Below are 57671 nucleotides of genomic sequence, written 5' to 3'. Positions count from 1 at the left end.
TCAAACAAGTGCACAGCAATAGCTTCATGCGCCCAAGCCCGCGCGTACTGGTGTGTGTACCGGTTGGAGCAACGCAGGTTGAACGCCGTGCGATCCGTGAATCCGCACAGGGCGCTGGTGCCCGTGAAGTCTTTCTGATCGAAGAGCCGATGGCGGCTGCGATCGGTGCCGGTCTGCCAGTTTCTGAAGCAACCGGTTCTATGGTTGTGGATATCGGTGGTGGTACGACTGAAGTTGCCGTTATCTCCCTGAACGGCGTGGTTTACTCCTCTTCTGTTCGTATTGGTGGTGACCGCTTTGATGAAGCCATCATTAATTATGTTCGTCGTAACTACGGTTCTTTGATCGGTGAAGCCACCGCAGAACGTATTAAACACGAAATCGGTTCCGCCTATCCGGGCGACGAAGTCCGCGAGATCGAAGTTCGCGGTCGTAACCTGGCAGAAGGTGTTCCACGCGGCTTTACCCTGAACTCCAACGAGATTTTGGAAGCCCTGCAGGAACCTCTGACCGGTATCGTAAGCGCGGTAATGGTTGCACTGGAACAGTGCCCGCCAGAGCTGGCGTCTGATATCTCTGAACGCGGCATGGTGCTGACCGGTGGTGGCGCGCTGCTGCGTAACCTTGACCGTCTGTTAATGGAAGAAACCGGTATTCCAGTTGTTGTTGCTGAAGATCCGCTGACCTGCGTGGCGCGCGGTGGTGGCAAGGCGCTGGAAATGATCGATATGCACGGCGGCGACCTGTTCAGCGAAGAGTAATCGGATGCAGGCTGGGTAGCCCGCGGGTTGCCCTTCCGCTCTGATACGAGAATACGCATAGACTATGAAGCCAATTTTTAGCCGTGGCCCGTCGCTACAGATTCGCCTTATTCTGGCGGTGCTGGTGGCGCTCGGCGTTATTATTGCCGACAGCCGCCTGGGTACGTTTAGTCAAATCCGAACGTACATGGATACCGCCGTCAGTCCTTTCTACTTTATCTCAAATGCTCCCCGTGAATTACTCGACGGCGTTTCACAAACGCTGGCTTCGCGCGATCAACTCGAACTTGAAAACCGGGCGTTGCGTCAGGAACTGCTGCTGAAAAACAGCGAGCTGCTGATGTTGGGGCAATATAAACAGGAGAACGCGCGATTGCGCGAGCTGCTGGGATCGCCGCTACGTCAGGACGAACAAAAGATGGTGACGCAGGTCATCTCAACGGTTAATGACCCTTACAGCGATCAGGTCGTGATCGACAAAGGGAGCGTTAACGGCGTCTATGAAGGTCAGCCGGTTATTAGCGACAAAGGCGTTGTGGGTCAGGTCGTTGCTGTGGCTAAACTGACCAGCCGCGTGCTGCTGATTTGCGACGCGACGCATGCACTACCGATCCAGGTCCTGCGTAATGATATTCGCGTGATCGCTGCGGGTAACGGCTGCACCGACGATCTTCAGCTCGAACATCTGCCGGCCAATACCGACATTCGCGTTGGCGATGTGCTGGTTACCTCGGGCCTGGGCGGACGTTTCCCTGAAGGTTATCCGGTCGGTGTCGTTTCATCGGTTAAGCTGGACACGCAGCGCGCATATACCGTGATTCAGGCGCGCCCGACCGCCGGTCTGCAGCGTCTGCGCTATCTGCTGCTGTTGTGGGGTGCCGATCGCAATGGCGCAAATCCGATGACGCCAGAAGAAGTGCACCGTGTTGCCAATGAACGTCTGATGCAAATGATGCCGCAAGTTCTGCCTGCACCTGAAGCAATGGGACCGCCTGCGCCCATGCCAGCTCCTGCAACAGGCGTGACTCCTGCGCCTGCGGATACCACATCGCCACAGCCTGCTCCGCGTAAGCCGGGAGGACAGTAAGTGGCAAGCTATCGTAGCCAGGGACGTTGGGTGATTTGGCTCTCGTTCCTTATTGCACTGTTGCTGCAAGTCATGCCCTGGCCGGACGACATTCTGGTTTTCCGGCCGAACTGGGTGCTGCTTATCTTGTTGTACTGGATCCTTGCGCTGCCGCATCGCGTAAATGTAGGCACAGGATTTGTGATGGGTGCCATACTGGATCTCATCAGCGGTTCCACCCTTGGCGTGCGTGCACTGTCGATGAGTATCATTGCTTATCTGGTCGCGCTGAAATTCCAGCTATTCCGCAACCTCGCACTCTGGCAACAGGCGCTGGTAGTCATGTTGTTATCACTGGTCGTGGATATTATTGTTTTCTGGGCCGAGTTTTTAGTGATCAATGTCTCTTTCAGACCCGAAGTGTTCTGGAGTAGTGTAGTGAATGGTGTGCTTTGGCCATGGCTATTCTTACTGATGCGTAAGGTCCGTCAGCAGTTTGCGGTGCAATAAAGGTTGATATGAATACTCTGTATCTTGCTTCAGGTTCTCCACGTCGCCAGGAGTTGCTTGCTCAGCTTGGTGTTACGTTTGAACGGCTGGTTCCTGGAATTGAAGAACAGCGCCACCCGCAGGAAAGTGCGCAGCAGTATGTTTCGCGTCTGGCGCGCGAAAAAGCGCAGGCTGGCGTGGCGCTGGCCGCGCGCGATTTGCCGGTATTGGGGGCGGATACCATTGTTATCCTTAATGGCGAGGTGCTGGAAAAACCACATGACGCCGACCATGCCGCTGCAATGCTGCGTAAACTGTCGGGCAAAACGCATCAGGTCATGACCGCCGTAGCATTGGCCGATCGCCAGCACAGTCTGGACTGTCTGGTGATGACGGAAGTGACGTTCAGAGCACTAACCGATGAGGACATCGCGGGTTATGTTGCCAGCGGTGAACCAATGGATAAAGCAGGTGCATACGGTATTCAAGGGTTGGGTGGCTGTTTTGTCAGGAAGATCAATGGCAGCTATCACGCCGTAGTCGGCTTACCGCTGGTAGAAACGTATGAGTTGCTGACCAATTTTAACGCACTGCGTGATAAAAGGGATAAACATGACGGCTGAATTGTTGGTAAACGTAACGCCATCGGAAACACGGGTGGCTTACATTGATGGTGGTATTCTGCAGGAAATTCATATTGAACGTGAGGCGCGACGCGGAATCGTAGGCAATATCTACAAAGGTCGTGTAAGTCGTGTACTTCCGGGTATGCAGGCGGCTTTTGTAGATATTGGGCTTGATAAAGCCGCATTTCTTCACGCTTCGGACATCATGCCGCACACCGAATGCGTGGCGGGTGAAGAACAAAAACAGTTCACCGTGCGCGACATCTCTGAACTGGTGCGCCAGGGTCAGGACCTGATGGTGCAGGTAGTAAAAGATCCGTTGGGTACTAAAGGCGCCCGTCTTACCACGGATATCACGCTGCCTTCCCGTTATCTCGTCTTTATGCCGGGGGCGTCGCACGTTGGCGTTTCCCAACGTATCGAAAGCGAAATTGAACGCGAACGCCTGAAAAAAGTGGTGGCGGATTACTGCGATGAGCAGGGCGGATTCATTATTCGTACGGCGGCAGAAGGCGTCTGCGAAGAAGATCTGGCTTCGGATGCGGCCTACCTGAAGCGTGTCTGGACGAAAGTCATGGAACGTAAGAAACGCCCGCAAACGCGCTATCAAATGTACGGTGAGCTGGCGCTCGCGCAGCGCGTGTTGCGCGATTTTGCTGACGCCCAGCTTGATCGGATCCGCGTCGACTCCCGCCTGACGTACGAAGCGTTAATGGAATTCACGGCTGAATATATGCCTGAAATGACCAGTAAGCTTGAGCATTACAGCGGTCGCCAGCCTATCTTTGATCTGTTTGACGTTGAGAATGAAATCCAACGTGCGCTGGAGCGTAAAGTTGAACTCAAGTCAGGTGGTTATCTGGTTATCGACCAGACTGAAGCGATGACCACCGTCGATATTAATACTGGCGCGTTTGTTGGGCATCGTAATCTCGACGACACTATCTTTAATACTAATATTGAAGCAACGCAGGCTATTGCCCGTCAGCTGCGTCTGCGTAACCTCGGCGGCATTATTATTATCGATTTTATCGACATGAATAATGAAGACCACCGTCGCCGGGTGCTGCACTCTCTGGAGCAGGCTCTGAGCAAGGATCGCGTAAAAACCAGCATCAACGGTTTTTCACAGCTGGGTCTGGTAGAGATGACGCGCAAACGCACGCGCGAAAGCGTGGAACATGTGTTGTGCAACGAGTGTCCGACCTGCCATGGGCGCGGCACGGTGAAAACGGTGGAAACCGTGTGCTATGAAATCATGCGTGAAATTGTGCGCGTTCACCATGCATATGAATCCGATCGTTTCCTGGTATATGCCTCTCCGGCGGTGGCTGAAGCCCTGAAGGGGGAGGAGTCTCATGCGTTGGCGGAAGTTGAAATCTTTGTCGGCAAGCAGGTCAAGGTTCAAATTGAACCGCTGTATAACCAGGAGCAGTTCGACGTCGTCATGATGTAATCTGGCCTGGTAAACGCCTGATGGCGATACCTCGCAGGCCGGAGCAGGCGTTCACGCCGCCATCCGGCAACACGGTTTTGTGAGTCACATTTTTTGGTAGACAAGGAGAGGCGCGTGAGGCGATTGCCGGGGATATTACTGCTCACTGGAGCCGCATTCGTTGTCATCGCAGCGCTGCTGGTCAGTGGGCTGCGCCTGGCGCTACCTCATCTTGACAGTTGGCGGCCTGTCATCCTTGGCAAGATTGAATCCGCCACCGGTCTGCCGGTTTCCGCCAGTGAGCTTTCCGCAAGTTGGCAAAATTTCGGTCCTACGCTTGAAGCGCGCGATATCCATGCGCAGCTAAAAGACGGTGGCGAATTTTCGGTAAAGCGCGTCACGTTAGCGCTGGATGTCTGGCAAAGCTTACTGCACATGCGCTGGCAGTTCCGCGACCTCACCTTTTGGCAATTGCAACTGCGCATCAATACCCCCATCCAGCACAGTGAAAGCGGTGACGGAATTGAAGCCGGCCACCTCAGCGATCTCTTTCTGCGTCAGTTTGATCATTTCGATCTGCGCGACAGCCAGATTAGTTTCTTAACCCTCTCTGGCCAGCGTGCAGAACTGGCGATCCCACAGCTTACCTGGCTGAACGGTAAAAACCGCCATCGTGCAGAGGGCCTGGTCAGTCTCTCCAGTCTGACCGGGCAGCACGGTGTTATGCAGGTGCGTATGGATTTGCGCGACGATGACGGGCTGTTGAATAACGGTCGGGTCTGGCTGCAAGCCGATGACATCGACGTCAAACCGTGGCTGAGTAAATGGATGCAGGATAATGTTGCGCTGCAAACTGCGCGTTTCAGCCTGGAAGCCTGGATGACGATTAGCAAAGGGGTCGTTTCCGGCGGTGATGTCTGGCTGAAAAAAGGCGGGGCAAGTTGGCTGGGTGATGAGCATACTCACACGCTCTCTGTCGATAACCTGACGGCGCACATTACCCATGAAGGACCGGGCTGGCAATTCTCGATCCCTGACACCCGTATCACCATGGACGATAAACCCTGGCCGAGCGGGGCATTAACGCTGGCCTGGGTCCCTGAGCAGGAAGTCGGTGGTGAGAATCATAAACGCAGTGATGAGTTACGCATTCGTGCCAGTAACCTGGAATTGGCTGGGTTGGAGGGGCTGCGCCCGATGGCGGCCAGGATATCGCCTGCACTGGGTGATATCTGGCGGGCCACGCAGCCGAGCGGAAAGATAGATGTGCTGGCGTTGGATATCCCACTGCAGGCGACAGAAAAAACTCGCTTCCAGTCCTCGTGGAGCAATCTGGCCTGGAAACAGTGGAAGCTGCTACCAGGGGCTGAGCATTTCTCCGGTACGCTTGCGGGCAGCGTTGAAAATGGTGCACTCACCGCTTCGATGAAGCAAGCTAAAATGCCGTACGAAACCGTTTTCCGCGCACCGCTGGAAATAGAGAACGGCGTGGCGACGCTAAGCTGGCTGAAGAATGAGAAAGGCTTTCAGTTAGACGGGCGCAACATTGATGTGAAAGCGAAAGCGGTACGTGCGCGCGGTGGTTTTCGCTATCTGCAACCCACTGGAGATGAACCGTGGTTAGGTATTCTGGCTGGCATCAGCACCGACGACGGCTCCCAAGCCTGGCGCTACTTCCCGGAAAATCTGATGGGCAAAGACCTGGTTGACTACCTCAGTGGCGCTATTCAGGGCGGCGAAGCGGATAACGCCACGCTGGTGTATGGCGGTAACCCGCATCTGTTCCCGTATCTGCATAATGAGGGGCAATTTCAGGTCCTGGTGCCGCTACGCAACGCGAAATTTGCTTTCCAGCCCGACTGGCCTGCGCTTACTGACCTCAATATTGAACTGAATTTCATTAACGACGGTCTGTGGATGAAGACGGATAGCGTTAATCTGGGCGGCGTGAAGGCCAGTAATCTGACGGCCAATATCCCCGACTATGCCAAAGAAAAACTGCTGATTGATGCCGATATTAACGGACCAGGCAAGGCGGTCGGACCTTATTTTGATGAGACGCCGCTGAAGGATTCCCTCGGCGCCACGCTAGAGCAGTTGCAGATTGACGGCGATGTGAATGCTCGCTTACATCTGGATATTCCGCTAGACGGCTCGCTGGTTACCGCGAAAGGTGATGTCAACCTTCGTAATAACAGCCTGTTTATTAAACCGCTCGACAGCACGCTGAAGAATTTGAACGGTAAATTCAGCTTTATCAATGGCGATTTAAAGAGCGAGCCGATGACGGCGAACTGGTTTAATCAGCCGCTGAACGTCGACTTTTCCACGACCGAAGGGGCGAAAGCCTATCAGGTAGCCGTGAATCTGCAAGGTGACTGGCAGCCAACCCGTATGGGGATTTTACCGGCGCAGGTCAACGATGCGTTAAGCGGCAGCATGGCGTGGAATGGCAAGGTAGGTATCGATCTCCCGTATCATGCGGGGCCGACTTACGACATAGAGATAAAAGGCGACCTGAAGAATGTAAGTAGTCACTTACCTTCTCCCCTGAATAAGGCTGCCGGTGAGGCGTTGCCGGTTAACGTTAAGGCCAACGGCAATCTGCGCAGTTTTGATCTGACCGGCAACGCGGGCAGTAAGAATCACTTTAACAGCCGCTGGTTGCTGAATCAGAAACTGACGCTTGACCGCGCAATCTGGACGTCGGAAAGCCGTACCGTGCCCGCGTTACCCGATCAACAAGGCATTGAGCTTAATCTTCCCCCTATGGATGGGGCGCAATGGCTGGCTTTGTTCCAGAAAGGTGCTGCGGATAACGTTGGGACCAACGCCAACTTCCCTCAGCGCATCACGGTACGTACGCCAGCGTTATCCCTGGGTGGCCAGCAGTGGAATAATTTAAGTATTGTGTCTGAGCCGTCAATCAATGGCTCCACCGTGCAGGCGCAGGGCCGCGAAATTAACGCCACGCTGGCGATGCGCAATAACGCGCCGTGGCTGGCCAATATTAAGTATCTTTATTACAACCCAAGTGCGGCAAAACCGTCACCGAATAGTACGCCCGCTTCGCCGTTTTCCACCATCGACAACGTCAGCTTCCGTGGCTGGCCGGATCTTCAACTACGCTGTGCCGAGTGCTGGATGTGGGGACAGAAATACGGTCGCATTGACGCCGATGTCGCGATTAAAGGCGACACGCTCACCTTGAGTAACGGCCTGTTGGATACCGGTTTTGCCAGACTGACCACCGACGGCGTGTGGGTGAATGCGCCGGGCAAGGAGCGGACGTCGCTGAAGGGTAAACTGAGTGGCAATAAAATTGACTCCGCGGCCAACTTCTTTGGCGTATCGACCCCGATTCGCAACTCTTCGTTCAACGTTGAGTACGATCTGCACTGGCGTAACCCGCCGTGGGATCCAGATTTAGCTTCGCTGAATGGCATTTTGCGTACCCGCCTGGGCAAAGGTGAGCTTACAGAACTCAGTACCGGTCATGCGGGACAACTGTTACGCCTGTTAAGCTTTGATGCGTTGCTGCGTAAACTGCGCTTTGATTTCAGCGATACCTTCAGCGAAGGCTTCTATTTCGACTCGATTCGCAGCACGGCGTGGATCAAAGATGGCGTGATGCATACTGATGATACGCTGGTGGACGGTCTGGAAGCCGATATTGCGATGAAAGGCTCGGTGAACCTAGTACGCCGGGAGTTGAATATGGAAGCGGTGGTCGCGCCAGAGATTTCTGCCACCGTAGGGGTTGCCGCTGCGTTTGCCGTCAACCCGATTGTTGGTGCGGCGGTGTTTGCTGCCAGTAAGGTATTGGGACCGCTGTGGAGCAAAGTGTCGATTCTGCGCTATCGCATCACTGGTCCGATCGATAAGCCACAGATCAACGAAGTTCTGCGTCAGCCGCGCAAAGAAAGCCAGCAATGATTTGACGGGGGCGAGTAATTGCCCCAATCTCACTACATAGATCTTCTACCGCAGTAACTAATGAGTAGCAAAACGATGAGTCTGAACCTGGTAAGTGAACAATTGCTAGCGGCGAATGGCCTGAAACATCAGGATCTGTTTGCCATCCTGGGCCAACTGGCCGAACGCCGCCTTGATTACGGCGATCTCTATTTTCAGTCGAGCTATCACGAATCCTGGGTTTTAGAAGACCGCATCATTAAAGATGGTTCTTACAATATCGATCAGGGCGTTGGCGTGCGAGCCATCAGCGGCGAAAAAACAGGGTTTGCCTATGCAGACCAGATTAGCCTGCTGGCGCTGGAACAAAGTGCTCATGCCGCTCGTACCATCGTGCGTGACAACGGTGATGGCAAAGTAAAAACGCTGGGGGCGGTGGAGCACCAGGCGCTTTATACCTCAGTTGATCCCCTGCAGAGCATGAGCCGTGAAGAGAAGCTGGATATTCTGCGCCGCGTAGACAACGTGGCGCGTGCCGCAGACAAGCGCGTTCAGGAAGTGACCGCCAGTCTGACCGGTGTTTATGAACTGATTCTGGTGGCGGCGACCGACGGTACGCTGGCCGCTGACGTCCGTCCGTTGGTGCGTTTGTCGGTAAGCGTACAGGTTGAAGAGGATGGCAAGCGTGAACGCGGCGCCAGCGGTGGCGGCGGGCGTTTTGGCTATGACTATTTCCTTGCCAATCTCGATGGCGAAGTCCGTGCTGACGCATGGGCGAAAGAGGCCGTACGCATGGCGTTGGTTAACCTCTCTGCAGTGGCCGCGCCTGCCGGTACGTTGCCGGTGGTGCTCGGCGCTGGCTGGCCTGGCGTTCTGCTGCATGAAGCGGTCGGTCATGGTCTGGAAGGTGACTTTAACCGCCGTGGCACGTCGGTATTCAGCGGTCACATGGGTGAACTGGTGGCGTCAGAATTGTGTACCGTGGTGGATGACGGCACAATGGCGGACCGTCGTGGTTCCGTGGCTATCGATGACGAAGGTACGCCGGGTCAGTACAACGTGCTGATCGAAAATGGCATTCTGAAAGGCTATATGCAGGACAAACTCAATGCGCGCCTGATGGGAGTCGCGCCAACGGGTAACGGTCGCCGTGAATCTTACGCGCACCTGCCGATGCCGCGTATGACTAACACCTATATGCTGCCGGGGAAATCCACGCCGCAGGAAATCATCGAATCCGTTGAATACGGTATTTATGCACCTAACTTCGGCGGCGGCCAGGTGGATATCACCTCCGGGAAATTTGTATTCTCGACGTCCGAAGCGTATCTGATTGAGAACGGTAAAGTGACCAAACCGGTGAAAGGCGCAACGTTAATTGGCTCCGGTATCGAAGCGATGCAGCAGATTTCGATGGTGGGTAACGACCTGAAACTGGATAACGGGGTTGGCGTGTGCGGTAAAGAAGGGCAGAGCCTGCCGGTGGGCGTGGGCCAGCCCACGCTGAAGGTGGATAACCTGACCGTGGGTGGCACCGCATAACATCATGATGTATGCCCGATAAGCACCAGTGCGATCGGGCACCTTTCCGGATGCGGCGTCAATGCCTTATCCGGCCTACACTTTTTTTATTTCTCTTTTCCCCGACCGTACATTCCCTGGAATAGCTTCGCCACATCGACAAAATAGTCTGTCAGATAGTTAATCACTACCTGCACCTTGAGTGGCAATTTGTCTTTTTCGGTATACAGCGCGTAGACCGGACGCGGATCCGACTGGTAGCGGGGAAGCAGGATCTCCACTTCGCCACGATTGATCTCATTGATCACCCACATCAGCGGTACATAGGCAATGCCCGTGCCTGCGGCCAGCCAGCGTACCAGCGTCATCGGATCGTTAGTCACGAAGCGCCCCTCTGGGATCAGGCGGGTGGAGATGCCCTCCGGAGCGATAAGCTCGAATTCATTATCCGGGCGCACGCTGTATTCCAGCCACGAGTGGTTGCTGAGATCGGCGGGTTTCTCCGGGGTGCCAAACTGCGCGAGATAGCTTTTCGCGGCGCAGACCACCATCGGCATAGCTCCCAAACGGCGTGAAAACAGGCTGGAGTCCTGCAACGCGCCGACGCGGATAACTACGTCCAGACCATCCGCGATTAAATCCGGGGCCGGAATGCCGGTTACCAGATTTACCGTCAATCCCGGATACTCTTTCAGCATCGTGGCGGTCAACCCGGCGAGGACATTTTGTGCCATAGTTGAAGAGCAGCCAATGCGCAGGGTACCGATAGGCGTGTTGTTAAAGGCATAAAGTTGCTCGTGAACATCCTGTGCTTCGTGCAGCATCCGGCGGCAGCCCTGATAATAAATTTTACCGGCTTCAGTTAGCCCAATGCTGCGCGTACTGCGGTTTAGCAGCTTGACCTGTAACTCATCTTCCAGTTTGGAGACCGTCTGGCTTATTGATGAAACGCTCATTTGTAGCTGTCTTGCGGCGGCGGTGAAGGAGCCCAGTTCGACAACTTTGGCGAACACCGACATACGTTTTAATCGTTCCATTGTTCACTCTGACTTAAAAGTGATTTAGATCACATAATATAGATAACAGCATAACAGTTACGTTAATATATTATTATTCAAATAACGGCTATGTCGCTCTCGCCTGGCTCATCCTCGCCCTTCTCTGCGGTGACATACGCTAGAAAAACTATCATCTGCACTCTCTTACGTTACCAAGGTCAACATGAGTCTGTTTCCCGTTATCGTGGTGTTTGGTTTGTCCTTCCCACCGATTTTTTTCGAATTACTTTTGTCACTGGCGATTTTCTGGCTGGTGCGTCGGGTGCTGGTTCCGACTGGTATCTATGATTTTGTCTGGCATCCGGCTCTGTTTAACACCGCGCTGTATTGCTGTCTGTTCTACTTAACAACGCGCCTGTTCGTTTGAGGTTGAAGTGAAAACACTAACAAGAAAACTCTCCCGCACGGCCATTACCGTGATACTGGTCATTCTGGCCTTCATCGCCATTTTCCGCGCATGGGTGTTCTACACCGAGTCGCCGTGGACGCGTGATGCCCGTTTCAGCGCCGATGTTGTCGCCATTGCGCCGGATGTTGCGGGCCTTATTACCAACGTTAACATCCATGATAACCAACTGGTGAAAAAGGATCAGATCCTGTTCACCATCGATCAGCCACGCTATAAGAAAGCCCTTGAACAGGCTGAAGCTGATGTCGCTTATTATCAAGTTCTGGCGCAGGAAAAACGCCAGGAGGCCGGTCGTCGTAACCGACTTGGCGTGCAGGCCATGTCTCGTGAAGAGATCGATCAGTCAAACAACGTCCTGCAAACCGTATTACACCAGCTTGCGAAGGCACAAGCGACCCGCGACCTGGCGAAATTAGATCTGGAGCGTACCGTTATCCGCGCGCCAGCAGATGGCTGGGTGACTAACCTGAACGTCTATAGCGGCGAATTTATTACGCGCGGGTCCACGGCGGTGGCGTTAGTCAAACAGCATTCTTTCTATGTGCTGGCGTATATGGAAGAAACCAAACTGGAAGGCGTTCGTCCTGGGTATCGCGCTGAAATCACCCCGCTTGGCAGTAATAATGTGCTGAAGGGGACTGTTGATAGTGTGGCGGCTGGCGTAACGAATGCCAGCAGCACGCGGGACGCCAAGGGTATGGCGACCATTGATTCCAATCTTGAATGGGTACGTCTGGCGCAGCGTGTGCCGGTGCGAATTCGCCTTGATGAGCAGCAGGGAACCTTGTGGCCTGCCGGGACGACCGCGACCGTCGTCATTACCGGCAAGCAGGATCGCGATGCCAGTCAGGAATCTTTCTTCCGTAAAATGGCGCACCGCCTGCGCGAATTTGGTTAATCGCGATGGGTATTTTCTCCATTGCCAATCAGCATATCCGCTTTGCGGTAAAACTGGCCTGCGCGATTGTACTGGCGCTGTTCGTTGGCTTTCATTTCCAGCTTGAGACCCCGCGCTGGGCGGTGCTGACCGCGGCCATTGTGGCGGCAGGTCCGGCCTTTGCCGCTGGTGGAGAACCTTATTCAGGTGCTATCCGCTATCGCGGCATGCTGCGTATTGTCGGGACATTTATCGGCTGTATTGCCGCACTGATCATTATCATCAGCATGATCCGCGCCCCGCTATTGATGATCCTGGTATGTTGTGTCTGGGCCGGTTTTTGTACCTGGATCTCATCGTTAGTAAAGATCGAAAACTCCTATGCCTGGGGGCTTTCAGGCTATACGGCGCTGATCATCGTCATTACTATTCAGGCTGAACCGCTGCTGACGCCGCAATTTGCGCTCGAACGCTGTAGTGAAATTGTGATGGGCATTGTCTGTGCCATTGTTGCTGACCTGCTCTTTTCGCCCCGTTCGGTGAAACAGGAAATTGATGTCGAACTGGATAGCCTGCTGGTAGCGCAATATCAGCTTATGCAGCTGTGCATTAAGCATGGCGACAGTGAGGAAGTGGACAAGGCCTGGGGAGATTTAGTCAGGCGAACGGCGGCGCTGGAAGGGATGCGTAGTAACCTGAATATGGAGTCCTCGCGCTGGGTGCGGGCTAACCGCAGACTCAAGGCATTGAATACGTTGTCGCTCACGCTCATCACGCAGTCCTGCGAAACCTATCTAATTCAGAACACCCGACCAGAATTGATCACCGATACCTTCCGTGAGTTGTTCGATACGCCGGTTGAAACGGTACAGGATGTCCATAAACAGTTGAAGCGGATGCGTAGGGTGATTGCCTGGACCGGAGAACGTGACACACCTGTCACAATTTACACCTGGGCTGGGGCGGCAACACGCTATTTGTTACTTAAACGTGGAGTTGTCAGCAACACCAAAATTAGCGCTATCGAAGAAGAGATCCTGCAAGGTGAACCGGTGGTAAAAGTGGAATCTGCCGAGCGCCACCATGCGATGGTTAATTTCTGGCGCACCACACTTTCATGTGTGCTGGGAACCTTATTCTGGCTGTGGACCGGTTGGACATCCGGCAGCGGTGCAATGGTGATGATTGCGGTTGTTACCTCTCTGGCAATGCGTTTGCCTAACCCGCGTATGGTGGCGATAGACTTTATATACGGCACATTGGCGGCGTTACCGCTCGGGGCACTCTATTTCCTGGTGATTATCCCTAATACCCAGCAAAGTATGTTGTTGCTGTGTCTGAGCCTGGCGGTGCTGGGTTTCTTTCTGGGGATCGAGGTACAGAAAAGGCGATTGGGATCGATGGGGGCGCTGGCCAGCACGATTAATATCATCGTGCTGGATAACCCGATGACGTTCCACTTTAGCCAGTTTCTTGACAGTGCGCTGGGGCAGATTGTTGGCTGTGTACTGGCATTTATCGTCATTATGTTGGTGCGTGATAACTCTCGTGACAGAACGGGCCGCGTGTTGCTCAACCAGTTTGTCTCGGCGGCGGTTTCTGCGATGACCACCAACGTGGTTCGTCGAAAAGAAAACCATCTTCCGGCGCTTTATCAGCAGCTGTTTTTGCTAATGAACAAATTTCCCGGCGACCTGGCGAAGTTTCGCCTGGCGCTGACCATGATCATCGCGCATCAGCGCCTGCGCGATGCGCCGGTACCGGTAAACGAGGATCTCTCCGCATTCCATCGCCAGCTTCGCCGCACTGCCGATCACGTGATTTCTGCAGGAAACGACGACAAGCGGCGACGTTACTTTAGTCAGTTGCTGGAAGAGCTTGAGATCTACCAGGAGAAATTAATCATCTGGCAAGCACCACCGCAGGTTACCGAGCCGGTAAAACGACTCAGTGGGATGCTACATAAGTATCAACATGCGCTGACCAGCAATTGAATGTGAGAAACCGACGATAAAAACGTCGGTTTTTTTATGGCTATACTTACCTGAAAATGCAGGAAGTCTCTGCATATTATTGGTTCGTAGAGTGACAGTGACTGGCGTCGGGATGGTGGCTATAGATGAACATCTATACATTTGATTTTGACGAGATAGAAGACCAGGGTGATTTCTATCGCGAGTTTACGCGCACGTTCGGTCTCGCCAGGGAAAAGGTGGTTGATTTAGATTCTTTGTGGGAGGTGGTTATCGGGGAAGTCTTACCGTTGCCGCTGGAGATTGAATTTGTTCATTTGCCGGACAAGCTACGCAGACGATATGGTGCGCTGATTTTACTGTTCGATGAAGCGGAAGAAGAGCTGGAAGGGCAGTTGCGCTTTAATGTTCGGCATTCAATATAAGGCATAAAAAAGCCCCCGGCAGGCGGGGGCAAGTCGTCGGACTGAGACGACGAGGGTTTATTTGTAGAGTTCTGCAGTAGCATGCCAGTGAGCGCCTTCACGGAGCTCGGTAACGCGATAGCTGCTGGCACCCGCTTTTTCAGCTTTAGCAGCGATGGCCTGACGCATATCCATTGGTGAGCTACCGATCTGAGATACGGAGATGCTACCCATGGATTGCAGGTTCTGTGCTTCTTGTGAGTTCACCTGAGTAACCGCGGCGCTTGCACCGAAAGAGAGAACAGAAAGAAGGCTTAAGGTTGCAATAGTCGTTTTGATTTTCATGATTTTTACCTCGTCGAATTCTTTTATAGGGGTCTGCGTTTCGTGACCCTCATCACAAAATCAAGTATACACTAATAACCTGATAAATTAATACCACGCTAATTGTTTCTGCTGGTGTTTGGTGTTAAGAAATGGTTTTTTTATAACCAAATGGAATTAAAAAGAGTGTTTTTGACATCTTTAAATAAATAAATTCAATCAAATCATAATGATATGAATTTTTGCAAAATGTGCGTTTTTAAATATTCGTATTCACTACGTGAATGTTTTTTGATGGTTAAACGCACCATTTGTTAAACGAGTCGTAGTGGAAAATAGAGGGAAGAGGGAGAAAACAGAGTTTTTTCCCCCGCCGCGAGGCGACGGGGAGGAGGCACTATAGTTCTTGTTCGAACAGTTCCAGAATGGCTTCGTACAAATCTTTTACCGTAAATCCCTTCGCTGGGGTGGTGAAGATAGTATCGTCACCGGCAATCGTACCCAGAATACCTTCCGCTTTCCCCAATGAGTCCAGCAGACGTGCAATCAACTGAGCAGCGCCGGGGCTGGTATGAATAACCACGACCGCATCGTTGTAGTCTATATCCAGTACCAGATTTTTTAGCGGGCTGGAGGTTGTCGGTACCCCTAACTCTGCTGGCAGGCAGTAAACCATTTCCATTTTCGCATTGCGTGTACGCACGGCGCCGAACTTGGTCAGCATGCGAGAAACCTTGGACTGATTGATATTATCAAAGCCCTGATCCTGCAACGCCAGGACAATTTCGCCCTGAGAGCTGAACTTTTCTTCTTTAAGCAGCGCTTTAAACGCCTTGACTAATTCTTCTTGTTTTGCCGAGCTTCGCATAAGTCACCCGTAATATGGCAGTAGAAACAACATTATTGTGCATACAGATGAATTTTTATGCAAACGGTCTGCCTTGTTCAAGGCTGAAATAATGTTATGAAAGAGCGGAATTTTATCAAATTTCGTTATCAAGAAACATGCCTGTGTCACGGCTTGCAAATAAGGTTAAAAGTAAATTAAATGTTATCAAATTGATGTTGTTTTGAGAGGTGGGTAGGGTATATTGTCAGCACCTGTTGGAAAGTTGCTCTACTGTGCGGGTGGTTTTGAATTACGTAACTTAGGTTTTATTTTACGTAAGTTAAATGCATAAAAGCCAAATTTGCGTGACTACGCATTCTCGACGCGTGGTTGTTGTATTCGTTGGATTTGTGAATTAAGGTCGCCGCCGCGGAGCAATAGACACTTTGCTTATCAATATAATAAGGAGTTTAGGATGAAAGTTGCAGTCCTCGGCGCTGCTGGTGGTATCGGTCAGGCGCTAGCATTACTGTTAAAAACCCAACTGCCTTCAGGTTCAGAACTCTCCCTGTACGACATCGCTCCAGTAACGCCTGGTGTGGCCGTTGATTTGAGCCATATCCCTACTGCTGTGAAAATCAAAGGCTTTAGCGGCGAAGACGCTACCCCTGCACTGGAAGGTGCTGATGTGGTGCTGATCTCCGCTGGCGTCGCACGTAAACCGGGTATGGATCGTTCCGACCTGTTCAACGTTAACGCCGGTATTGTGAAGAACCTGGTGCAGCAGGTTGCTAAAACCTGTCCGAAAGCGTGTATCGGTATCATCACCAACCCGGTTAACACGACGGTTGCTATCGCTGCAGAAGTACTGAAAAAAGCAGGCGTATACGATAAGAACAAACTGTTTGGCGTGACCACGCTGGACATTATCCGCTCCAACACCTTTGTGGCGGAACTGAAAGGCAAGCAGCCAGGCGACGTTGAAGTCCCGGTTATTGGCGGCCACTCTGGCGTGACCATTCTGCCGCTGCTCTCACAAATTCCTGGCGTAAGCTTCACCGAGCAAGAAGCGGCTGACCTGACCAAACGTATCCAGAATGCGGGTACTGAAGTTGTGGAAGCTAAAGCTGGTGGCGGATCTGCAACCCTGTCTATGGGTCAGGCTGCAGCACGTTTTGGCCTGTCACTGGTTCGCGCACTGAGCGGCGAAAAAGGTGTGGTTGAATGTGCTTACGTTGAAGGCGACGGCCAGTATGCTCGCTTCTTCTCTCAGCCGCTGCTGCTGGGCAAAAACGGTGTAGAAGAACGTCAGTCTATCGGCAAGCTGAGCGCGTTTGAGCAAGCTGCGCTGGAAGGTATGCTGGATACGCTGAAGAAAGATATCACTCTGGGCGAAGAGTTCGTTAAATAACGAACTGCCAGAAAGTAAAAAACCGGAGCACTGGCTCCGGTTTTTTTATATCCGCGTTAGTTGGTTGCCGGATATTCCTGAATCGTGACCTGCAGCGTCAACTGCTTATCATCGCGCATCACGACCACGGAGATAACCGAGCCTGGGCGAATCTCTGCCACCTGATCCATTGTTTCCAGCGCTGACACCGCTGGCTTATTATTGACCGAAATAATCAGATCGTTAACCTGTATGCCAGCCCGCGCTGCCGGACCATCCGGGGACACTTCGTTAACCACAATTCCCTGAATTTGATCCATGCCGCCACCCTGGGCGTGCAGTGGCGCTATTTCGCGACCGCTGATGCCGATGTAGCCGCGAATCACGCGTCCGTCACGAATCAGCTTATCCATGATTTTGGTTGCCAGTTGAAAAGGAATAGCAAAACCGATCCCTTCCGGGGTTTCGCCATCGTTGCTTTTATCAAATGACAGGGTGTTAATACCCATCAACTCACCCAACGAGTTAACCAGCGCACCACCGGAGTTGCCGTGGTTGATGGAGGCATCGGTTTGCAGGAAGTTTTGCCGCCCCGTCGGGTTCAGGCCAATACGACCGGTGGCGCTGATAATCCCCTGAGTGATGGTTTGCCCGAGGTTGTAAGGGTTACCAATGGCGAGAACCACATCGCCGATGTGCGGTACGCGTTTGTTATTAATCGGAATTGTCGGCAGTCCGCCAGTCGCGTTGATTTTCAGCACCGCAAGGTCGGTTAACGTATCAGAACCCACAAGTAGCGCTTCAAATACACGGCCATCCTGCAATGCGACGATGATTTGGTCAGCATCATTAATGACGTGCTTGTTGGTAATGATATAGCCGCGCTGATCCATGATAACGCCTGAGCCGAGCGTGCGGATCTCAAGCTGGTTATGCGCTGTGCTGTTCATACTGCGGTTATAAACGTTAACGACGGCAGGCGCTGCGCGGCGAACAGCCGGGTTATAACTGGCGGGTGTTTCATCTGCACTGTCGAACTGCGGTGCGGTAAGCGTATTAATTTTGCGCAACGAGGGCATCGCGGCCAGCAGAATAGCGCCGACGATTAAACCAATCGCGACCGAACGTAAAAGCTTCACAAACATGATGGCGGCGTCATTAATAAAGGGAACGGCAGCAGCATATCACGAGTTTACCGGACATCACACGGGGGGCTGATGTCCGGTTACAGGCGTTAACGCAGGAGCAGGTAAATACTTTCGTTACCGCGAACCACCTGCAGAGCAATAATCGACGGTTTCGCTTCCAGCACTTTGCGCATTTCAGCGATTGAGTTTACGCGATCGCGGTTAACGCCAATGATAACGTCATCTTTATGCAGGCCGGCCTGCGCGGCTGGGCTGCTTTTTTCGACGTTATCGATTTTAATGCCTTTGGTGCCGTCTTTTAACTGTCCGTCGCTGAGCGTAGCACCTTGCAACGCAGGCGCAATCATCTCCGCGCTGGCGGACGATGATGTACTGGTGTCCAGGGTGACCTCAACCTCCAGCGGTTTACCGTTACGCAGCAGACCCAGTTTGACCTTGGTGCCAGGTTCGGTTGTCGCAATGCGTGAACGCAGTTCGGCGAAGCTGTTGAGCGGTTTGCCGTTGAGGCTGGTAATGACGTCGCCAGACTTCACTCCCGCTTTTGCGGAACCGGAGTTAGGCAGAACCTCGCTGACAAACGCGCCGCGCTGCACGTCCAGTTTGAACGCTTTGGCGATATCGGCGGTCATTTCGGTGCCTTTAATCCCCAGCAGGCCACGTTTGATTTCACCAAACTGCATCAACTGCTGCGCCAGCGTACGCGCCATGTTGCTCGGAATTGCAAAGCCAATACCGATGCTACCGCCACCGGGAGCCAGAATCGCGGTGTTAATGCCAATCAGCTCACCGTTGAGGTTAAGCAATGCACCGCCGGAGTTACCCCGGTTGATGGAAGCGTCCGTCTGAATAAAGTTTTCCAGACCTTCGAGGTTCAACCCGCTACGACCCAAAGCCGATACAATGCCTGAGGTGGCAGTTTGCCCCAAACCAAACGGGTTACCCACGGCTACCGCGAAATCACCCACGCGGAGTTTGTCGGAATCGGCAATGGCTATTTGCGTCAGGTTGCTGGGATGCTGAATTTGTAGCAGAGCGATATCGCTCTGATCGTCGCTGCCAATAAGCTTTGCGTCGAACTCACGACCATCATTAAGCTGAACGCTGATTTTTTGCGCCTGATTAATAACGTGGTTATTGGTCAGGACGTAGCCTTTGGCGGCATCAATAATAACCCCGGAACCCAGCCCTTCAAAAGGTTGGGAAGGTTGGTCGGGAAGTTCATCACCAAAAAACTTTTTGAACTCTTCCGGGACTTTCTGCCCCTGAGTGGCGGTGCCTTCGACCCTTACGCTCACCACGGCAGGTAACACTTTCTCCAGCATCGGGGCGAGACTGGGGAGCGCAGCCTGACCGGGAACCTGGCCGGGAATCGACGCAACGGCCGGGAATGGCGCCGAGAGAGTTAACCCGACACTTAACGCTAATGCACTCAACAGCTGGGTTTGTTTTTTCATGGATCCTGCTCTCGTACCTTGAGTAAACGGAAGATGATTCAAAACAGTTTGATGTTATTGAATTTTCGGTTTGGTCACAATGAGGCTAACGACTAAATAATAGCTGGGACGGGAAGAGAAGCGGAGGGCGCAATTGCTGCGCCCAATAAATTTCTTAACGATGTGCGGTTAGTCGCGCTTTACGCCGCTACGCAGCAGGCCAGAAGCCCCTTCAGAATAGTCACGCGGCATTTGAACCGGCGCCTGATCGTTGCCAGCTTCGGACTCTGCCAGACGATTACGGAACGGGTTGTTTTCCGGTGACATACCCGGCAGCAGGTTGCTGGAGCTTTTCGCCATATGCTGGTAGATCTGACGATAATCGTCCGCCATGTTATCCAGCAATTCAGCGCTGCGGGCAAAGTGGCTCACCAGCTCTTCGCGGTACTCTTCCAGCTCAGCTTTATTTTTTTCCAGTTCGTACTGCAATGCCTGCTGTTGGCGTAATTTACGATTACCAAAACGCATGGCTACAGCACCAATAATGATACCGACGACTAACCCAATTAGCGCATATTCCCAGGTCATGAACATCTCCCGTTGTCTTGTGTTTCCGTAGGGTGTTGGCTTTAGGCTCCATGCCTGCGCCTGATTATGCCACTATAACCGCTAATTCCGTAGAAGTGGAATCCCGTGTTTATATCACGTAATGTAGAACGGCCTTTTTTTCGTCAACCGTGAGCGACGGCACATCGATTCTCAAGGAATAACAATAACATCATGCAAAGCCTTTCTCCGACATCGCGTTACCAGCAAGCCCTCAAAGATGGCAGTCATCAGCCCGACAACGTACAACAAGAAGCCGTGAATCGATTGGAAACCATTTTCCAGGCGCTTTCGACGCCGGCGCGTCCTGTGCCACAGGAGAGTGGACTGATGGCGCGTTTTGGCAAATTGCTGGGTAAGCGCGAGTCGCCGACTAACCCGCCGGTGCGTGGGCTGTATATGTGGGGCGGCGTCGGGCGCGGAAAAACCTGGCTGATGGATCTGTTCTACCATAGCCTGCCGGGCGGGCGTAAACAGCGTTTGCACTTTCACCGTTTTATGTTGCGCGTCCATGAGGAGCTTACCGCCCTGCAGGGGCAGAGCGATCCGCTGGAAATCATTGCCGACCGTTTTAAGGCCGAAACGGACGTGCTGTGCTTTGACGAATTTTTTGTTTCTGACATCACCGATGCCATGCTGCTCGGCGGCCTGATGAAGGCACTATTTGCCCGCGGTATTACGCTGGTCGCGACCTCCAATATTCCGCCAGATGAACTGTATCGCAACGGGTTGCAACGCACGCGTTTTCTTCCTGCTATTGATGCTATCAAACAGCATTGTGACATTATGAATGTTGATGCTGGCGTCGATTATCGTCTGCGCACCTTAACTCAGGCGCATTTGTGGTTGTCACCACTGAATGAGGAAACCCGCCAGCAGATGGATAAGCTCTGGCTGGCATTGGCGGGAACGAAAGGCGAGCATGCGCCGACGCTGGAAATCAATCATCGCCCTATGCAGACGCTGGCCGTCGAAAACCAAACGCTGGCGGTGTCGTTCACTACGCTCTGTGTCGATGCGCGTAGCCAACATGACTACATTGCGCTGTCGCGTCTGTTTCATACGGTGCTGTTGTTTGATGTACCGGTCATGACGACGCTGATGGAGAGTGAGGCGCGGCGTTTTATCGCGCTGGTGGATGAGTTCTATGAGCGTCACGTCAAGCTGGTGGTCAGTGCGGCGTCGCCACTCTATGAAATTTATCAGGGCGAGCGTCTGAAGTTTGAATTTCAGCGCTGTTTGTCGCGCTTGCAGGAGATGCAAAGCGAAGAGTATCTGAAGCGGGAACATTTAGCCGGTTAAACCTGCCGCAAATCACATAAAGGGGTCGATCTTTGACCCTGACTTCTCTATAATCTTGCGACCCCACGTTACGAGAGAGTTTTTTTCCCAAAACTTTCTATGCGCCGGCATAGGCTATTCGAAGGGGTAGGTTTGCTGGACAATGTCGTGTGAACCTCAACTGACAAAACGTTTGGGTGTTCACCAACGTGTAACTTATTTATTTGGGTAAGCTTTTAATGAAAACTTTTACAGCTAAACCAGAAACCGTAAAACGCGACTGGTATGTTGTTGACGCGACCGGTAAAACTCTGGGCCGTCTGGCTTCCGAACTGGCTCTGCGCCTGCGCGGTAAGCACAAAGCGGAATACACTCCGCACGTAGATACCGGTGATTACATCATCGTTCTGAACGCTGACAAAGTTGCTGTAACCGGCAACAAGCGTACTGACAAAGTGTACTATCACCACACCGGCCACATCGGTGGTATCAAACAAGCGACCTTTGAAGAGATGATTGCTCGCCGTCCTGAGCGTGTGCTTGAAATCGCGGTTAAAGGCATGCTGCCAAAAGGCCCGCTGGGTCGTGCTATGTTCCGTAAACTGAAAGTTTACGCTGGCAACGAGCACAACCACGCGGCACAGCAACCGCAAGTTCTTGACATCTAATCGGGATTATAGGCAATGGCTGAAAATCAATACTACGGCACTGGTCGCCGCAAAAGTTCCGCAGCTCGCGTTTTCATCAAACCGGGCAGTGGTAAAATCGTAATCAACCAACGTTCTCTGGAACAGTACTTCGGTCGTGAAACTGCCCGCATGGTAGTTCGTCAGCCGCTGGAACTGGTCGACATGGTTGAGAAACTGGATCTGTACATCACTGTTAAAGGTGGTGGTATCTCTGGTCAGGCTGGTGCGATCCGTCACGGTATCACCCGCGCTCTGATGGAGTACGACGAGTCCCTGCGTGGCGAACTGCGTAAAGCAGGCTTCGTTACCCGTGATGCTCGTCAGGTTGAACGTAAGAAAGTCGGTCTGCGTAAAGCACGTCGTCGTCCTCAGTTCTCCAAACGTTAATTGTATTCTGCTTCGGCAGACGACAATTTGCGAAAAAACCCGCTTCGGCGGGTTTTTTTATCGTTATTTCTCGCCGTAGAACCACGGCAATCCGCTAATTGCCACCTCTTTTTCCCCATTTCAAGAATCGACTCACCACAACGGTCACAAAATCTGGTAAACTATCATCCAATTTTCTGCCCAAATGTCCGGTATCGCTCATTTTTTGTTTGTATTTTGAACAGCAATGACTTTCCGAGCCTGGGTGACATCACTTCTGGCTGGCCACTGAGTGGCTGGTAGCAGTAAAAATTCTGAATATACCTGGAGGTTTTCATGGCTGTCGCTGCCAACAAACGTTCGGTAATGACGCTGTTTTCTGGTCCTACTGACATCTATAGCCATCAGGTCCGCATTGTGCTGGCTGAAAAAGGTGTTAGTTTCGAGATTGAGCATGTGGAGAAGGACAATCCACCTCAGGATCTGATCGACCTCAACCCGAATCAGAGCGTACCGACACTGGTGGATCGTGAGCTGACCCTGTGGGAATCTCGCATCATTATGGAATATCTGGATGAGCGTTTCCCGCATCCACCGCTGATGCCGGTTTACCCGGTTGCGCGTGGTGAAAGCCGCCTGTACATGCAGCGTATTGAAAAAGACTGGTACACGCTGATGAACGTCATCGTGAACGGGTCTGCTTCTGAAGCCGAAGTCGCGCGTAAGCGTCTGCGCGAAGAACTGCTGGCAATTGCGCCGGTATTTGGCCAGAAACCTTACTTCCTGAGCGATGAGTTCAGCCTGGTAGATTGCTATCTGGCGCCGCTGCTGTGGCGTTTACCGCAGCTGGGTATTGAATTCAACGGTGCAGGTTCGAAAGAGCTGAAAGGGTACATGACTCGCGTCTTTGAACGTGACTCTTTCCTGGCTTCTCTGACTGAGCCTGAACGTGAAATGCGTCTGGGCCGGGGTTAACCTGTATGGATTTGCCACAGCTAACACCACGCCGTCCGTATCTGCTGCGCGCATTCTATGAGTGGTTGTTAGACAACCAGCTCACGCCGCATCTGGTGGTGGATGTGACGCTCCAGGACGTGCAGGTTCCGATGGAATATGCACGTGACGGGCAAATTGTTCTGAACATTGCACCGCGTGCGGTGGGCAATCTGGAGTTGGCTAACGACGAAGTGCGCTTTAACGCGCGCTTTGGTGGTGTGCCGCGTCAGGTTTCAGTGCCGCTGGCTGCCGTCCTGGCAATTTATGCTCGTGAAAATGGCGCCGGTACGATGTTCGAGCCGGAAGCCGCCTACGACGAAGATGTCGCCAGCTTAAATGATGACGACAACGACGCGTCTGGTTTTGAGAGTGAAACGGTCATGTCGGTCATTGATGGCGATAAGCCTGACAATGGCGACGACAACGAACCAGATGACACACCGCCGCCACCTCGCGGTGGGCGTCCAGCGCTGCGCGTAGTGAAATAAATAGTGAAATAAAAAAACAGGCCCTTTGGGGCCTGTTCTGTTTTCTGGTTTCGGGATCAGTAAAACAGCGCGATGGTGACTATCATATTCACCACAAATCCCACCGCCATTGGGATGGCTGTACGTTTTACCACCTCAAAGGGCGACACGCCGGCAATACCCGACGTCACCACAATGACCGCGGTAATGGGTGACACCGCTCTGGCGAGCGTAGTAGCAAAATGCATCGGCATAATCATCACTACCGCAGGAATATGCAGCCCGGCGGCAATATCCGGAATCAGGCTGGCAAAAGACATGAATGGCGCGTTGCCTGATCCCATGACGATCGCGCAGGCGGCGATGACCACGGCCATGATGATCATCACGCCGATGCCGCCAAGGCCGGAATGCTCTGCACCTTTTATCACGGCGTCGACAGTGCCGATTGTCGTTAACCCTTTCGCAAAGATCTCCCCGGCAACCACCAGCGTGACAACGTTGGCGAACTGCGTCCCCATACCGTCAAAAAAAGCCTGCACATCATCCATCGTTTCGCGCAGATCATGTTTATGCAGGAATTGAACAAACATCGTGAGCGTCATGCTCATCAGCATTACCACCACCAGATTCAGCTCTGCTTTCATTAGCCCCATCTGCGCCAGGGCAAGCGAGCCCAGCATCAGGATCAGCGGCATGACGGGTAAAATGGCGTAATAGAGTGGAGGTACGTTTTCCAGTGCTTTTTGTTCAGTGAATCCGTTGTAGTCCGGTACTGTTTTTTTATCAAATTGCCGCTGAACGAAAAAATGCGCAATGGCGACGGCGATGATGACGCACGATGCGACGGGTAACTGATAATGAAAGAAGTAGGTGGCGATTTTCATACCTGCGACCTGCGCGGCAAAAATCGAGTTGGTTTCCAGAATGCCCCATTCAATGGACATTGAGGTAGCAATGACGGCCACCGCAGACAAACGGCTCACGCCAAGGCTGACCAGCGTTGGGAACAGCGTCACCATCAGCAGCATACCTAACCCGGATGCACTGGTAATGAACTGCGCCATGATCTGACCAATCACATAAGTGGCGGCAAGAACAACATAGGGTGAGCGGATTAGCTTAAGCGGACGGCTTAACAGGCTAACCATCGCTCTGCTGGCTCCCATCCTGTCCATATAACGGGCATAACCGCCCACTGCCATGATGGATAACCCCAGTCCGGCCGCCCGATTGGAGAGCATACGCAGAATTTCGTTGTAAATATCGATCAGCAGATAGCCGCTGCTCTTGTCGTCAGCGACCAGCGCGCCGTAGCCCAGCCAGACACCGCAGATCATCAGGAATATCCCCGCGGCCGCCAGCACGACCTGCGGTTTGTAGTTTTTGAGGATCAGGTAACCCATCGTTAATAAAACGATAACAGAAATAATGATGCCGAACATTGTTTCACTCCATGCCAGAGAAGAAGATAAATCCGGTAATAACGCTGTTATGTAAACGGATGTTATATTTTTTTGAGCGTTTTTTATGGAGTGGATATCTTGTTTTTAATTCGATCTTTAAATTATTTATCGTTATAAAATAGATGGTTATGATAATTTGTCATGTTCATATTCATAAATTTCAAAAAGTGAATAGAGTGCCGTTAAATTAAATATATGCAGAATGATTAAACTGAATAAAATATATTTATTGCAGATATGACCAATAAGCTGTTCAGCCCGAATGACCATCATTTCACCCTGCTTTCGATCCTGTGATAGGATAAACCCGCTGTTGTTTGTCACCACGACTTAGCTGAATGGGCCCTATGAACGCATTTGATTCGCAAGCTGAAGACTCTCCATCCGCCATTGGCCGTAGCTTACGCAATCGCCCGCTGGCGCGTAAAAAACTGTCTGAAATGGTTGAAGAAGAACTGGAGCAGATGATTCGTCGTCGGGAATTTGGCGAGGGCGAACAGTTGCCGTCTGAGCGAGAGCTGATGACCTTCTTTAACGTGGGCCGTCCTTCTGTACGAGAAGCGCTGGCGGCGTTAAAGCGCAAAGGTCTGGTACAAATCAACAACGGTGAGCGCGCCCGCGTTTCGCGTCCTTCTGCTGATACTATTATCAGCGAGCTCTCTGGTATGGCGAAAGATTTCCTCGCGCATCCCGGCGGCATTGCCCACTTCGAACAGCTGCGATTGTTCTTTGAATCCAGCCTGGTACGATATGCCGCCGAACATGCGACGGACGAGCAAATCGACAAACTGGCGAAGGCGCTGGAGATCAACAGTCAGTCGCTCGATGACAATGCGTTGTTCATTCGCTCGGACGTTGATTTTCACCGCGTACTGGCGGAGATCCCGGGCAATCCCATCTTTATGGCGATCCACGTCGCGCTGCTGGATTGGCTGATTGCCGCACGTCCGACCGTCCCTGATCGGGAATTGTACGAGCATAATAGTGTGAGTTATCAACAACATATTTCTATTGTTGAGGCTATTCGTCAGCATGATCCTGATGAAGCCGACCGCGCATTACAAGAACATCTCAACAGCGTTTCTGCCACCTGGCACGCCCTCAGTAAAAACAAAAAATTGCGTAAGTGATCGCGATCCCGACGATCGTTTAAACACAAAATCATTCAAGTTGCATCAATGCGGCAAGAGAGCGAACACCCTGGAGCATAGATAACTATGTGACAGGGGTGATCGAACGCAGCCAACGCAGAGGCGGCTCGAAGGATGAAGTGTTTAGTGAGGTAGATCGCACTATAAGCGTTCTGTATTGTATTGCTGCTTATTTGATCTGGTATAACAGGTATAAAGGTATGTAGTCAGATAACACTAATCATCCTCAGAGGTCGTTATGGCAAGAAATTTAAAAGGCGTAATGCCAGCGTTGTTAACTCCATTCGATAACCAACAGAAACTGGACATCGAGAGCTTGCGCCGTCTGGTGCGTTTCAATATTGGGCAGGGAATAGATGGGCTGTATGTCGGTGGCTCAACGGGTGAGGCCTTTGTCCAAAACCGCGCTGAAAGAGAGCAGGTACTGGAAATTGTTGCCGAAGAAGCAAAAGGCAAGGTGACGCTGATCGCCCACGTCGGCACAGTGAGTACCGAAGAGAGCCAGCAGCTGGCGAGCGCTGCGCATCGCTACGGGTTTGATGCGGTTTCGGCTGTCACGCCATTTTACTATCCGTTCAGCTTTGAAGAGCACTGCGATCACTACCGCGCAATTATTGATTCCGCCGATGGCTTACCAATGGTGGTCTATAACATCCCGGCACTGAGCGGCGTAAAACTGACGCTGGATCAGATCAACACGCTGGTGACGTTGCCGGGCGTTGGTGCGCTGAAGCAAACCTCAGGCGATCTCTATCAGATGGAACAGATCCGACGCGCTCACCCCGATCTGGTGCTTTACAACGGCTATGATGAGATCTTCGCTTCTGGTCTGTTGGCGGGTGCAGATGGAGGTATCGGTAGTACCTACAACATCATGGGATGGCGTTACCAGGGAATTGTGAAAGCGCTCAAAGAAGGCGACATCCGGACGGCACAAAAGCTGCAAACCGAGTGCAATAAGGTTATCGATCTGCTCATTAAAGTTGGCGTGTTCCGCGGCCTGAAAACGGTACTGCACTATATGGACGTGGTTTCTGTTCCGCTGTGCCGTAAACCATTTGCCCCGGTAGATGAACAATATTTGCCGGAACTGAAAGCGCTGGCAAACCAACTGTTGGCGGAAAAGGCGTAATCGCGGGTCGCCGGGGCGCTTCGCTTGCCCGGCCTGAATATTTCGACCGTGGCCGGATAAGGCAAAGCCGCCATCCGGCTCAACAACAAAGATCGTCGGGAGAGTAAAATGAGTACTTCTACCCAGAGCATCCCGTGGTATCGCCATCTCAATCGGGCACAATGGCGGGCATTTTCCGCCGCCTGGCTGGGATATTTGCTTGATGGTTTTGATTTTGTATTAATCGCCCTTGTACTGACAGAAGTACAAGGCGAATTCGGACTGACGACGGTGCAGGCGGCCAGTCTGATCTCCGCCGCCTTTATCTCCCGCTGGTTTGGCGGATTAATGCTGGGGGCGATGGGTGACCGTTACGGACGTCGCCTGGCGATGGTCACCAGCATCATTCTGTTCTCAGTGGGGACGCTGGCCTGCGGCTTCGCACCGGGCTACACCACTATGTTTATCGCCCGCCTGGTTATCGGTATGGGAATGGCCGGCGAGTACGGTTCCAGCGCGACTTATGTTATTGAAAGCTGGCCTAAGCATCTGCGAAATAAAGCCAGTGGCTTCCTGATTTCCGGTTTCTCCGTTGGCGCGGTGATCGCCGCGCAGGTCTACAGCCTGGTGGTTCCGGTCTGGGGATGGCGCGCGCTGTTCTTCATCGGCATTCTGCCAATGATCTTCGCCCTCTGGCTGCGTAAAAATATCCCTGAAGCGGAAGACTGGAAAGAGAAACACGAAGGTAAAGCGCCGGTGCGCACGATGGTGGACATACTCTACCGGGGCGAACATCGGGTTATCAATATTCTGATGACCCTCACCGCCGCGACCGCGCTGTGGTTTTGCTTTGCAGGCAACCTGCAAAATGCAGCTATCGTAGCGGTCCTTGGCCTGATATGTGCTTTTATTTTCATTAGCTTTATGGTGCAAAGCAGCGGGAAGCGCTGGCCGACAGGCGTCATGCTAATGGTGGTCGTGCTGTTCGCCTTCCTCTATTCATGGCCTATTCAGGCGTTGTTGCCAACCTATCTGAAAACCGAACTGGCTTATGATCCGCACACGGTTGCCAATGTCCTGTTCTTTAGCGGATTTGGCGCGGCGGTCGGTTGTTGCGTCGGTGGTTTTCTTGGTGACTGGCTGGGCACGCGCAAGGCCTACGTTTGCAGTCTGCTGGCTTCACAGTTGCTGATTATTCCGGTATTTGCGATTGGCGGCTCAAACGTCTGGGTGCTGGGTTTGCTGCTGTTTTTCCAGCAAATGCTTGGTCAAGGGATCTCCGGGATCTTACCAAAACTGATTGGCGGCTATTTCGATACCGACCAGCGTGCGGCTGGTCTGGGCTTCACCTACAACGTGGGTGCGCTGGGCGGGGCTTTGGCGCCGATCATCGGGGCGCTGATTGCGCAGCGTCTGGATCTGGGCACTGCGCTGGGATCGCTCTCTTTCGGCCTGACATTTGTGGTTATCCTGCTGATTGGTCTCGATATGCCGTCCCGCGTACAGCGCTGGCTACGTCCTGAAGCGATACGTACGCATGATGCCATTGATGGTCGACCGTTTAGCGGGGCTGTGCCGTTCGGCGGTGACAAAAGCACCATGATGAAATCCAAAAGTTAATCCGATTGCCCGGTGTTGAACCGGGCAATTAACGTAAAGGAAGAAGTATGTCGTTATTTGAGCAACGGGATAAAAAGCGTATCACCGCGATGCAGAAGGCGGTGTCATGACTACGTTGGCGATTGATATCGGCGGTACCAAACTGGCAGCCGCGCTGGTAGACAGTAATCTGCAAATTCGCGAGCGGCGTGAATTGCCGACGCCCGCCAGCAAAACGCCGGAGGCGCTGCGCGCTGCACTGCAAGCACTCGTTGCGCCGCTACAGGGGCAGGCTGTCCACGTCGCGATTGCCTCCACCGGTATTATCCGCGAGGGCACACTACTGGCGATAAACCCGCTCAATCTTGGCGGGCTTATGCACTTCCCGCTGGTACAAACCTTAAAAGAGCTGACCGGTTTGCCGACCATGGCGGTTAATGATGCGCAGGCGGCGGCCTGGGCTGAACATCATGCACTTGGGGGCGAGTACCGCGATATGGTGTTTATTACCGTCTCCACCGGCGTGGGCGGCGGGGTGGTGAGCGAGGGAAAACTGCTGACCGGAATCAGCGGTTTGGCAGGACATCTCGGACATACGCTGGCTGACCCGCATGGGCCAGTATGCGGCTGCGGGCGCGTGGGCTGTGTCGAGGCGATCGCTTCCGGTCGAGGGATCGCGGCTGCAGCCGAAGGTACGCTTGCTGGATGCGATGCCAAAACCATTTTTAGCCGCGCCGGGCAAGGAGATGAGCAGGCAAGACACTTGATCCATCGTTCAGCGCGTACTTTGGCAAGGCTTGTCGCCGATGTGAAGGCTACGACCGATTGCCAGATTGTGGTGATTGGCGGCAGCGTTGGGCTGGCTGAAGGATATCTGGCGCTGGTTGAACATTATCTGGCACAAGAGCCTTTGGTCTATCACGTGGAATTACTGGCAGCGCATTACCGTCATGACGCTGGTTTACTGGGGGCCGCGCTGTTGGCCCAGGGAGATTGATTATGATGTCAGATGAGTTGCGTTCACTGCCTTCTGCCGGATTACATCCGGTCTTGCAGCAGGCATTAACGCTTGCCATTGCGGCGAATCCTCAGGAGAAGACCCCAGGGCGCTACGCGTTGCAGGGCGATACTATTTTTATGAATGTCATGCAGTTTGCAACGCAGAGCCCAGAACAAAAGAAAGCGGAACTGCATCAGCAGTACATTGATATTCAGGTGTTATTGTCGGGTGAAGAACGCATTCTGTTCGGGATGACCGATTCTGCTCGCCAGTGCGATGAGATGCATGTTGAGGATGACTATCAGCTGTGCAGCGAGATTGCCGATGAGCAGGCGCTCGTACTGAAGCCGGGAAGATTTGCGATTTTTATGCCGGGCGAACCGCATAAACCAGGCTGTATGGTGGGGGAGCCGGGGGAAATCAAAAAGGTAGTGATTAAGGTACACGCCAGCTTATTACAAGCCTGACAGACCGTGTCGGATGGCAAGGCTTGCGCCATCCGACACTGGATAGAACAACCTAGCGCTTAAACGTTACCGCTTCCGGCTGTGTCAGATGCAGCGTGGTCTGGCTTGGCACCGTTTCAGCAATGACTCGCCCGTGACGAATGGAATAACGTGCAGGCGTCTGGCGACGAACCGCGTCAAACCCATTTTCTGCCGCTAAAATCACCAGATTTCCGGAGTTCCCCACGTTCAGACCGTAATCCTGCAGGTGCAGGGTTTTCGCACTGTGGGTAGTGACCAGGTTCAGACCATCGTTGATCTGTCCGTATCCCATCAGCTGACACACGTGTAATCCCATATGCAGTACCTGCAGCATATTCGCGGTGCCCAGCGGATACCACGGATCGAAGACGTCATCATGGCCGAAGCAGACGTTGATCTCCGCTTCCAGCATCTCTTTGACGCGCGTTACACCGCGACGTTTAGGATACGTATCAAAGCGCCCTTGCAGGTGAATATTTACCAGTGGATTCGCGACAAAGTTGATGCCGGACATTTTCAACAGGCGAAAGAGTCGGGAAGCATAGGCGCCGTTATAGGAATGCATTGCCGTGGTATGGCTGGCGGTCACGCGGTCGCCCATATTGTCGCGATGGGCCAGTGCCGCAACGGTTTCAACAAAGCGTGACTGCTCATCGTCAATTTCGTCGCAGTGCACATCGATAAGTCGGTCATATTTCTGCGCCAGAGCGAAAATTTTGTGCAGCGACTCAACGCCATATTCACGCGTAAATTCAAAGTGGGGGATCGCGCCAATGACGTCGGCACCCAAACGCACGGCTTCCTCTAATAGCGCTTCACCGTTGGGGTAAGAAAGAATGCCCTCTTGCGGGAAGGCGACAATTTGCAGCTCTATCCACGGTGCGACTTCTTGCTTCACCTCCAGCATGGCTTTCAGCGCCGTCAGCGTCGGATCGGAAACGTCAACGTGCGTGCGGACATGCTGGATGCCGTTGGCCATCTGCCACTTCAGGGTCTGCATGGCGCGCGCTTTGACGTCTTCGTGCGTGAGCATTGCCTTACGTTCGGCCCAGCGTTCAATGCCTTCAAATAACGTACCAGACTGGTTCCAGCTCGGCTCGCCTGCGGTTTGCGTGGTGTCCAGATGGATATGTGGCTCAACGAACGGTGGAATGGCTAAGCCGCCTTCGGCATCAAGTACTTCTCCCTGCGGCAACGTGGCGGTGTCCTGTGGCTCAATCCGGCTGAAGCGCCCGTTTTCAATCGTGAGCTGCCACAATCCTTCGCGTCCCTGTAAACGTGCCTGACAAAGGGTGATGTTATTATTCTGCATGGCTGACCTCTGGTGATTTAGCAAGGCTGCGATTAAAAAGTGGATTCAGCAGGATATAACTGAATACGCCGCCAAGTACGGCGTTGACGGGCACAATACCGGGAATATAGTGGCCTGCGGCAATGCCCAATGCAACGGACAGGATAGCTATCCAGTTTACGGGAATAAATTGCGCTTTGCTGAAGTCTGCATAGCGGCGATGGTTCAGCAGATAGTCGGCGATAATCACCCCGCCAATGGGAGGAATTGCTGCCGACAGAAAGGTCAGCCAGCCGACAAAGTTATTGTAAAGCCATAGCGCGCACAATGTGCCGATAATACCGTTAGCCACCGACAGCGAACGGCTGGAAAGGCCGGTAATATTGGCAAAACCCAGGCCTGAGGCGTACAGCGCATTGTCGTTGGTAGTCCAGATATTCAGGCCGAGCACTACAATCGCGGGCAGCAGCAGTCCCTGGGCAATCATCACGTCGGAGATATCCGCCTGTCCAACAGCGGCGGCACCCGCCGCGCCGAAGATAAACATCAGAGAGTTACCAAGGAAAAACGCCACCATGGCAATCAGCACCGCGCCTTTGGCGTTGCGACCAAAGCGAACGAAGTCGGCGGTTAATGTTCCTGCGCTGACAAACGAGCCGACCACCAGCGCCAGGGCGGTGGAGAAATTCAGCGGTGTCTGCGGCACTATCGCTTTTAAATGGTCTAAACCGCCGACATCACTCACCGCCAGCCAGACGGAGTAGCTGCCAAGAACGACGATGGCGGGGACGGCGATAATAGATAAAACGGTCAGCGCCGAGATGCCAAAAAAGATGGTCATAGTCATCAACAGACCGGAAACTGCAATCAGGATATTGACGTCAATTCCCGTCGCTTTGCCCACCGGGATAGCAAACATGGCCACACCCACGCCAAACCAGCCTACCTGCGTACCGCCTAACAGCAGTGAGGGAAGCCATGAACCTTTCACACCAAATGAGTAACGCGCCAGAAGGTGGGTTGAGAGCCCTGTTTTTGCGCCGATAAAACCGAGAAATGCAGTGTAAATACCGAGGAGAAGATTACCGAAGAGAACTGCCAGGAAGAAATCATTATAAGAAAGACCGGTACCGAGTGTGCCACCGGTCCACATACTGGCGGAAAAAAATGTGAGACCCAACATGACAAATGTTAGTGGAACCACGCCTTTCCGCGCCGCCAGAGGGACGGGGCCCTGGCTATAATTGTTGTCCTGCGACACAACGCCTCCATGAATTTTGCCCAAAAAATCCGCCGCATAATATACAGTTCTCAGAATAAAGCAAACGATTACGTATAATCTTTACATGGTTTTTATTCATGAGGTTGATGATTGCGTTGATTTTTGGGCTCGACATTTTTAACCGATAAGAAGCGGACAAACGCCGACCAGGGTAGTGGAAAAGATTAAGTCAGTTACGCCAAATGGTAAGATTCTGCAGACACTGTCTGCGGAATTTCAATGTACTGAATATACAGCTGTATTTGTGAGCGGTTTTCGAAAAATGATACCGCATGTATTTAGTGGAGGAATATTGGCTCCCCAGCTATCAGCGTCAGGGGAGCCAAAAGTATTACACTTCCAGGTAGTTCAGAATCCCGTCTGCCGCTTTACGACCTTCGGCTATCGCGGTGACTACCAGATCCGAACCGCGCACGATGTCGCCACCGGCGAAGATTTTCGGGTTGCTGGTCTGGAAAGCGTTATCGCTACGTTCCGGGGCAATAATGCGGCCCTGTGAATCCAGCTCGACGCTGTGCTCTTTCAGCCACTCCATGCTGTGTGGGCGGAAACCAAACGCCAGGACCACCGCATCAGCCGGAACAACGTGCTCGGATCCAGCGACGATCTCCGCACGGCGGCGCCCCTTCGCATCCGGTTCGCCCATTTCAGTGCGCGCCATTTTCACGCCGCACACTTTCCCGTTGGCATTCACTTCCACACCTAAAGGCTGGACGTTGAACTGGAACTCGACGCCTTCTTCACGCGCATTTTTTACTTCGCGTTTGGAACCCGGCATGTTCTCTTCGTCGCGACGATAGGCGCAGATAACGTGCGATGCTTCCTGACGTACGGAGGTGCGCACGCAGTCCATCGCGGTATCGCCACCGCCGAGCACGACGACACGTTTGCCTTCCATGCTGATGTATGGCTCGTTGCTGCTTTCGCCAAAGCCCATCAACTGTTTGGTATTGGCAATCAGGAACGGCAGGGCATCAAACACGCCATCAGCGTCTTCGTTTTCCAGCCCGCCGCGCATCGACTGATAGGTACCGACACCAAGGAACACGGCGTCGTAATCCTTCAGCAAGTCGTTGAGCTGAACGTCGCGGCCCACTTCCACGTTCAGTTTGAACTCAATGCCCATACCGGTGAAGATTTCACGGCGCCGGGTCATGACCTCTTTTTCCAGCTTGAAGGCCGGGATACCAAAGGTCAGCAGGCCGCCGATTTCCGGGTGACGGTCAAATACCACTGCCTTCACGCCGTTGCGGGTTAGCACATCAGCACAGGCCAGGCCCGCCGGACCCGCACCGATAATTGCCACGCGCTTGTCCGTCTGGCGAACGCCGGTCATATCCGGACGCCAGCCCATCTCGAAGGCTTTATCATTGATATAGCGCTCGATATTGCCGATAGTTACTGCGCCAAACTCATCGTTCAGCGTACAGGATCCTTCACACAGTCGATCCTGCGGGCATACACGGCCACAGACTTCCGGCAAGGTGTTGGTCTGGTGCGACAATTCTGCCGCTTCAAAAATACGTCCCTCATTCGCCAACTTCAGCCAGTTCGGGATGTAGTTATGCACCGGGCACTTCCACTCGCAGTACGGGTTACCGCAGGACAGGCAGCGATCTGCCTGCGCTTTGGCCTGGCCTTCGGAAAACGGCTCGTAGATCTCGATAAATTCGATCTTACGGATCTTCAGCGGCTTCTTCGGCGGATCAACACGCTGCAGGTCGATAAATTGGTATACGTTCTGACTCATTGCTGCTACCCCTTACTGCGCCTGCACACGCAGCTCTGCTGCGCTACGACTACGGTGACCCAACAGTGCTTTCACATCACTGGATTTTGGTTTTACCAGCGCGAATTTCGCCGAGAATGCTGGCCAGTTCGCCAGGATCTCTTCGCCGTGAGAAGAGCCGGTATGCTGTACGTGCTCGGTAATCAGGCCGCGCAGGTGCTCTTCGTGGATCGCCAGCGAGTCCACGCTCAGCACTTCGACCAGTTCCGGGTTTACGCGTTTGCGGAATTCACCGTCTTCGTCGAGCACGTAGGCGAATCCGCCGGTCATGCCCGCGCCAAAGTTAACGCCGGTTTTGCCGAGAATACAGACGATGCCGCCGGTCATGTATTCACAGCCGTTGTCGCCAATACCTTCAACCACGGTGATTGCACCGGAGTTACGCACTGCAAAGCGCTCACCCGCACGACCCGCAGCAAACAGGCGACCACCGGTGGCGCCATACAGACAGGTGTTACCGATGATACTCGCCTCATGGCTACGGAAAGCAGAGCCAACCGGAGGGCGCACCGCCAGCAGGCCGCCCGCCATGCCTTTACCGACATAGTCGTTGGCATCGCCGGTCAGATACAGCTCCACGCCGCCCGCGTTCCACACGCCAAAGCTCTGGCCTGCAGTACCGCTGAAGTGCGCTTTGATCGGATCAGAAGCCAGCCCCTGATCGCCATGCGTCTGAGCGATATAGCCCGACAGCGATGCGCCGACGGAACGGTCGGTGTTGCGGATATCGAACCAGAAGGTTTTGCTCTGGCGCTCGTCGACGAACGGCTTCGCCTGCTGCAACAGCTGGGCGTTCAGCACGCCGTTATCAAACGGCGGGTTGTTCTCGGTGCAATGCAACGCTTTACCCGGATGCGGCTCGGCGGTTTCCAGCAGACGAGACAGCTCCAGCTTTTGCTGTTTGGCGGTAAATCCATCCAGCTCTTTGAGCAGATCAGTGCGGCCAATCAGGTCGACGAGACGGGTTACGCCCAGTTCAGCCATCAGCTCACGCACTTCACGGGCGATGAATTCAAAGTAGTTGGTCACTTTGAACGGCAGGCCGTGATAGTGATTCTTACGCAGTTTGTCGTCCTGAGTTGCCACGCCGGTTGCACAGTTGTTCAGATGGCAAATACGCAGATATTTACAGCCCAGCGCGACCATTGGGCCGGTACCGAAACCGAAGCTCTCTGCACCCAGAATCGCCGCTTTAATGATATCGACGCCGGTTTTCAAACCGCCATCGACCTGCAGACGAATCTTGTGACGCAGACCGTTAGCCACCAGTGCCTGCTGGGTTTCCACCAGACCGAGTTCCCACGGGCAACCGGCGTATTTCACCGATGACAGTGGGCTTGCGCCGGTACCGCCATCGTAGCCGGCGATGGTGATCAGATCCGCATAGGCTTTCGCTACGCCGGTGGCAATAGTGCCCACGCCCGGTTCGGAAACCAGCTTCACCGAGATCATCGCCTTCGGGTTGACCTGTTTCAGGTCGAAAATCAGCTGCGCTAAGTCCTCGATAGAGTAGATATCGTGGTGCGGCGGCGGGGAGATCAGCGTCACGCCCGGTACCGAATAACGCAGTTTGGCGATGTACGGAGTGACTTTGTCGCCCGGTAACTGGCCGCCTTCGCCGGGCTTTGCGCCCTGAGCGACTTTAATCTGAATGACATCTGCGTTGACCAGGTACGCTGGGGTTACGCCAAAGCGACCAGAAGCCACCTGCTTAATCCGCGACACTTTGTTGGTGCCGTAGCGCGCCGGGTCTTCACCGCCTTCGCCGGAGTTGGAATTACCGCCGATGCTGTTCATCGCTTCGGCCAGCGCTTCGTGTGCTTCCGGGCTTAATGCGCCGATAGACATGGCGGCGGTATCAAAGCGCTTAAACAGTTCGGTCGCAGGTTCGACGTCGTTAATACTTACGGCTTCATCGCCAGGTGTAATCGCCAGCAAATCGCGCAGCGTGGCCGCTGGGCGCTCGTTGACCAGCTTTGCATACTCCTGATAGTCGCTGTACTCGCCGCTTTGCACCGCCTGTTGTAGCGTGCGCACCACGTCCGGGTTGTAGGCGTGGTATTCGCCGCCGTGGACGTACTTCAGCAATCCTCCCTGGCTGATGGGCTTACGCGCCAGCCAGGCATGTTTGGAGAGGTTCAGCAGATCCTGCTGGAAGTCGGTAAATCCTGCGCCGCTGATGCGGTTAACCACGCCCTGGAAGCACAACGCAACCACATCATCGTGCAGACCAACGGCTTCAAACAGCTTCGAGCAGCGATAAGAGGCAATGGTCGAGATGCCCATTTTGGACATGATTTTGTACAGACCTTTATTGATGCCGTTACGGTAGTTCAGCATCACGGTCCGGTAATCTTTGGCAATCGCCTGAGTGTCGATCAGACGTCCCAATGTTTCATACGCGAGGTACGGATAGATTGCCGTCGCGCCAAAGCCGAGCAGGACGGCAAAATGGTGCGGGTCACGGGCACTGGCGGTTTCCACGATGATGTTAGCGTCACAGCGCAGGTTTTGTTCTACCAGACGTGTTTGCACTGCGCCCACGGCCATTGGCGCCGGAACCGGCAGGCGGTTTTTGGCGATGTTGCGGTCAGAGAGTACCAGCAGTACCGTGCCGTTGCGCACCATCTGTTCCGCCTTATCACACAATGCTTTGACGGTCTCTTCGAGCGTAGTTTCGGTCACGTCGAAGGTGATATCCAGGCGGTCAGCGCGATAATGCTCCTCTTTCATGGTGGTGAGCTGGGTGAAATCAGAGTACAGCAGGATCGGCGATTTAAAGCTCAGGCGGTGTGCCTGACCTTCAGCTTCGCAGAAGACGTTCATCTCACGACCAATGCTGGTGGCCAGCGACATGACGTGCGCTTCACGCAGCGGGTCGATCGGCGGGTTGGTGACCTGCGCGAACTGCTGGCGGAAGTAGTCATAAATGATGCGTGGCTGGCTGGAGAGCACGGCAAACGGGGTATCGTCACCCATTGAACCGACCGCTTCCTGGCCATTTTCGCCGAGCACGCGGATAACGGAATCCAGCTCTTCAGCGCTGTAGTTAAACTGTTTCTGATAGCTGGCAAGCGTATCATCGTCGAGTTCACGGCTGCCGACCTGATCGTCAGCCAGGTCTTCGAACGGTACCAGGCGGCGGACGTTTTTCTCCATCCACTCTTTGTACGGATGTCGGCTTTTCAGATCGTCATCGGTTTCGGCGGAGTGCAGAATGCGCCCGCTGCGGGTATCGATAACCATTAGCTCGCCGGGGCCGACGCGGCCTTTCTCTACCACTTCATCCGGCTGATAATCCCAGATCCCGACTTCAGAGGCACAGGTGATCAGCTTGTCTTTGGTGATGACGTAGCGTGCCGGACGCAGGCCGTTACGGTCGAGGTTACAGGCGGCAAAGCGACCGTCGGACATCACGATGCCCGCCGGGCCATCCCAGGGTTCCATGTGCATGGAGTTAAAGTCAAAGAACGCACGCAGCTCCGGGTCCATATCCGGATTATTCTGCCATGCCGGTGGAACCAGTAAGCGCATGGCACGGATGATGTCCATCCCGCCTGCCAGCAGCAGTTCCAGCATGTTATCCATCGAACTGGAGTCTGAGCCGGTTTCGTTAACAAACGGCGCGGCGTCGTGCAAATCCGGGATCAACGGGGTCTGGAACTTATAGGTACGCGCGCGAGCCCACTGGCGGTTGCCGGTGATGGTGTTGATTTCACCGTTGTGCGCCAGATAGCGGAACGGCTGCGCCAGCGGCCAGCGCGGTACGGTGTTGGTGGAGAAGCGCTGATGGAACAGGCAGATGGCCGATTCCAGACGCAGGTCTGCGAGGTCCAGGTAGAAGCGCGGCAGATCCGCCGGCATACACAGACCTTTATAGATATTGACCAGATTCGACAAGCTACAGACGTAGAAGTCTTTGTCTTGCAGGAGGCGTTTTTCGATACGACGACGCGCAATGAACAGGCGACGCTCCATATCACGCGGACGCCAGCCCGCAGGGGCGTTAACAAAAATTTGCTCGATACGAGGCAGGGAGGAGAGCGCAATTTCACCGAGAACACCTTCGTTGGTCGGCACGTCGCGCCAGCCGACAATCGACAGGGTTTCCTGCTGTAATTCTTCTTCAACAATGCGACGAGAAGCCGCAGCCAGCTCAGGGTCTTTATTTAAAAAGATCATGCCGACGGCGTAGTTTTTGGCTAAACGCCAGCCGCGCTCTTGCGCCACGATGCGGAAAAAGCGGTCAGGTTTTTGTAACAGCAGGCCGCAACCATCGCCGGTTTTTCCATCGGCAAGAATTGCGCCACGGTGCTGCATACGGGCCAGTGCGTGTATGGCGGTACGCACTACCTTGTGGCTAGGTTCGCCTTCTATGTGGGCGATCAGGCCGAAACCACAGTTATCCCTCTCAAGGGATTTATCGTACAACATATCAGTGAACCTCCCCAGGCTCTGCGGGATCCCCATCTGGACCGTTGCGCACGGGCACACCAAGAGCATGGCGACGGGGTTTGCGTGTCATACGCTTACCTCGCATTCGCCCTCTTTATCCTTTTCGCACAGGTCAAACAAGTTTGAGGACTTGCTTCAGAGGGAATCTCAATAACTGCATAAATATGATGAGCAGGCTGCTCATCCAGAAAGCTTCCAGCGGATTTCCAAGTTATCGGGAATCCACACACAGGTCAAATGGCAATCTTATTTATGCAAAAATGTGCTATAGGGCAATTAACTTTATGAAAATGTTGAAATAAAAGGATTTTTTACATTGATTTAACCCGAGGGGAATACTCTTGGAAGTGTGATCTGTCTCACTGTCAGAAAGGCCTGATATCCCTCGTCCTCCCTTTATTTATCGAGATGTCTGGCATTTTATGCTGGTTTATAAAGTTTCGGCGTCTTAAAGATACTGTTTTTACGCTGAGAGTATAAGAAGATAAAAAAAACCGCTGAATATAAGGAAAAGTAATTAGATTTTTAGTGAATGGAATTTCAATTATTTTGATTTGTTATGCAATAAATAAAGGCTCGCCAGGGCGATTGATCCAGGTCATCGCCGACTGGGGCAAAAAATGGCAGGCTTTGGCCTCTTTTCAAGGCGCGGTCTACCAGATTATGCAGTTACAGAAATTAGTCAATATGTTTGGTGGGGATCTTTCTCGCCGTTATGGACAAAAGGTTCATAAACTCACGCTGCACGGCGGCTTTAGCTGTCCAAATCGTGATGGCACCATCGGACGTGGCGGATGTACTTTCTGTAATGTCGCCTCGTTTGCCGATGAAGCTCAACAGCATCATTCCATTGCCGAGCAGCTTGAGCATCAGGCGCAGTTGGTCAATCGCGCCAGACGCTATCTGGCCTATTTCCAGGCCTATACCAGCACCTTTGCTGAAGTACAGGTGCTGCGTTCGATGTACCAACAGGCCGTCAGCCAGGCCAGCATCGTCGGATTATGTGTTGGCACGCGCCCCGACTGTGTACCGGATGCGGTACTCGATCTGCTTTGTGAGTATAAAGACCTGGGCTATGAGGTATGGCTGGAGCTCGGTCTGCAAACCGCGCATGATAAAACTCTGCACCGTATTAACCGCGGCCATGATTTTGCCTGCTACCAGAACACCACGCGGCTGGCACGCGAGCGCGGACTGAAGGTGTGCTCGCACCTGATTGTGGGTCTGCCGGGAGAAGGGCTGGCAGAATGTCTGCAAACCATGGAGCGTGTGGTGGAGACGGGAGTCGACGGTATTAAGCTGCATCCGCTGCATATTGTGAAAGGCAGTACGATGGCGAAAGCCTGGGAAGCGGGGCGGCTGAACGGCATTGAACTGGACGACTATACGGTTACCGCCGGGGAGATGATCCGCCATACGCCGCCAGAGGTGATTTATCATCGCATTTCCGCCAGCGCGCGTCGCCCAACACTATTGGCACCTCTGTGGTGTGAAAATCGCTGGACCGGGATGGTTGAACTGGATCGTTATCTCAACGTACATGGCGTCCAGGGATCTGCTCTCGGACGACCCTGGAGCCCGCCAACAGCGTAGCGTGATGAGGGAAACCCCGCATTTCTTGCACATTCTCAAACGTCACGCCAAGAATTGAGTATTATTGTGCCAAGTTGTCGTGAAGGAACCCTCTATGAAGCAAATCCGTATGCTGGCGCAATATTACGTCGACCTGATGATGAAGTTGGGTCTGGTGCGCTTTTCGCTGCTATTAGCGCTGGCTCTGGTCGTGTTGGCAATTGTGGTGCAGATGGCTGTCACCATGGTGCTGCATGGTCAGGTAGAAAGTATTGATGTTATCCGTTCTATCTTTTTTGGTCTGTTAATTACCCCTTGGGCTGTCTACTTCCTGTCAGTGGTGGTGGAGCAACTCGAAGAGTCCCGACAACGCTTGTCACGACTGGTCCAAAAGCTGGAAGAGATGCGCGAGCGCGATCTCAAGCTCAATGTGCAGTTGAAAGATAATATTGCCCAGCTCAATCAGGAAATTGTTGAGCGCGAAAAAGCCGAAGCGGAGCGCCAGGATACGTTCGAGCAACTGAAGGTTGAAATCAAAGAGCGCGAAGAAGCGCAGATCCAGCTCGAGCAACAGTCTTCCTTTCTACGCTCTTTCCTTGATGCCTCGCCGGATCTGGTTTTTTATCGTAATGAAGATAAAGAATTTTCCGGCTGTAACCGTGCCATGGAACTGCTGACCGGCAAGAGCGAAAAGCAACTGGTGCATTTAAAACCGGCTGATGTTTACTCCCCTGAGGCGGCTGAAAAGGTAATTGAAACCGACGAGAAGGTATTCCGTCATAACGTCTCGCTCACCTACGAACAATGGCTGGACTACCCGGACGGGCGCAAAGCCTGCTTTGAAATTCGTAAAGTGCCGTACTATGACCGCGTAGGTAAGCGACATGGCCTGATGGGCTTTGGGCGAGATATTACCGAGCGTAAGCGTTATCAGGACGCACTTGAACGTGCCAGCCGTGATAAGACCACCTTCATTTCCACCATCAGCCACGAGCTGCGCACCCCGCTTAACGGTATTGTCGGCTTAAGCCGGATCCTGTTGGATACGGACCTGACTGCTGAGCAGGAAAAATACCTGAAAACCATTCATGTCTCTGCCGTGACGCTTGGAAATATTTTCAACGATATCATTGACATGGACAAGATGGAGCGACGTAAAGTCCAGCTCGATAACCAACCTGTTGACTTCACCAGTTTTATGGCGGATCTGGAAAACCTCTCTGGCCTGCAGGCGCAGCAAAAAGGGCTGCGTTTTGTACTTGAGCCAACGTTACCGCTACCGCATAAGGTCATTACCGACGGCACGCGTTTGCGCCAGATTCTGTGGAATCTGATAAGCAACGCCGTGAAGTTTACACAGCAGGGGCAGGTGACCGTAAGGGCGCGCTATGACCAGGGCGATATGCTGCATTTCGAGGTTGAAGATTCTGGGATCGGCATTCCGCAGGATGAGCAGGATAAAATCTTCGCCATGTATTATCAGGTGAAGGACAGCAACGGTGGCAAACCGGCAACGGGAACCGGGATTGGACTGGCCGTATCGAAGCGTCTGGCGAAAAATATGGGCGGTGATATTACGGTCTCCAGCCAGGCTGGCAAAGGCTCGATCTTTACGCTGACCGTGCATGCGCCTGCGGTAGCGGAAGAGATAGAAGACGCTTTTGAAGACGATGACATGCCGCTGCCAGCCCTGAATGTGCTGCTGGTGGAAGACATTGAACTGAACGTTATTGTCGCGCGTTCTGTGCTGGAAAAACTGGGCAACAGTGTCGATGTCGCCATGACCGGGAAAGCCGCGCTGGAAATGTTCACGCCGGGCGAATATGACCTGGTGTTACTGGATATTCAGCTACCGGATATGACCGGCCTGGATATCTCGCGCGAGCTGACGCAAAAATACCCACGTGAGGATCTGCCGCCGCTGGTTGCGCTCACCGCCAACGTCCTGAAAGATAAAAAAGAGTATCTGGACGCGGGAATGGACGACGTGCTGAGTAAGCCGCTGTCGGTTCCGGCGTTAACCGCCATGATCAAAAAATACTGGGATACCCGAAACAAAGAGGAGAGCACTGTGACATCTGAAGAGAGCAGTAAATCGCAAGCGCTGTTAGATATTCCTATGTTGGAACAATACCTCGAGCTGGTGGGACCGAAGTTAATTACCGACGGGCTGGCGGTGTTTGAGAAGATGATGCCGGGATATTTGAGCGTGCTGGAATCCAATCTGACCGCACGTGACAAAAAAGGCGTGGTTGAGGAAGGCCATAAAATTAAAGGTGCGGCAGGTTCAGTGGGACTGCGCCACTTGCAACAGTTAGCTCAGCAAATCCAGTCGCCGGATCTCCCTGCTTGGGAAGATAACGTTGCTGAATGGATTGAAGAGATGAAGCAGGAGTGGCAGCACGACGTGGCAGTATTAAAAGCCTGGGTGGCGAGCGTGGAAAAAAAATGACCCCGGCTTGACCGGGGTGCGCGAATACTGCGCCAACACCAGGGAAATCGTGGCTGCGCCGTAAATTATTATCATTGTTTACAAGGGCGCAGCCCTAATTCTCAGGCCGCACGCAGTTAAGATAGCAAATCTTAAATAATTTGTTACATGAATCAGTTAAATGTGTGAAGCGTAGCATTTAAATCATAATAACTAATATGTTTCAGCCAGTTGAGAAAGGAGTATCACGATGAAAAAAGTGGGTGTAGTCCTCAGCGGATGCGGCGTGTACGACGGTGCAGAGATCCATGAAACTGTTCTCACGCTTCTGGCCATTGCCCGCAACGGCGCACAAGCCGTCTGCTTTGCTCCGGATAAACAACAAGCGGATGTGATTAATCATCTGACCGGCGAGCCGATGCAGGAAACGCGAAATGTGCTGATTGAAGCCGCACGTATAACACGTGGTGATATCCGCCCTCTCGCTCAGGCAGTCTCAACGGAACTGGACGCGTTGATAGTGCCAGGTGGGTTTGGCGCGGCCAAAAATCTGAGCAATTTTGCCAGCCAGGGCAGCGATTGCCGGGTTGATAGCGACTTAGCCGCGCTGGCGGTGGCCATGCATCAGGCGGGTAAGCCGCTGGGTTTTATGTGTATTGCGCCCGCCATGTTACCTAAAATTTTTGACTTCCCGCTGCGTCTGACCATCGGTACTGATATCGATACGGCAGAGGTGCTGGAAGAAATGGGCGCTGAACATGTTCCGTGTCCGGTTGATGACATTGTCGTCGATGAAGACAACAAAATTGTCACCACGCCCGCCTATATGCTGGCACAGGACATCGCTCAAGCCGCGAGCGGTATCGAGAAACTGGTCTCGCGTGTTCTGGTACTGGCTGAATGAAAAAAGGAGTTACCGCCTTTCTGCGACGTATCTTTCTGCGGGCGGTCATTGTCCTCGCCGTATTCTGGGGCGGGGGCATCGCACTTTTCAGCGTGATGCCTGTACCTTTCTCTGCGGTAATGGTTGAACGGCAACTGGGCGCATGGCTGTCCGGTGATTTTGGTTATGTGGCGCACTCGGACTGGGTGAGCATGGATGAGATCTCTGTGTGGATGGGACTGGCTGTCATTGCCGCAGAGGACCAGAAGTTTCCCGAGCACTGGGGATTCGATGTCTCCGCCATAGAGAAAGCGCTGGCGCACAACGAACGTAATGAAAACCGTATCCGCGGGGCGTCGACCTTATCGCAACAGACGGCAAAAAACCTCTTTCTGTGGGATGGGCGTAGCTGGGTGCGTAAAGGCCTCGAAGCCGGGCTTACGCTGGGTATGGAAACCGTCTGGAGCAAGAAACGTATTCTGACCGTTTACCTGAACATTGCTGAGTTTGGCGATGGGGTTTTCGGCGTGGAGGCGGCGGCGCAGCGCTATTTCCATAAGCCAGCCAGTCGGTTGAGTCTGTCTGAAGCGGCCTTGTTGGCGGCGGTATTGCCCAATCCTTTGCGTTTTAAGGCGAATGCGCCTTCTGGTTATGTGCGTAGCCGTCAGGCGTGGATTATGCGCCAAATGCGCCAGTTAGGCGGTGAGTCGTTCATGCGGGAAAATAAGCTGTATTAGCGGGGTTATTGCCGGAAGAGGGCTTAAACGCCTTATCCGGCCTATTGGCCAGGTGCTGAAACGGTAACTCTGCACTCGACTAATCTTCGTCAAACCCTGAATTAAATAGCGCAATTACTGCTGCCAGGGCTTCAACTTCCTGTGGACCCGTGGCTTCGACTTCAATCTGACGCCCTTTAGCGGAATCCAGCATCAGCAGAGCGATAACGCTGTTTGCCTCGGCTTCCGTTCCTTCATCATTACGCAGCAAAACTTCTGCTTCAAAGCCCTGCATCAGTTCAAACAGTTTCATTGCTGGGCGGGCATGCATGCCCAGCTTGTTCGTGATTTCAACAGTTTGCTTCACGGTCATGATTTACGTTTTTCCAGCGTACGATGGCGTGACTGCACGTTTTTACCGCGTGAGCGGAAATAGTCTGCCAGCTGCTCTGCAATATACACCGAACGGTGTTTCCCGCCGGTACAGCCGATGGCTACGGTGAGGTAGCTGCGGTTGTTGGTTTCCAGCATGGGTAACCATAGCTCAAGATAGCTGCGCGTCTGGTAGATAAAATTGTGTACTTCTGTGTGCCTGTCGAGGAAGGCGGCGACGGGTCGGTCAAGACCGGTCATCGGGCGCAGCTTCGGATCCCAGTGTGGGTTAGGCAGGAAACGCACGTCAAACACGTAATCCGCGTCAATGGGAATGCCGTGTTTGAAACCAAAGGATTCGAATACCATCGTCAATTCGCGTTCGCGTTTGCCCAGCAGTCGGGTACGCAACATTTCCGCCAGTTCGTGCACGGACATTTCGGAGGTATCAACGATCAGGTCAGCGCGAGAGCGCAAGGGCTCCAGCAGGTCGCTTTCCTTATCGATAGCGCTTTCCAGAGATAAGTTCTTGCTGGAGAGTGGGTGCAGGCGACGCGTGTCGCTGTAGCGACGAATCAGGGTGTTCCGATCGGCGTCAAGGAACAGCAGCTGTGGTGAGAAGCCTTCAGGCAGATTGTTCATTGCCTGCTCGAAAATCTCCGGGGACTCAGGCATGTTGCGCACATCAATGCTGACGGCTGCAGAAATCTGGCGATCGGCCAGAGTACGAGCCAGATCGGGCAACAGCACTACGGGAAGGTTATCCACGCAGTAAAAACCCATATCTTCCAGCGCACGCAAGGCGACAGATTTGCCTGACCCCGAACGACCGCTGACGATCATCAGTACCATGTACTGTTTCTCCTCACAACGACAAAAAAGGATGCCATTGGGCTGTTATGCTTCATCCTGTCCACCTTCGGTGTCCGTGATGATTTGATACAACTCCTGGTCACTCTGTGCGGCGCGCAGGCGACGGCAGATTGTTTTATCTGCCAGACGTTTGGCGACCAGTGACAACGTATGCAAATGCGTCTTGGTTTGGTCCGCCGGTACCAGCAGAGCGAAAAGCAGATCGACGGGTTGATTATCGATGGCGTCAAAAGCGATAGGCGTTTCAAGTTGCACAAACACGCCCACTGCGCGCATCGTGTCTTCTTCCAGCTTTCCGTGCGGGATAGCAATACCATTCCCGATGCCGGTACTACCCATTTTTTCACGCGTTAAAATAGCTTCAAATACCAACTGAGAAGGCAAGCTGAGCTGCTTTGCCGCCAGTTCACTGATGATTTCCAGTGCGCGTTTCTTGCTTTGGCAGTGAACTGCCGCGCGTGTACATTCCTGGTTAAGAACATTGCTCAGTTGTAGAGTCGTATCGTTATTTGTCATAATTTCACCTAAGCGCTAACTGTACAAATGGCCTGTTGTGCTACACAACAGGCCGTCCTGCACCCGCTAACTGCCCGGACAAGTTAGTGCTGTTTCAGTTTATCTTTATGTTTTGTTAATTGCCGAGCCAGTTTATCAATTAAACCGTCAATGGCGGCGTACATATCCTGACCTTCCGCACTGGCATGAATTTCGCCACCGTTCACATGCAGTGTTGCGTCCGAGATATGTGTAACCTTCTCCACTTTCAACACAATATAGACCTGATTAATCCGGTCGAAATATTGTTCGAGCTTGGCGAATTTTGTATTAACAAAATCGCGCAGGGCTTCCGTGATTTCGACGTTGTTTCCAGTGATGTTGAGCTGCATAGTGTCTTCCTTATCGGTTGGGTCAGACCAGCTGTTTGCGCTGGTTAGACGGCGGAATGGATAAAGACTCTCGGTACTTCGCAACGGTGCGGCGTGCCACCATGATACCCTGTTCTGACAACATAGAGGTTAACTTGCTGTCGCTCAGCGGTTTCGCGGGGTTTTCCGCAGCAATTAATTTCTTCACCAGCGCACGGATCGCCGTGGATGAGGCTTCGCCTCCGCCTTCAGTGTTAACGTGACTGGAAAAGAAATACTTCAATTCAAAAATGCCGCGCGGACTGTGCAGATACTTTTGCGTGGTCACTCGGGAAATGGTCGATTCATGCATCTCGACGGCCTGGGCGATATCCGCCAGCACCATCGGTTTCATAAACTCTTCGCCTTGCTCAAAGAAGGCTTGCTGCTGTTCAACGATGCAGCGGCTGACGCGCAGCAGCGTATCATTGCGGCTTTCCAGGCTTTTAATCAGCCACTTCGCATCCTGCAGATTACTACGAATAAACTGGCTGTCGGCATCGTTGCGCGCGCTGTTGCACATGGCGGCGTAGTGCTGGTTAATCTGCAGCCGTGGAATGCTGTCACCGTTGAGTTCGACCACCCAGCGATCGTTATGCTTACGCACCAGTACATCTGGAATGACGTACTCTGGCTCACCGGTCTGGATAGACTGCCCGGGTCTTGGGTCCAGAGACTGAATAAGGTTAACGGCCTCTTTCAGCACCTCTTCTTTCAGTCGGGTCACGCGCATTAGCGTGCGGAAGTCATGGTTGGCTAGCAGATCGAGGTGATCGCTGATGATCAGGGACGCTTCTTCCAGCCACGGCGTGGCTTTATCAAACTGTGAAAGTTGGATCAGTAAGCAGTCGCGGAGATCTTTGGCCGCTACGCCCACGGGATCAAAACGCTGAACGCGTTTAAGCACGGCTTCGATTTCATCCATACCGATGTCGTCATCGCCCATGCTTTCGAGAATATCGTCCAGAGTTACAGTGAGATAACCGGTTTCGTCTACCGCATCAACAATGGATGTCGCAATAGCGCGATCGGTATCTGAGAACGGGGTCAGCTCCACTTGCCACATCAGGTAATCCTGCAGCGATTGCGTGGTCTCACCCTGATACACAGGCAGTTCGTCGTCGATGTAATCCCCGCTGGTACCCGAAGGCGTACCGGCGGTGTAAATTTCATCCCAGCTGGCGTCAAGCGGCAGCTCTTCTGGCATCTCTTTTTGTTCAAGAGCATCTGCAGTGTCGAGTGATTCGCTGTCCTGTTTTTCCTGGGTATCAATTTCGTCGTGAAGATCGGTTTGCTCGAGCAGTGGGTTACTTTCCAGCGCTTGCTGAAGTTCTTGCTGAAGTTCCAGCGTGGACAGCTGCAACAGACGGATAGCCTGTTGTAGCTGAGGCGTCATCGCCAGTTGTTGGCTAAGCCTGAGTTGCAAACCTTGCTTCATGTTCAGAGTTTTTCTCTCCTGCGGTGACGTGAAGTCTTCTACCCTATCAGAGTCTGAAGTCTTCCCCAAGGTATACGCGCTTCACGTGCTCATCCTGCAGTATTTCTGTTGGCGTACCGTGCGCGATCAGGTGGCCCTGACTCACGATGTAGGCGCGCTCACACACTGCCAGCGTTTCGCGGACGTTATGGTCGGTAATCAGCACGCCAAGCCCGCTGTCGCGCAGGTGTTCGATGATCCGTTTGATATCAATAACCGAAATCGGGTCAACACCGGCAAACGGTTCATCCAGCAGGATAAATTTCGGATTAGCGGCCAGCGCGCGGGCGATCTCCACGCGGCGTCGTTCGCCACCGGATAGCGACTGTCCCATGCTGTCACGCAGGTGTTCGATGTGGAATTCTTCCATCAGTTCGTTGGCGCGATCTTCCCGCTGCTCGCTGGTCAGATCGTCACGAATCTGCAGCACCGCCATCAGGTTATCAAACACGCTCAAGCGGCGAAAAATTGACGCTTCCTGCGGTAAGTAGCCAATGCCGCGACGTGCGCGCGCATGCAAAGGCAGCAGGCTGATATCTTCGTCATCAATGATAATGTTGCCCGCATCGCGCGGGACAATGCCGACCACCATGTAAAAGGTCGTCGTCTTGCCCGCGCCGTTAGGACCGAGCAGACCGACTATCTCCCCGGAGTTGACGGTCAGACTGACATCTTCCACCACGCGGCGGCCTTTATAGGCTTTTGCAAGGTTCTTTGCAGTTAATGTTGCCATAACGAATCAGTTACCTTTTTTCTCTGCCGGAGCCTTGGCCTTGTTTTTGTCCTGCAACTGCGACGGAACCAGAACGGTGGTGACGCGCTTGCCTTTCTCGCTGAAGGCCTGCATTTTCTGCTCTTTTACCAGATAGGTGATCTTATCGCCGGTAATGTTGCTATCGAGTTGTTCCAGGTAGGCGTTACCGGTCAGGATGACGAGATCCTTCGCCAGTTCATAGTGCATGTGTGAGGCGCGACCTTTAACCGGTTTACCGTTGTCCTGCATCTGGTAGAAGGTTGCGGGATTACCGTAGCCATCAATAATCTCTTTGCCCTGTTCGCCACCAGGGCGGGTCACAACGACTTTATCGGCGTTAATTTTGATGGTGCCCTGAGTCATCACCACGTTGCCAGTAAAGGTGACAACATTGCCCTGCATATCGAGCGACTGCGTGTCAGACTCAATATGGATCGGCTGCTCGGTATCGCCGGTGACGGCAAATGCCGGAATGCTGGCGGCCAGAAGTGTGCTGGCAAGCATAAGGTTAAGGCTGAGTTTGTTTGTTTTGAATTTCATATGAGGTTCTAACCTTTTCAATCAGCTCGGCGTTCTTGCTGCGTAAGTTACCGCGCATCTTCAGTCCGCTGGAGTTAAATGTTGTGCCATATAACGTGACAAGATCATCGGAAGTGACGTCTTGTGTCACCAGGTTAATCTGCGCGTTATCGGTGGTAATTCTGCGTAGTTGAGAGTCAGGCACCAGAGCGTTGACTTCAACATGGCCGTACAGATACAGCATGCGATCGTTGGTCAATTTGGCTTTATCTGCCTTGATCGACCAGGTCGGTACTTTATCCTTATCAAACGTGGTTAATACCGGTTGAGTAAACCAGGAAACCGCTTGTTCTGAATAATATTCAACGTGTTGCGCGATCAAGTTATAGCTCAGCGCGCCTTCCGGGCTATACACGAGGGTATCAGTATGTTCGCTCTTATAGGTTGGCTCATTGTTATTGACGACAGCCTGAGTGGTGTCGTCTTTGTCTGCCAGATTAATACCAATCATCACAAGGACAGCCAGCGACAGTAGAATGATAACCCAACGTCTGGTTTTGCTCATATCGATTGCCCTTTGGCCTCGTCCAGTTTGCCCTGTGCCAGCAGTAATAAATCGCAGACTTCACGCACAGCGCCGCGTCCCCCGTCAATACGGGTGACATAATCTGCCCGCGGGATCAGCAAAGGGTGAGCATCCGCCACCGCCACGCTTAATCCCACTTGTGCCATCACCGGCCAGTCGATCAGATCGTCGCCAACGTAGGCGACATTTTCGGGCGCGACCGCCAGTTTGTTCAGTAGATCGCTAAAGGCGACCAGTTTATCTGACTGTCCCTGATACAGGTGCGTGATCCCCAATGTGGTACAGCGATCTTCTACAAGTTTAGCCTTTCGTCCGGTAATAATGGCAACCTCAATACCGGAAGTGAGCGCACAGCGAATGCCGTAACCATCGCGGACGTTAAATGCCTTCAGCTCTTCACCGTTATTACCCATATAAATCAGACCATCAGACAGCACGCCATCCACATCCAGGATCAGCAAACGGATGTTTTCTGCCCGGGTGATAACGTCTGCGCTGACGGGTCCATAACAGGTCGCAAGCGACGCACCTGCTTTACTCATTTTGTTTATCCTTGAGTTTCTTACACTACACCTGCACGCAGCAGATCATGCATATGTAACACACCGAGTAACTGGTCGCCATCAGCAACCATTACCGAGGTGATATGGCGGGACTGCATTAAGTTCAGGGCATCGACGGCAAGAATGCCCGGACGCACGCGAATGCCTCCTGGGGTCATCACATCGGCAATGCCTAACTGGCGGACATCAACGCCCATATCGAAGACGCGACGTAAATCGCCATCGGTAAAAATACCGTCAATCTTCATGGCATCATCGCAAATGACGGTCATGCCGAGATTTTTACGCGTGATCTCAACCAGAGCGTCACGCAGGCTAGCGCTTTTATTTACATGCGGGATCTCATCACCCGTATGCATAATATCGTTAACGCGCAGCAAAAGCTTACGGCCCAGAGCGCCGCCGGGATGAGATAACGCAAAATCTTCTGCAGTAAAGCCACGCGCTTTTAATAATGCCACGGCAAGCGCATCGCCCATCACCAGCGTTGCGGTCGTGCTGCTGGTCGGTGCCAGACCTAACGGGCAGGCTTCTTTAGGCACTTTAACACACAGATGCACATCTGCCGCACGCGCCATGCTGCTTTCCGGACGACCGGTCATGCAGATAAGCGGTACGTGAAGACGTTTTAACACAGGGATCAACGCCGCTATCTCATTGGATTCACCGGAATTAGAGATGGCGATGACCACATCCTGCGGCGAGACCATGCCCAGATCGCCATGTGCGGCTTCGCCGGGGTGTACGAAAAAAGAGGGCGTGCCGGTGCTGGCAAACGTGGCCGCCATTTTCCGCCCGATATGACCGGATTTCCCCATCCCCATCACCACAACCTTACCCGAGCAACTGAATATTTTTTCACAGGCGAGGGTAAAATTTTGGTTGATGTACTGATCAAGCTCCGCCAGGCCTTCACGTTCAATTGCCAGGACTTCCTTGCCTGCTTGCTGAAAGTCAAAACCCGGTTGCAACTCTAAGTGCGACATAATGCGTTTCCAGTTATCCAACGAGAATTGGCGATAACCAATACAGCATCGCCAGCCATATGATAAAACCGCCGGTCAGCAGCGCACCCGCACCGCGACCAATCTGGCGCGAACGTCGCCAGCAGAGTAATGCAAATATAACGCTCACCAGCAGCATAACGCTGTAGTCACGGACGAAGGCCATCGGATTGACCTCGCCCGGTGTAATCAAGGCGGGCAGCCCGAGCACGATAACAATATTAAAAATGTTCGCGCCGATAATGTTGCCGACGGCAATATCGTTTTCACCTTTACGCAGACCCGCAATCGCCGTTGCCAGTTCCGGCAGGCTGGTACCAATGGCGACTACCGTCAGCCCAATGGTGAGTTCGCTCATGGCGAAGTAGTTCGCCAGTACAGTAGCGTTATCCACTACCATACGCGTGGCCATTGGCATAATAATCAGCGCAATACCCAACCACAAAAATGCGACGGGTAGCCCGCCTTCGCGGGGAAGCTCAGCTACCTGCTCGCGGGTCAGGCTGTCATTGCCTTGTCGTTCGGCCAGACGGGCGATTTTAACAATGAATAGCAGCCATAGCACGGCCAGAAGCAGAAGAAAGAAACCGTCACTGCGGCTCAACTGCCCGTCATACAGAACTGATGCGGCTAAAATACTTACCAGCAACATTAGCGGTAATTCGCGACGCAGAACATCAGAATGCACGGTAAAAGGATGAATCAGCGCCGACAAGCCAAGAATAAGCAAGATGTTGGTGATGTTAGAGCCAATGGCGGTACCGACGGCTAAATCGAGTTGCCCGTTCATTGACGCGGCAACGGAGACGATGATCTCGGGTAACGATGTACCAATGCTGACCACGGTCATCCCGATAATGATGGGGGGAATACCGAAGTTTCGACATAAAATGGATGCGGCAAACACCAGACGGTCGGCGCCGTAGACCACCAGAAGTAAACCAATTATTAACAGCGCCGTCGCTAAAAGCATCTAAAGTCCTTTCTTCAGGTATACTCGCCGGTCCACTTGAAGGGTTTCTGGAAGCCGTAACGAAGTCTTAATTTTGACTTTATGCGGCTAAAAAGTAAAACAAATGCCAGCTTTCGCTAACCAGGACAGGCAATAATCTGTAAATATGTTGGGTTCAGGGCTAAATTGAGCGCCAAACTCTTCGATCAACGAGGCAATAGTAAAGGATGAATCAATGGGTCAGTCTGTGGCGAATCTAGTCGATATGCGCGATGTCAGCTTTTCCCGAGGTGACCGCTGCATCTTTGATAATATTTCCCTGACGGTGCCGCGTGGTAAGGTGACGGCGATCATGGGGCCATCAGGCATCGGCAAAACGACGCTGCTGCGTCTGATTGGCGGACAAATCTCCCCGAATAAGGGCGAGATCCTGTTTGACGGCGAAAACGTCCCAGCCATGTCCCGTTCGCGTTTATTTACCGTGCGTAAGCGTATGAGCATGCTGTTTCAGTCTGGTGCGCTGTTTACCGACATGAACGTGTTTGACAACGTCGCATATCCGTTGCGCGAACATACAACGCTACCTGCGCCGCTGTTGAAAAGCACGGTAATGATGAAACTCGAGGCCGTCGGGCTGCGGGGCGCGGCAAAATTAATGCCTTCTGAATTATCCGGTGGGATGGCGCGTCGCGCTGCGTTAGCGCGTGCTATCGCGCTGGAGCCTGACCTCATTATGTTTGATGAGCCGTTCGTTGGCCAGGATCCCATTACCATGGGCGTGCTGGTGAAGCTGATTTCAGAACTGAACAGCGCACTGGGCGTCACCTGTGTGGTGGTTTCTCATGATGTGCCAGAGGTGCTGAGTATTGCGGATTACGCCTATATAATGGCGGACAAAAAAATTGTGGCCTACGGTAGTGCTCAGGCGCTGCAAGAAAATGCCGATCCGCGAGTGCGTCAGTTCCTCGACGGCATTGCCGATGGACCGGTTCCGTTCCGTTACCCGGCGGGTGACTACCATATCGATTTACTCTAAACAGGGAGTTAAGCCACCCATGTTGTTAAATGCGCTGGCATCACTCGGACATCGGGGAATAAAAACCCTCAGGACGTTCGGGCGAGCCGGATTAATGTTGTTCAATGCGGTTGTCGGCAAACCGGAGTTTCGCAAACATGCGCCGCTGCTGATACGCCAGCTCTATAATGTCGGCGTCTTATCGATGCTGATCATTATTGTTTCAGGCGTGTTCATCGGTATGGTGCTGGGATTGCAGGGATACCTGGTGCTGACGACCTACAGCGCGGAAACCAGCCTCGGTATGCTGGTGGCGCTGTCATTGCTACGTGAGCTGGGGCCGGTGGTTGCGGCACTGTTGTTCGCTGGGCGGGCCGGTTCGGCCTTAACTGCAGAGATTGGTCTGATGCGAGCGACCGAGCAGCTTTCCAGTCTGGAAATGATGGCCGTCGATCCACTGCGCCGGGTGATCTCTCCACGTTTTTGGGCCGGTGTCATTTCATTGCCGCTGCTGACGATTATATTTGTCGCCGTGGGGATCTGGGGTGGTTCACTGGTTGGCGTAAGCTGGAAAGGTATTGATGCCGGCTTTTTCTGGTCGGCTATGCAAAATGCCGTCGACTGGCGTCTGGACCTGGTCAACTGTCTGATTAAGAGCGTGGTGTTCGCCATTACGGTCACATGGATTGCATTGTTCAATGGTTATGATGCGATCCCGACCTCTGCCGGGATTAGCCGGGCAACGACACGCACCGTTGTGCACGCCTCTCTTGCCGTTCTGGGGCTGGATTTTGTGCTGACCGCACTGATGTTTGGGAATTGAGTTCATGCAAACGAAAAAAAATGAAATTTGGGTCGGGTTATTCCTGCTGGTGGCGCTGTTGGCTGCGCTGTTTGTCTGCCTGAAGGCGGCGAACGTTACCTCCATGCGTACTGAACCGACTTATACGATTTATGCGACTTTTGATAACATCGGCGGCCTGAGAGAGCGTTCTCCGGTGCGGATTGGCGGGGTCGTCGTTGGACGCGTAGCGGACATCTCGTTAGATCCGAAAACGTACCTGCCGCGCGTGACGCTGGAAATCGAATCGCGTTTTAACCATATTCCTGACACCAGTTCTCTGAGCATCCGTACTTCCGGTCTGCTGGGCGAGCAGTATCTGGCACTGAACGTGGGTTTTGAAGATCCTGAGTTGGGAACGTCTATCCTCAAAGATGGCAGTACGATTCAGGACACGAAATCTGCGATGGTACTGGAGGATATGATTGGTCAGTTCCTTTACAACAGCAACAGTAAAGGTGACGACAATAAGAATTCTGGCGATGCGCCAGCCGCAACTGAAGGCAATAATGAAGCCACTACGCCTGCGGGCGCAACGAAATAATCTCAGGAGAATCGACGTATGTTTAAACGATTGATGATGGTGGCTATGCTTGTCATTGCCCCACTTAGCGCGGCAACCGCAGCGGACCAGACGAATCCGTATAAACTGATGAATGAGGCCGCGCAGAAGACGTTTGACCGTCTGAAGAACGAACAACCTAAAATTCGTTCCAACCCGGATTACCTGCGTCAGGTTGTCGATCAGGAACTGTTGCCTTATGTGCAGGTTAAATATGCTGGCGCGCTGGTACTGGGCCGTTACTACAAAGATGCCACTCCCGCTCAGCGTGACGCCTATTTCGCCGCATTCCGTGAATATCTGAAGCAGGCTTACGGTCAGGCGCTGGCGATGTACCATGGCCAGACCTATCAGATTGCCCCAGAGCAGCCGCTGGGCGATGCGACTATCGTTCCTATCCGCGTAACTATCATCGATCCAAACGGTCGTCCTCCGGTGCGTCTGGATTTCCAGTGGCGTAAAAATTCTCAGACCGGTAACTGGCAGGCGTATGACATGATTGCTGAAGGCGTAAGTATGATCACCACCAAACAAAATGAGTGGAGCGACCTGCTGCGTACGAAAGGTATTGATGGCCTGACTGCTCAGTTGAAATCAATTTCTCAGCAGAAAATTACTCTGGAAGAGAAAAAATAATGACGCAATCACTCACCTGGACGCGTGAAGGCGACAAGCTGGTGCTGGTGGGCGAGCTGGATCAGGACGTATTAAATCCATTATGGGATGCACGAGTTGAGGCGATGAAGGGAGTATCCTGCATCGACCTGAACCAGGTTTCCCGGGTCGATACCGGTGGTCTGGCATTACTGCTGCACCTGATTAATCAGGGCAAGCAGCAGGGGAACGGTGTTTCGCTCGCTGGCGTTAACGATAAAGTGTACACGCTGGCGCAGCTTTACAATTTGCCTGACGACGTTCTTCCGCGTTAATTTTTTCAGGCCGGATAAGGGCTTGTGCCGTCATCCGGTAACCCCTCTGCGAGGGATCTGCCTCTAAAGCCTTGTCTGATTTATCAGCGAGGCTTTTTGCTTATTTATGACAGCGCCACTTTGCTCTAAGATGTTGGGCTGTTTTCACTATCTGACGAATGAAGAGCCCATGGAAAATAATGAAATTCAGAGCGTGCTGATGAATGCACTCTCCCTCCAGGAAGTCCACGTTTCTGGCGACGGCAGTCACTTTCAGGTTATTGCCGTGGGTGAGATGTTTGAAGGCATGAGCCGGGTCAAGAAGCAGCAAACAGTCTATGGCCCGTTGATGGAGTACATTGCGGACAACCGCATTCATGCCGTGTCGATTAAGGCCTTTACCCCAGCAGAATGGGCGCGCGATCGCAAACTTAACGGTTTTTGAGCTACGGGTGATGTGCCGGTAGCGAAGATAAATTCTTAACAGAGAACAGAATAATGGATAAATTTCGTGTTCAGGGGCCAACCAAGCTCCAGGGCGAAGTCACAATTTCAGGCGCTAAAAATGCTGCACTGCCGATCCTGTTTGCGGCGCTGCTGGCTGAAGAACCTGTAGAGATCCAAAACGTCCCGAAACTTAAGGACGTTGACACCTCAATGAAGCTGCTGAGCCAGCTGGGTGCGAAAGTTGAACGTAATGGTTCGGTGCACATTGATGCGCGCGACGTGAACGTTTTCTGTGCGCCGTACGATCTGGTGAAAACCATGCGTGCGTCCATCTGGGCGCTCGGGCCGCTGGTTGCTCGCTTTGGCCAGGGCCAGGTTTCACTGCCGGGCGGCTGCACCATTGGTGCGCGTCCGGTTGACCTGCACATTACCGGTCTGGAGCAGTTAGGCGCGACAATCAAGCTCGAAGAAGGCTATGTGAAAGCGTCCGTTGATGGCCGCCTGAAAGGCGCGCACATCGTCATGGACAAAGTAAGCGTCGGTGCGACTGTTACTATCATGTGCGCAGCAACGCTTGCCGAAGGCACGACCATCAT

General features: G+C 53.0%; 55 protein-coding genes (2 of these 55 only partly in view). 33 read left to right on the top strand and 22 right to left on the bottom strand.

Annotated features, from left to right (window positions below; translation table 11 throughout):
* From mreB to tldD, 7 genes are all read left to right on the top strand, one after another.
* On the top strand, window positions 1–761 hold the 3' portion of the coding sequence (gene mreB, locus On2M_RS21770; RefSeq protein WP_000913396.1) for a rod shape-determining protein MreB. Its footprint begins 283 nt before the window's first position; the window shows 761 of its 1044 coding nt (coding positions 284–1044); its start codon lies off the left edge, out of view; it ends in the stop codon at window positions 759–761.
* Window positions 762–825: 64 nt separating this feature from the next.
* Complete coding sequence (gene mreC / locus On2M_RS21765; RefSeq protein ID WP_151217893.1) at window positions 826–1848, top strand: rod shape-determining protein MreC; 1023 nt, start codon at window positions 826–828, stop codon at window positions 1846–1848.
* The gene (mreD, locus tag On2M_RS21760) at window positions 1849–2337 is read left to right on the top strand and encodes a rod shape-determining protein MreD (RefSeq protein ID WP_151217892.1); all 489 of its coding nucleotides are present in this window, start codon (window positions 1849–1851) and stop codon (window positions 2335–2337) included.
* An 8-nt stretch (window positions 2338–2345) separates the two neighbouring features.
* Window positions 2346–2939, top strand: coding sequence for a nucleoside triphosphate pyrophosphatase (locus On2M_RS21755; RefSeq protein WP_151217891.1), 594 nt, complete (start codon window positions 2346–2348; stop codon window positions 2937–2939).
* Window positions 2929–4398, top strand: a complete 1470-nt coding sequence (gene rng, locus On2M_RS21750) for a ribonuclease G (RefSeq protein WP_187253338.1) — start codon at window positions 2929–2931, stop codon at window positions 4396–4398. Before On2M_RS21755 ends, rng begins: the two co-directional genes overlap by 11 nt.
* Before the next feature lie 114 nt (window positions 4399–4512).
* Complete coding sequence (yhdP, locus tag On2M_RS21745; protein ID WP_151217890.1) at window positions 4513–8313, top strand: AsmA2 domain-containing protein YhdP; 3801 nt, start codon at window positions 4513–4515, stop codon at window positions 8311–8313.
* Window positions 8314–8388: 75 nt separating this feature from the next.
* Window positions 8389–9834, top strand: coding sequence for a metalloprotease TldD (gene tldD, locus On2M_RS21740; protein WP_151217912.1), 1446 nt, complete (start codon window positions 8389–8391; stop codon window positions 9832–9834).
* An 86-nt stretch (window positions 9835–9920) separates the two neighbouring features.
* Here the strand turns inward: tldD and aaeR are convergent, their stop codons facing one another.
* Window positions 9921–10850, bottom strand: a complete 930-nt coding sequence (aaeR, locus tag On2M_RS21735; RefSeq protein ID WP_210905444.1) for an HTH-type transcriptional activator AaeR — start codon at window positions 10848–10850, stop codon at window positions 9921–9923.
* Window positions 10851–11034: 184 nt separating this feature from the next.
* On the opposite strand from aaeR, the gene aaeX reads away from it, so the two are divergent.
* The 4 genes from aaeX (at window position 11035) to On2M_RS21715 (ending at window position 14555) form a co-directional block, all read left to right on the top strand.
* The gene (gene aaeX, locus On2M_RS21730) at window positions 11035–11238 is read left to right on the top strand and encodes a p-hydroxybenzoic acid efflux pump operon protein AaeX (RefSeq protein WP_151217888.1); all 204 of its coding nucleotides are present in this window, start codon (window positions 11035–11037) and stop codon (window positions 11236–11238) included.
* Between the two features lie 7 nt (window positions 11239–11245).
* A complete protein-coding gene (gene aaeA / locus On2M_RS21725; protein ID WP_003025174.1) occupies window positions 11246–12178 on the top strand; it encodes a p-hydroxybenzoic acid efflux pump subunit AaeA in 933 nt (310 codons plus the stop codon).
* 5 nt (window positions 12179–12183) lie between these two features.
* The gene (gene aaeB, locus On2M_RS21720; RefSeq protein WP_151217887.1) at window positions 12184–14151 is read left to right on the top strand and encodes a p-hydroxybenzoic acid efflux pump subunit AaeB; all 1968 of its coding nucleotides are present in this window, start codon (window positions 12184–12186) and stop codon (window positions 14149–14151) included.
* 125 nt (window positions 14152–14276) lie between these two features.
* Window positions 14277–14555 carry a hypothetical protein gene (locus On2M_RS21715; protein ID WP_151217886.1) on the top strand — a complete coding sequence of 93 codons (279 nt, stop codon included), beginning with the start codon at window positions 14277–14279 and terminating at the stop codon, window positions 14553–14555.
* A gap of 57 nt (window positions 14556–14612) precedes the next feature.
* Here On2M_RS21715 and yhcN read toward each other — a convergent pair whose 3' ends face one another.
* Window positions 14613–14879 (bottom strand): peroxide/acid stress response protein YhcN, encoded by a 267-nt coding sequence (yhcN, locus tag On2M_RS21710; protein WP_003025165.1) that lies wholly within the window; start codon window positions 14877–14879, stop codon window positions 14613–14615.
* 376 nt (window positions 14880–15255) lie between these two features.
* Complete coding sequence (argR, locus tag On2M_RS21705) at window positions 15256–15726, bottom strand: transcriptional regulator ArgR (protein ID WP_003025162.1); 471 nt, start codon at window positions 15724–15726, stop codon at window positions 15256–15258.
* Between the two features lie 436 nt (window positions 15727–16162).
* On the opposite strand from argR, the gene mdh reads away from it, so the two are divergent.
* On the top strand, window positions 16163–17098 hold the full coding sequence (gene mdh, locus On2M_RS21700; RefSeq protein WP_003025158.1) for a malate dehydrogenase: 936 nt from the start codon (window positions 16163–16165) through the stop codon (window positions 17096–17098).
* A 56-nt stretch (window positions 17099–17154) separates the two neighbouring features.
* Here mdh and degS read toward each other — a convergent pair whose 3' ends face one another.
* The 3 genes from degS to zapG all read right to left on the bottom strand — a co-directional run bounded on the left by degS (window position 17155) and on the right by zapG (window position 20246).
* The gene (gene degS / locus On2M_RS21695; RefSeq protein WP_151217885.1) at window positions 17155–18222 is read right to left on the bottom strand and encodes an outer membrane-stress sensor serine endopeptidase DegS; all 1068 of its coding nucleotides are present in this window, start codon (window positions 18220–18222) and stop codon (window positions 17155–17157) included.
* A gap of 89 nt (window positions 18223–18311) precedes the next feature.
* Window positions 18312–19679 (bottom strand): serine endoprotease DegQ, encoded by a 1368-nt coding sequence (gene degQ, locus On2M_RS21690; protein ID WP_187253336.1) that lies wholly within the window; start codon window positions 19677–19679, stop codon window positions 18312–18314.
* Between the two features lie 168 nt (window positions 19680–19847).
* Complete coding sequence (gene zapG / locus On2M_RS21685) at window positions 19848–20246, bottom strand: Z-ring associated protein ZapG (protein WP_151217884.1); 399 nt, start codon at window positions 20244–20246, stop codon at window positions 19848–19850.
* Between the two features lie 192 nt (window positions 20247–20438).
* Here zapG and zapE point away from each other — a divergent pair, with 192 nt between their 5' ends.
* From zapE to sspB, 5 genes are all read left to right on the top strand, one after another.
* Window positions 20439–21566: a cell division protein ZapE gene (zapE, locus tag On2M_RS21680; protein WP_187260097.1), complete on the top strand. Its 1128-nt coding sequence runs from the start codon at window positions 20439–20441 to the stop codon at window positions 21564–21566.
* A 218-nt stretch (window positions 21567–21784) separates the two neighbouring features.
* A complete protein-coding gene (rplM, locus tag On2M_RS21675; RefSeq protein WP_003025141.1) occupies window positions 21785–22213 on the top strand; it encodes a 50S ribosomal protein L13 in 429 nt (142 codons plus the stop codon).
* A 15-nt stretch (window positions 22214–22228) separates the two neighbouring features.
* Entirely contained in the window at window positions 22229–22621 is a 393-nt protein-coding gene (gene rpsI, locus On2M_RS21670; protein ID WP_003025138.1) for a 30S ribosomal protein S9, read from the top strand.
* Between the two features lie 315 nt (window positions 22622–22936).
* Window positions 22937–23575, top strand: a complete 639-nt coding sequence (gene sspA, locus On2M_RS21665; RefSeq protein ID WP_003025132.1) for a stringent starvation protein SspA — start codon at window positions 22937–22939, stop codon at window positions 23573–23575.
* 5 nt (window positions 23576–23580) lie between these two features.
* The gene (gene sspB, locus On2M_RS21660; RefSeq protein ID WP_151217882.1) at window positions 23581–24084 is read left to right on the top strand and encodes a ClpXP protease specificity-enhancing factor; all 504 of its coding nucleotides are present in this window, start codon (window positions 23581–23583) and stop codon (window positions 24082–24084) included.
* A gap of 56 nt (window positions 24085–24140) precedes the next feature.
* Here the strand turns inward: sspB and dcuC are convergent, their stop codons facing one another.
* Window positions 24141–25508, bottom strand: coding sequence for an anaerobic C4-dicarboxylate transporter DcuC (dcuC, locus tag On2M_RS21655; protein ID WP_187253334.1), 1368 nt, complete (start codon window positions 25506–25508; stop codon window positions 24141–24143).
* A 359-nt stretch (window positions 25509–25867) separates the two neighbouring features.
* On the opposite strand from dcuC, the gene nanR reads away from it, so the two are divergent.
* From nanR to nanQ, 5 genes are all read left to right on the top strand, one after another.
* Entirely contained in the window at window positions 25868–26659 is a 792-nt protein-coding gene (gene nanR, locus On2M_RS21650; RefSeq protein WP_151217881.1) for a transcriptional regulator NanR, read from the top strand.
* A 259-nt stretch (window positions 26660–26918) separates the two neighbouring features.
* Window positions 26919–27812: an N-acetylneuraminate lyase gene (gene nanA / locus On2M_RS21645; protein WP_121585117.1), complete on the top strand. Its 894-nt coding sequence runs from the start codon at window positions 26919–26921 to the stop codon at window positions 27810–27812.
* Between the two features lie 108 nt (window positions 27813–27920).
* A complete protein-coding gene (locus tag On2M_RS21640) occupies window positions 27921–29411 on the top strand; it encodes an MFS transporter (protein ID WP_210905443.1) in 1491 nt (496 codons plus the stop codon).
* A gap of 106 nt (window positions 29412–29517) precedes the next feature.
* Complete coding sequence (gene nanK, locus On2M_RS21635) at window positions 29518–30387, top strand: N-acetylmannosamine kinase (RefSeq protein WP_151217878.1); 870 nt, start codon at window positions 29518–29520, stop codon at window positions 30385–30387.
* A 2-nt stretch (window positions 30388–30389) separates the two neighbouring features.
* A complete protein-coding gene (gene nanQ / locus On2M_RS21630) occupies window positions 30390–30857 on the top strand; it encodes an N-acetylneuraminate anomerase (RefSeq protein WP_151217877.1) in 468 nt (155 codons plus the stop codon).
* A 52-nt stretch (window positions 30858–30909) separates the two neighbouring features.
* On the opposite strand, the gene On2M_RS21625 is transcribed toward nanQ, so the two are convergent.
* The 4 genes from On2M_RS21625 to gltB all read right to left on the bottom strand — a co-directional run bounded on the left by On2M_RS21625 (window position 30910) and on the right by gltB (window position 39674).
* On the bottom strand, window positions 30910–32190 hold the full coding sequence (locus tag On2M_RS21625) for a cytosine deaminase (RefSeq protein WP_151217876.1): 1281 nt from the start codon (window positions 32188–32190) through the stop codon (window positions 30910–30912).
* Window positions 32180–33430, bottom strand: a complete 1251-nt coding sequence (codB, locus tag On2M_RS21620) for a cytosine permease (RefSeq protein WP_210905442.1) — start codon at window positions 33428–33430, stop codon at window positions 32180–32182. Before codB ends, On2M_RS21625 begins: the two co-directional genes overlap by 11 nt.
* Before the next feature lie 352 nt (window positions 33431–33782).
* The gene (locus On2M_RS21615; RefSeq protein WP_003025096.1) at window positions 33783–35201 is read right to left on the bottom strand and encodes a glutamate synthase small subunit; all 1419 of its coding nucleotides are present in this window, start codon (window positions 35199–35201) and stop codon (window positions 33783–33785) included.
* A 12-nt stretch (window positions 35202–35213) separates the two neighbouring features.
* Window positions 35214–39674: a glutamate synthase large subunit gene (gltB, locus tag On2M_RS21610; protein WP_210905441.1), complete on the bottom strand. Its 4461-nt coding sequence runs from the start codon at window positions 39672–39674 to the stop codon at window positions 35214–35216.
* Window positions 39675–40358: 684 nt separating this feature from the next.
* Between gltB and On2M_RS21605 the strand changes: the two genes are divergently transcribed.
* From On2M_RS21605 to mtgA, 4 genes are all read left to right on the top strand, one after another.
* Window positions 40359–41288: a TIGR01212 family radical SAM protein gene (locus tag On2M_RS21605; protein WP_151217875.1), complete on the top strand. Its 930-nt coding sequence runs from the start codon at window positions 40359–40361 to the stop codon at window positions 41286–41288.
* Window positions 41289–41382: 94 nt separating this feature from the next.
* On the top strand, window positions 41383–43719 hold the full coding sequence (arcB, locus tag On2M_RS21600; RefSeq protein ID WP_187253330.1) for an aerobic respiration two-component sensor histidine kinase ArcB: 2337 nt from the start codon (window positions 41383–41385) through the stop codon (window positions 43717–43719).
* 229 nt (window positions 43720–43948) lie between these two features.
* Window positions 43949–44602, top strand: a complete 654-nt coding sequence (gene elbB / locus On2M_RS21595; RefSeq protein ID WP_151217873.1) for an isoprenoid biosynthesis glyoxalase ElbB — start codon at window positions 43949–43951, stop codon at window positions 44600–44602.
* The gene (mtgA, locus tag On2M_RS21590; RefSeq protein ID WP_151217872.1) at window positions 44599–45318 is read left to right on the top strand and encodes a monofunctional biosynthetic peptidoglycan transglycosylase; all 720 of its coding nucleotides are present in this window, start codon (window positions 44599–44601) and stop codon (window positions 45316–45318) included. Before elbB ends, mtgA begins: the two co-directional genes overlap by 4 nt.
* Window positions 45319–45397: 79 nt before the next feature.
* Here mtgA and npr read toward each other — a convergent pair whose 3' ends face one another.
* The 11 genes from npr to On2M_RS21535 form a co-directional block, all read right to left on the bottom strand.
* Window positions 45398–45670: a PTS phosphocarrier protein NPr gene (npr, locus tag On2M_RS21585; RefSeq protein WP_003828770.1), complete on the bottom strand. Its 273-nt coding sequence runs from the start codon at window positions 45668–45670 to the stop codon at window positions 45398–45400.
* Complete coding sequence (gene rapZ / locus On2M_RS21580; protein WP_003025085.1) at window positions 45667–46521, bottom strand: RNase adapter RapZ; 855 nt, start codon at window positions 46519–46521, stop codon at window positions 45667–45669. Before rapZ ends, npr begins: the two co-directional genes overlap by 4 nt.
* A 45-nt stretch (window positions 46522–46566) precedes the next feature.
* Window positions 46567–47058: a PTS IIA-like nitrogen regulatory protein PtsN gene (gene ptsN, locus On2M_RS21575; protein WP_151217871.1), complete on the bottom strand. Its 492-nt coding sequence runs from the start codon at window positions 47056–47058 to the stop codon at window positions 46567–46569.
* Window positions 47059–47141: 83 nt separating this feature from the next.
* Window positions 47142–47429, bottom strand: a complete 288-nt coding sequence (hpf, locus tag On2M_RS21570) for a ribosome hibernation promoting factor (RefSeq protein ID WP_003025078.1) — start codon at window positions 47427–47429, stop codon at window positions 47142–47144.
* A 22-nt stretch (window positions 47430–47451) separates the two neighbouring features.
* The gene (gene rpoN / locus On2M_RS21565; RefSeq protein WP_151217870.1) at window positions 47452–48885 is read right to left on the bottom strand and encodes an RNA polymerase factor sigma-54; all 1434 of its coding nucleotides are present in this window, start codon (window positions 48883–48885) and stop codon (window positions 47452–47454) included.
* Between the two features lie 46 nt (window positions 48886–48931).
* Window positions 48932–49657 (bottom strand): LPS export ABC transporter ATP-binding protein, encoded by a 726-nt coding sequence (gene lptB, locus On2M_RS21560; RefSeq protein ID WP_003025073.1) that lies wholly within the window; start codon window positions 49655–49657, stop codon window positions 48932–48934.
* Window positions 49658–49663: 6 nt separating this feature from the next.
* Complete coding sequence (gene lptA, locus On2M_RS21555) at window positions 49664–50218, bottom strand: lipopolysaccharide ABC transporter substrate-binding protein LptA (RefSeq protein ID WP_151217869.1); 555 nt, start codon at window positions 50216–50218, stop codon at window positions 49664–49666.
* Window positions 50187–50762: an LPS export ABC transporter periplasmic protein LptC gene (lptC, locus tag On2M_RS21550; RefSeq protein WP_151217868.1), complete on the bottom strand. Its 576-nt coding sequence runs from the start codon at window positions 50760–50762 to the stop codon at window positions 50187–50189. Before lptC ends, lptA begins: the two co-directional genes overlap by 32 nt.
* Complete coding sequence (gene kdsC / locus On2M_RS21545) at window positions 50759–51325, bottom strand: 3-deoxy-manno-octulosonate-8-phosphatase KdsC (protein ID WP_151217867.1); 567 nt, start codon at window positions 51323–51325, stop codon at window positions 50759–50761. Before kdsC ends, lptC begins: the two co-directional genes overlap by 4 nt.
* A gap of 20 nt (window positions 51326–51345) precedes the next feature.
* Entirely contained in the window at window positions 51346–52332 is a 987-nt protein-coding gene (kdsD, locus tag On2M_RS21540) for an arabinose-5-phosphate isomerase KdsD (RefSeq protein WP_151217866.1), read from the bottom strand.
* A 13-nt stretch (window positions 52333–52345) separates the two neighbouring features.
* On the bottom strand, window positions 52346–53323 hold the full coding sequence (locus On2M_RS21535) for a calcium/sodium antiporter (protein WP_210905440.1): 978 nt from the start codon (window positions 53321–53323) through the stop codon (window positions 52346–52348).
* A gap of 214 nt (window positions 53324–53537) precedes the next feature.
* On the opposite strand from On2M_RS21535, the gene mlaF reads away from it, so the two are divergent.
* The 7 genes from mlaF to murA all read left to right on the top strand — a co-directional run.
* Window positions 53538–54338 (top strand): phospholipid ABC transporter ATP-binding protein MlaF, encoded by an 801-nt coding sequence (mlaF, locus tag On2M_RS21530; protein WP_187253327.1) that lies wholly within the window; start codon window positions 53538–53540, stop codon window positions 54336–54338.
* 19 nt (window positions 54339–54357) lie between these two features.
* A complete protein-coding gene (gene mlaE / locus On2M_RS21525) occupies window positions 54358–55140 on the top strand; it encodes a lipid asymmetry maintenance ABC transporter permease subunit MlaE (RefSeq protein WP_003025053.1) in 783 nt (260 codons plus the stop codon).
* A gap of 4 nt (window positions 55141–55144) precedes the next feature.
* A complete protein-coding gene (gene mlaD / locus On2M_RS21520) occupies window positions 55145–55702 on the top strand; it encodes an outer membrane lipid asymmetry maintenance protein MlaD (RefSeq protein ID WP_151217865.1) in 558 nt (185 codons plus the stop codon).
* Between the two features lie 18 nt (window positions 55703–55720).
* On the top strand, window positions 55721–56356 hold the full coding sequence (mlaC, locus tag On2M_RS21515; protein WP_043017796.1) for a phospholipid-binding protein MlaC: 636 nt from the start codon (window positions 55721–55723) through the stop codon (window positions 56354–56356).
* Complete coding sequence (gene mlaB, locus On2M_RS21510; protein ID WP_210905439.1) at window positions 56356–56649, top strand: lipid asymmetry maintenance protein MlaB; 294 nt, start codon at window positions 56356–56358, stop codon at window positions 56647–56649. Before mlaC ends, mlaB begins: the two co-directional genes overlap by 1 nt.
* A 169-nt stretch (window positions 56650–56818) precedes the next feature.
* Window positions 56819–57073, top strand: a complete 255-nt coding sequence (gene ibaG, locus On2M_RS21505; protein WP_151217864.1) for a BolA family iron metabolism protein IbaG — start codon at window positions 56819–56821, stop codon at window positions 57071–57073.
* 53 nt (window positions 57074–57126) lie between these two features.
* Window positions 57127–57671, top strand: the 5' portion of a protein-coding gene (gene murA, locus On2M_RS21500; RefSeq protein WP_003839949.1) for a UDP-N-acetylglucosamine 1-carboxyvinyltransferase. Its footprint extends 715 nt past the window's final position; 545 of the gene's 1260 nt are visible here — the first part of the coding sequence; it begins with the start codon at window positions 57127–57129; the stop codon falls past the right edge of the window.

The organism is Citrobacter sp. On2M (assembly GCF_018035235.1).
Taxonomy (GTDB): domain Bacteria; phylum Pseudomonadota; class Gammaproteobacteria; order Enterobacterales; family Enterobacteriaceae; genus Citrobacter; species Citrobacter meridianamericanus.
The sequence above is the reverse complement of the archived record's forward strand: the minus strand, read 5'-3'. Positions and strand labels throughout refer to the sequence as shown.

Bases quoted from the DNA above. Each gene is read 5' to 3' on its own strand.
- sspB (WP_151217882.1), top strand. From the start codon at position 23,581: ATGGATTTGCCACAGCTAACACCACGCCGTCCGTATCTGCTGCGCGCA.
- On2M_RS21615 (WP_003025096.1), bottom strand. From the start codon at position 35,201: ATGAGTCAGAACGTATACCAATTTATCGACCTGCAGCGTGTTGATCCG.
- elbB (WP_151217873.1), top strand. From the start codon at position 43,949: ATGAAAAAAGTGGGTGTAGTCCTCAGCGGATGCGGCGTGTACGACGGT.
- nanK (WP_151217878.1), top strand. From the start codon at position 29,518: ATGACTACGTTGGCGATTGATATCGGCGGTACCAAACTGGCAGCCGCG.
- mdh (WP_003025158.1), top strand. From the start codon at position 16,163: ATGAAAGTTGCAGTCCTCGGCGCTGCTGGTGGTATCGGTCAGGCGCTA.
- degS (WP_151217885.1), bottom strand. From the start codon at position 18,222: ATGTTTGTGAAGCTTTTACGTTCGGTCGCGATTGGTTTAATCGTCGGC.
- dcuC (WP_187253334.1), bottom strand. From the start codon at position 25,508: ATGTTCGGCATCATTATTTCTGTTATCGTTTTATTAACGATGGGTTAC.
- mlaE (WP_003025053.1), top strand. From the start codon at position 54,358: ATGTTGTTAAATGCGCTGGCATCACTCGGACATCGGGGAATAAAAACC.
- On2M_RS21535 (WP_210905440.1), bottom strand. From the start codon at position 53,323: ATGCTTTTAGCGACGGCGCTGTTAATAATTGGTTTACTTCTGGTGGTC.
- rng (WP_187253338.1), top strand. From the start codon at position 2,929: ATGACGGCTGAATTGTTGGTAAACGTAACGCCATCGGAAACACGGGTG.
- mreC (WP_151217893.1), top strand. From the start codon at position 826: ATGAAGCCAATTTTTAGCCGTGGCCCGTCGCTACAGATTCGCCTTATT.
- nanR (WP_151217881.1), top strand. From the start codon at position 25,868: ATGGGCCCTATGAACGCATTTGATTCGCAAGCTGAAGACTCTCCATCC.
- gltB (WP_210905441.1), bottom strand. From the start codon at position 39,674: ATGTTGTACGATAAATCCCTTGAGAGGGATAACTGTGGTTTCGGCCTG.
- lptA (WP_151217869.1), bottom strand. From the start codon at position 50,218: ATGAAATTCAAAACAAACAAACTCAGCCTTAACCTTATGCTTGCCAGC.
- rpsI (WP_003025138.1), top strand. From the start codon at position 22,229: ATGGCTGAAAATCAATACTACGGCACTGGTCGCCGCAAAAGTTCCGCA.
- ibaG (WP_151217864.1), top strand. From the start codon at position 56,819: ATGGAAAATAATGAAATTCAGAGCGTGCTGATGAATGCACTCTCCCTC.
- hpf (WP_003025078.1), bottom strand. From the start codon at position 47,429: ATGCAGCTCAACATCACTGGAAACAACGTCGAAATCACGGAAGCCCTG.
- argR (WP_003025162.1), bottom strand. From the start codon at position 15,726: ATGCGAAGCTCGGCAAAACAAGAAGAATTAGTCAAGGCGTTTAAAGCG.
- lptB (WP_003025073.1), bottom strand. From the start codon at position 49,657: ATGGCAACATTAACTGCAAAGAACCTTGCAAAAGCCTATAAAGGCCGC.
- rapZ (WP_003025085.1), bottom strand. From the start codon at position 46,521: ATGGTACTGATGATCGTCAGCGGTCGTTCGGGGTCAGGCAAATCTGTC.
- On2M_RS21755 (WP_151217891.1), top strand. From the start codon at position 2,346: ATGAATACTCTGTATCTTGCTTCAGGTTCTCCACGTCGCCAGGAGTTG.
- nanQ (WP_151217877.1), top strand. From the start codon at position 30,390: ATGATGTCAGATGAGTTGCGTTCACTGCCTTCTGCCGGATTACATCCG.
- mlaF (WP_187253327.1), top strand. From the start codon at position 53,538: ATGGGTCAGTCTGTGGCGAATCTAGTCGATATGCGCGATGTCAGCTTT.
- aaeB (WP_151217887.1), top strand. From the start codon at position 12,184: ATGGGTATTTTCTCCATTGCCAATCAGCATATCCGCTTTGCGGTAAAA.
- yhcN (WP_003025165.1), bottom strand. From the start codon at position 14,879: ATGAAAATCAAAACGACTATTGCAACCTTAAGCCTTCTTTCTGTTCTC.
- mtgA (WP_151217872.1), top strand. From the start codon at position 44,599: ATGAAAAAAGGAGTTACCGCCTTTCTGCGACGTATCTTTCTGCGGGCG.
- On2M_RS21605 (WP_151217875.1), top strand. From the start codon at position 40,359: ATGCAGTTACAGAAATTAGTCAATATGTTTGGTGGGGATCTTTCTCGC.
- nanA (WP_121585117.1), top strand. From the start codon at position 26,919: ATGGCAAGAAATTTAAAAGGCGTAATGCCAGCGTTGTTAACTCCATTC.
- rpoN (WP_151217870.1), bottom strand. From the start codon at position 48,885: ATGAAGCAAGGTTTGCAACTCAGGCTTAGCCAACAACTGGCGATGACG.
- degQ (WP_187253336.1), bottom strand. From the start codon at position 19,679: ATGAAAAAACAAACCCAGCTGTTGAGTGCATTAGCGTTAAGTGTCGGG.
- aaeX (WP_151217888.1), top strand. From the start codon at position 11,035: ATGAGTCTGTTTCCCGTTATCGTGGTGTTTGGTTTGTCCTTCCCACCG.
- lptC (WP_151217868.1), bottom strand. From the start codon at position 50,762: ATGAGCAAAACCAGACGTTGGGTTATCATTCTACTGTCGCTGGCTGTC.
- ptsN (WP_151217871.1), bottom strand. From the start codon at position 47,058: ATGACAAATAACGATACGACTCTACAACTGAGCAATGTTCTTAACCAG.
- mlaC (WP_043017796.1), top strand. From the start codon at position 55,721: ATGTTTAAACGATTGATGATGGTGGCTATGCTTGTCATTGCCCCACTT.
- On2M_RS21715 (WP_151217886.1), top strand. From the start codon at position 14,277: ATGAACATCTATACATTTGATTTTGACGAGATAGAAGACCAGGGTGAT.
- On2M_RS21640 (WP_210905443.1), top strand. From the start codon at position 27,921: ATGAGTACTTCTACCCAGAGCATCCCGTGGTATCGCCATCTCAATCGG.
- mlaB (WP_210905439.1), top strand. From the start codon at position 56,356: ATGACGCAATCACTCACCTGGACGCGTGAAGGCGACAAGCTGGTGCTG.
- kdsC (WP_151217867.1), bottom strand. From the start codon at position 51,325: ATGAGTAAAGCAGGTGCGTCGCTTGCGACCTGTTATGGACCCGTCAGC.
- aaeR (WP_210905444.1), bottom strand. From the start codon at position 10,850: ATGGAACGATTAAAACGTATGTCGGTGTTCGCCAAAGTTGTCGAACTG.
- zapG (WP_151217884.1), bottom strand. From the start codon at position 20,246: ATGACCTGGGAATATGCGCTAATTGGGTTAGTCGTCGGTATCATTATT.
- npr (WP_003828770.1), bottom strand. From the start codon at position 45,670: ATGACCGTGAAGCAAACTGTTGAAATCACGAACAAGCTGGGCATGCAT.
- zapE (WP_187260097.1), top strand. From the start codon at position 20,439: ATGCAAAGCCTTTCTCCGACATCGCGTTACCAGCAAGCCCTCAAAGAT.
- On2M_RS21625 (WP_151217876.1), bottom strand. From the start codon at position 32,190: ATGCAGAATAATAACATCACCCTTTGTCAGGCACGTTTACAGGGACGC.
- mlaD (WP_151217865.1), top strand. From the start codon at position 55,145: ATGCAAACGAAAAAAAATGAAATTTGGGTCGGGTTATTCCTGCTGGTG.
- tldD (WP_151217912.1), top strand. From the start codon at position 8,389: ATGAGTCTGAACCTGGTAAGTGAACAATTGCTAGCGGCGAATGGCCTG.
- arcB (WP_187253330.1), top strand. From the start codon at position 41,383: ATGAAGCAAATCCGTATGCTGGCGCAATATTACGTCGACCTGATGATG.
- kdsD (WP_151217866.1), bottom strand. From the start codon at position 52,332: ATGTCGCACTTAGAGTTGCAACCGGGTTTTGACTTTCAGCAAGCAGGC.
- rplM (WP_003025141.1), top strand. From the start codon at position 21,785: ATGAAAACTTTTACAGCTAAACCAGAAACCGTAAAACGCGACTGGTAT.
- sspA (WP_003025132.1), top strand. From the start codon at position 22,937: ATGGCTGTCGCTGCCAACAAACGTTCGGTAATGACGCTGTTTTCTGGT.